Genomic DNA, 56,831 nt, shown 5'->3' on the forward strand with positions numbered 1-56,831 from the left:
ATACGCCAGCAACGCCCGGCCATCCATGTCGCGCGAGCCGGTGAACTTTTCCAGCGTCTCGGGCCAGGGCTTCGAGGCGCCCGCCTGCAGCATCTCGTTCAGCTTCGCGCCGACGGCCTTGTTGCCGTAGAAACTGCAGCGGTGCAGCGGGCCCTTCCAGCCCGCCTGCTTGCACGCCGCCTGGTAGAACTGGAACTGCAGGATTCGCGCGAGAAAGTAGCGGACATAGGGCACGCTGGTCGCAACGTGGTTCTTCGCGCCGGGGTCGAAGGTGTCGCTGCCGCGCTCGGCCGGCGGTACAATACCTTGATATTGCAGGCGAAGGTCGTTCCACGCCCTGGTGTAGTCGGCGGGCTGGATCTTGCCCGAGAACACGCCCCAGCGCCATTTGTCGATCATCAGGCCGAACGGCAGGAACGCCACCTTGTCCATCGCCTGCTTGAGCAGCAGGCCGGTGTCCTTCGAGGCGTCCGGCACCTTCGCCTTGTCGAGCAGGCCGATCTGGACGAGGTAGTCGGGCGTCACCGACAGCGCGATGAAATCGCCGATCGCCTCGTGGAAGCCGTCGTTGGCGCCGTTCAGGTACAGGTACGGCTGCTTGTTGTAGGCGCGCTGGTAGAAATTGTGGCCCATCTCGTGGTGGATGGTGACGAAATCGTCGCCATTGACCTTGGTGCACATCTGGATGCGCAGGTCGTCCTTGTTGTCGTAGTCGCCGGCGTTGGCATGGCAGACCACCTCGCGCCCCTCCGGCCGGGTGATCTGCGAGCGTGTCCAGAAGGTTGCCGGCAGCGGCGCGAAGCCCAGCGAAGTGTAGAAACCCTCGGCCGTCCGCCACATCTTCTCGGGCGTATAGCCCTTGGCCTTGAGCAGGTCGCCAGTGTCATAGCCGATGTCGCCCGAGCCCTTCGGCGCCACCACGTCGTAGATGTTGCCCCACTCCTGCGCCCACATGTTGCCGAGCAGGTCGGCGCGGATCGGGCCGGTCCTGGCCTGGACGCTGTCGCCGTATTTCGCGTTGAGTTTGGTCCGCGTATAGCAGTGGAGATCGTCGTACAGCGGCTTCACCTGGAGCCAGACCTTGTCGACCATCGCCGCGAACGCTTCGGGGGTCATGTCGTAGCCCGACCGCCACAGCGCGCCGGTGTCTGCGTACCCAAGCTCCTTGGCACCCTCGTTGCTCAGGGCGGTGAGCCTGACATAGTCAGCCTTCATCGGCTTGCCGACATTGTCGTGCCAGCTGACCCACATCTCCTTGGTCAGCGCCGGGTCACGCTCGGTCCCCATCAACGCCTCGAGGTCGTTGCCCTTCTTGGCCTCGCCCTTGTAGGTGCCGGTGCCGGTCGCGTAGATCGACTGCAACTTGGTCGCGATGGCGTTCAGTTCCTCGGCCTTGTCGGCGGTCGCGGGCAGCGTCAGCCCGCTGCGCAGGATGCCGAGCTTGCGAGTTGTGTCGTAATCGAGGCCCGGCGTGCCGGTGAAGCTCGCGGCTTTCTTGGCGAGTTCCACACCGAGCTGCGTGACCTCGGTGCCGGCGCGGGCGGCGATGAGCCCGGTGTCGTCGTTGATGTTGGTCGCATAGACCCAGCCCGAAATGGCGGCGAAATCGTAGAGTTTCGCTGACCGGAGCTCGGCATCGGCAACGAAGGCCTTCGCCTCGACGGCAGTCGGAGCCGCACGCGCGGGCGTCGTGGCGAACAGCGCGGCGGCGAGCGCCAACGCCGAAGTAGCGGATTTCATGGAGCACTCCCAAGGACGATGGGAGCGACTATCGGTCGGTGACGGCAGGGGTCAAGCGCTCAGGTACGCCGCGATTGCAGCGCCCATCGCCGGTCCAACCACCGCGCTCATGTGGTTGCCGGGCATTTCGACATAGCGGCCTTTCGGCAGTGCCGACGCGAGGTCGGGAGCCGAACCGTTGTCGTTATCGTCCTTGCCGCACAGAACGAGGACCGGGGTCTGGATCGCGGCGATCTCGGCGATGCTGGTCAGGAGTTGCGAGCGCAGCACATGGGCTACCGCCTCGCCGTCGACGTGGTTGGTGCGCATGAACTGCACCGCCATCCAGCCGTCCGAGCCGCGCTCGAAGCTGTCGGGTTCGGCGATCATGTGGAGGAACCAGTCGGTGCGCTTGCCGAGTTCGATCAGTCCGGTCAGGCCCATGCCGGCGACAACGGCGCGGCGCGGCTTCAGGCCATCGACCAGGCAACGCACCGTGGTGCGGCCGCCGAGCGAGTAGCCGCCGAGATCGTAGTCGGTCAGGCCGAGATAATCGACCAGCGCGGCGACGTCCTTCGACAGCACGTCGTGGGGATAGGCTGCGGCGTCGTGCGGCTTGGCGCTTTCGCCGTGCGCGCGAAGGTCGGGGAGAATGACACAGAACCCGGCAGCGGCGACTTGGGCCGCGGTGCCGTAGCGAATCCAGTTGGTGTGGCTGGTGCTGAACAGACCGTGGAGGAGGATGACCGGGCGGCCTTCGCCAACCTCCTGCCAACTCAGTTCAACACCGTCGAACGAGGCGAAACGAAAACGCTGGCTGATCATGGCTCGCTTTTGGCCGCTGCCCAGCGTGCCATCAAGGCCGCATTCTCGTCGGTTCGGGTCATCGGCAGACTGTCGATGTGAATCCAGTGCGGAACCCAGCTCTCGGTACCGAAATGGCTGGCGAGCCGCAGAATGGACGGATCGTCGAGCGAGCCGACGGTTAGGTCCATGTTCTCGCTGCCCTCATTGAACTCAAAGGTAAGGGGGGTGCCGCAGACGGCGCAGTAACCGCGCTTCGCGATCGGCGACGACGCAAAACGGTCGGGCTCGCGCGCCGTCCAGACGACGGCGTCCCGCCGAACCGAAACGAGCGCGGCGGCGACTCCACCGGTGGCGCGCTGGCACATCCGGCAGTGGCACCAATAAGCCTCGCTGTTCGCAAGGGTGGCCGCGTAGCGGACCGCACCACACTGGCACCCGCCGGTCGCTGCGATTCTCAAGACGTTCTCCCGCGCTTCGTTCGTCGCGGTAACGCGCCACATTGCAAAAGGGCCGCCCTTGCGGGCGGCCCTTCGCGTGTCGTTTTTCGCTCAGGCTTACTGCGGAGTGCAGGGCGCCGAGGCAGGCTGCGGAGCGCCACCGAACGTGATCTCCACGCGCCGGTTCTGCGGCTCGCGGACACCGTCGGCGGTGTCGACCAGCGGACGACTTTCGCCGAAGGCTTCGGTCGTCATCGAACCGTCAGGCACGCCCTTGGTTGCCATGTAGGCCTTCACCGCGTCGGCACGACGCTGCGAGAGACCGACGTTGTAGGCATCCGAACCCGACTTGTCGGCGTGACCGGCAAGCGCAACGCTGGTCTGGCCAGTCGCAGCGTACTGCTCGGCAGCCCGGTCGAGAACCGCAGCAGCTTCCGGCGTGATGATCGACTTATCCCAGTCGAAGAACACGAGGAACGGCCCCGGGGTCACCGCAGCAGGCGGGCACGGCGGCAGCGGCGGCGGGGGAGGCGGCGGGGGCGGGGGAGGCGGCGGGGGCGGCGGTGCAGCCGGCTCGCCGAAGTTGTAGGTCAGGCCGAGCAGCAGGGAGTGGCTGCGGAAGCGCGACTCAGTCGCCTGGTTGTCAACGGTGAACGTCTTGATATTGTTCACGTTGAAGAAGCGATACTTCAACGAGATATCAAGCTTGTCGGTCAGCGGCTTGCGGATGCCGGCGAGGATCTGCCAAGCGAAGCGCGTGTCACTGTCGTCCAGGAACGCCTGGCCGTACTTGCGGGTCTGCAGTTCACTCAGCTTGACGCGGGCCACACCGACACCGCCGCCGAGGAAGGCGCTGATGCCGTTATCCTTGCCGCCGAAATCGACGTAGGCATTGGTCATGAACGACAGGACACGGCTGTTGCCGTCAGCAGCAGAGAAATTCTGCGCAGGGAGGGTTGCCGACGGGCTGTTGTACGGCCGGATCGGCACAGTGCCGTTATAGTCGATCGAGTCGAGGTTGGCATCCTTATAGCCGACCTCGAATTCGGCGCGGATCGGACCGAAGTCGTAACCAATATTGCCCGAAACGTCGTAGCCATATTCGTGGTTGAGCGTGAGCGCGTCCTTCGCGGTGGCCGTACCGGCCGCGTTACGAATATCGAACTTCGAGTCCTCGACGAGCATACCGCCGGCATCGACGCCGATGTACCAGGCGCCGTCTTTGGCCAGCGCTGGGCCGGCCAGTGCAGTGGTGGCAAGTGCCAGCGCCGCAGCGTATTTCCGCATTGTAGTCCCCTTCAAGATAGGTGCTTCGTTCGAAGCGCACCTAACGCTCTAACTCACGCTCTATACCCACGCAAGCCACGAATGACTCTCTGTGTTGCACAGAAACAACATCTGAAAGCCAAGTATACTGCATAGGGATCAAGCATCAGGCGACGATGCCTTGCGCCCTGAGCGCGTCTGTTAAGGCTATGATAACGAAGCGAGCCTGAGCGTCGAGCACCGTTCCGCCGCTCGGCACGGCGATGACCGCGGGCACCTCACCGAGCGCGAGACGCGAACCGATGCGGACGCCTGACGATGGCCAACCATCGTCGCGCCAGCCGGTTCCGGTCCGGACCGCGAAACGCTGCACGTCGCGCAACCATGCGACGCAACCCTCGCGCGGTACGGTATAGCGCCAGCCGCCGCTGCCGAAACTGGCAACCTCGCCGGCGTGCCCGGCCCAGATCCCGGTCGCGGCCGCAGCGACGATCCACGCCTGCCCCGGCGACGGCGCAACCGGCGGCAAGGCCAGCACCGACGTCTCGACGGCGAGATGGAGCAGCGCGTCGATGCCGGCAACAGCTTCGTTGTGGGTCACTTCTTTCTGCGCCTGCGCGACCTGGAGGAGCGGCAGGGCATAACGATCGGTCAGTTCGGACATACAAGTCTCCCGTTGATCAGGGCAGGATGAAGACGACGTGCGCGGGCACGCCCGCGAGGTCGCCGAGCTGGGCGATGGCGAGGGTGACGGTGGCTCCCGCACCGGCGAGATCGGCGGCGCGGTCGGCGGCAAGATAGCGCCAGCCCGCTACCGCCACCGTGACGGCACGGACGAGCGTCGCACCACGACGGACTTCGACCCGGTAGCTCTCGGCACTTTCACCAACCGGCGCATCGACCCCGTCGAGCCAGGCGAAGCCGCTCCGGCTGCGGCGCTTCCAGGCGAACACCGCGTCGCCGCCGTCCGCGACGCAGCGGACGAAGACCGGCGGCAGCGGACGCGCCGCGTTGCCGGCGAAGTCGATCGCGACCGGTTGGGTAGCGCCGTCGCCCGCCCCGGTTGCGCGCACGCGCAAGCTGCGTCCGATGACCTCCGAACCGAGATCGAGCGCCAACAGCCGCTCGGGGTCGAGCATCACGAAGCGCCCGCCCGCCGGATGCGCTGCGACATCGGTCGCCCGGCGGCCACGCAGCAGCATTGACAGAGCGAACCGGCGACCGCCGAGCGCCTCGACGCTGGCGAACTGCACGATCTCATTGTTGATCAGCGCCAGATTTGCACCCGCGAGGACGACCGCCTCGGCGCGACTCTCGAGCCACAGGCTATCAGCGAGCAGCTCGACCTCGACGCGCCCGGTGCGGTCCCAACGGTCGCCGCTGCCCGCGGAAAGAGTGGACACGGTTGTTCCGACAACGCTGGGTGCTCCGACTTCGCCGATCGCAGTGTAGGTTTCGCCGCCGTCGAGGCTGAGTGCGACGCTGCTTCGCCGCCAGCCCGGCGATGCACCCGCGCCCGCAACGTAGAGGCGAGGCCCTGCAGCCTCTCCGAACAGCGGCGGTAGATCGAGCAGGTGGAGGGTCGTTGCGCCCGCGGCGCTGTCGCCGGCGTCGTGGACCCGACCGGGGTCGGCCACCGCCGCCGACGCGAGCCGCACCGGCTTGCGCTCGACTGCCACTTCGGAGACGAAATTGGCGAAGGTCCAGCGCCGGACCGACCACGTCGTCGTATCGCCCTCGCGACGCACGGCGGTCCCGGCGCGAACATCGAGGCTGCGCGGCGGCAGCTGGAAGGTCGCGCCGACCCGGGCGGCGTTGCGCCGCGCCAGCAGCGCGCCCGCCAGCCCCTTGGCGGAGTCGGCGGAAAAGGCTGCGGCGATGTCGACCTGGGCGATGCGGGCAGCATCGGCACGGCGGACAGCGCGCTGCAGGCCCGGCTGATAGTCGCGCGCCGGGTCGAAGAAGCCGAGCGCGACTGCATCGTCGAGCTGGCCGCCGGCGCCGCGCGCCTCGCTCCGCGCCTCGTGCGGCGACGAGCTCGCGTCGTGGCTGCCGAGATCGTCGGCAGCGAGCGTGATCGACGCGACGGCCGGCCCGGCGCAGACCCCGAGCCCCGTCCCGTCGTCGACGAAGCGCAGGTCGTATAGCTCGGTCAGTTGGCCGAGTTGCTCGCGGACGCTGCCGCCCTGCGCTGCCGCAAAACCGCCGAACGATTGGAAAATGCCCACAGGCGCGACACCCTCGATCTTCGCCGCGGCGCAGAGATCGGCGACGACCGCGCCTGCGCCGGTGCCGTCCGCATCGGCGATCAGCTCGAATGTGAGATTCGGGATGCGGTTGCCGTAGTCGGCGAGCGGCAGGTCCTCGAACACCGCATACGCCAGCCCCCGATAGGCGGGCGCACCGCCAGCGGCCTCGGCGGCGGCGATGAGCGGGTCGACCGATTGCCCGTCTCCGCCGAGATGCAGGCGCATCGTCGCCGGGGTGATCCACGTCCCCGCCGCATCGCGCAGCAGCTTGCCGTCCGCCCACACCCGCCCGATGCCGGCGACCGGGCGCGCCGACAGGATCACCGCAAACGACGAAGAATAGGTGTAGCTGGTGGTCTTCGCACCGCCGCGCTTGCCGCCGCCGGAGGTGGAACTGTGCTCGGCGATGCCCGCAGTCCAGACGAGGTTACCGGCGATCCGCATAGTGCCGTACAGGCGCGGGATTGGCTCGCCGTAGGCCGAGCTTTGCACCGCGAGGTTGCTCAGCCGGCCGACCTGACGCGCCTTGCCGCCGCCGAGCAGCGAACGGTCGAGCACCGAGCCGAGGAACGTTCCGACCAGCCCGCCGAGCGGCCCGCCGATCACCCGCCCGACGGTGCCGAGGATCAGTGTCGCCATCGCCTAGGCCTCGCTGTCGGGAAAGCGCCACGCTCCGACGATTTGCCACTCTGGATCGAGCGGCCCCTCGACGACGCGCCCGAGACCGGCGTGAGCGTGAACCACGCCGGCGGAGGTCATGACGCCGAGGTGGCGACGGCCTGGTGCTGGTGCCGCGACGATGAGGTCGCCCGGTCTAGGCGGATCGACACGGACGCATCCCTGCCTCGCCAGCCCCGCATCGAGCTGCGCCTCGCGGTCGCCGCCGAGCGCATACAGCGGTACGTCGAACAGGATGCCCGCTGCGGCAGCCGCGAGCAGTGCCACCCCGATGCAGTCGAGCCCGATGCCGATCGCGCGGCCCTGCGCCCGAAACCGTGTCCCTACGCACGCGCGCGCGTGCGCGGCTATGATGTCGGCGTGTTTGTGCATGTTCAGACCCCCGGAAAACGGGTGAGCAGGTCGCCCCCCGGCACGTGCGGCTCGCCGCGAAAGTTCGGTGCGTTGGCAAAGCGGTCGCGGCACGTCGAGAAGCGACGGTCGCAGCCTTCGCGCAGTTCGACCCGGGTGCCGGCGGCGAGCGCGTGCGGCAGTGGCTCGAATGGCTCGATCCAGTCGCTGCCGGCGTCGGCGATGCGCACGTCGAGCCCGGCGCAAACTCCGTCCAGCACCCGCAGCCGCCCGTTGGCGAACCCCATCGCCTCGCTCGCCGACACCGTCAGCCGCCCGTCCGCCCCCTCGCCCGCCGTGGCCAGCACGGTCAGCGGCGCGAGATCGACCCGGCAGCGCGCGTCACCGAGTTCGGCGCGGCACTCCGGCGAACAAACCTCGATCGCGGTCGCGTCGAACGCCGCAGTCGGCCCGCGCAATTCGGCGGTGAAGCTGCCGCCATCACCGGACACATGCCGCGTGATGTCGCCGAGCGAGCCTCGCGCTAAGGGAAGCGTCGCGCCGCCGGGCCGTGTCCAGTCGACCATGAAGATCGTCACCGTCGCCTCGTCGAAGCGGCCCGCGGCCAGATCGGCTGCCGTGATCGCGGCCGCCGACAGCGCGCCGGTGACCTCCATCGTATCGACCTCGAGCCCGTCGCCGGTCGAGATCGCCGACGGCGCCATGCCGGGCGCGCTGTCGTAGCGGACCCCGCCGACATCGAGCGGCCGGTCGTGGGTGGTGAAGCCGAGCGTCACCCCGTCGGCGCGCGCCACCCGCCAGCAGATCGCCAGCGTCGTCAGCTCGCCGTCGAGGCTGTCCTGGAACCCGCTCATGCCTCGCGCACCTCGACCAGCGGCACCGAGGGCAGGTCGCCCGCCCGCCAGCTCGCGAGGCCGACGTCGATGCGGTCCTCGGCAAAACGGACGGGGACGTCGAAGCCGAAGCTCGCCGTCACCATGACCCCCGCTGCGGGCGCGGCGATGAAGTCGACCTGCCCGAGTTCACCGAGCGACCAGCCGCTGGTCACGATGCCCGCCAGCGCCACCGCGACCGTTCCTGCCACCGGCCGGGTGATCCGCCGTGACTGCGCATCGTCGCCGCTGCCGTAGGTCTTGCGCAGCGCGAACCGCGTCGTCACCCCGTCGCCGACCCCGAGCACCACCGCAGCTGCATCATGGTCGAGCGGATCATTGAAGCGGAAGCCGTGGGCCTGCCCGCGCCGCGCCCGGAAAAACGCGATCAGCGTGGACAGGTCGGCCTCCGACCGCACCCCGACCCCGGCGTCGTAGTGGAGTCGAGCGTCCGACCAGCTCGAATTACGCTGCTCGAAGCCTGAGCCCGTCGTCACGACCTGGGTCGAGAATTGCGGGCCGCCGGTGGCCCCGTAGCCCAGCTCCAATGGAAAGCGCACGTCGTGGAACGCCGGCATGGTCTCGTCTCCTTGGATGTCGAAGGTCACGAAGCCGTCGCGCGCGACCTGTGGCCACGCCCAGACGAAGCTGTTGGCGACACCGCGCGCGCGGGCGGTTTCGGCGGCGTCGATGATCGCCGGCCAGTCGGCGGAACTCGCCGCAAAGCCCGCGTAATAATGCTGGCGCGCCGCCGGATAGCCGAGCTCGTCACCGACCGCGCGCGTCGCCGCCTGCCCGGCAAAGTCGCCACCGGTGACCCACTCGTAGTCCTCAAGTTCGAACAGATCGAACGCCGGCGACGCCCATGCGACGGGAAGGTTGGCGCGCTTCAGGTCGACCGCGTCACGGCCCAACACCGCAGGCGCATAGAACAGCAGCGACACCTCCGCGCCCGGCACCGCCGCCTTGACCGCATCGCGCAGCGCCAGCGTCGCGACCCCGAGCCGAACTCCGAGCCAGTCGAGAAACGCCAGCTTCGGCGCCGTCGTCATCGCCCGCGCGTCACGAATCTCGGGCGGCGCGAGGCCGGTCGCGACCGCGTACATCCCGAGCGTCGAGACGTCGTAGGCGCACAGCCGGTTGTTCGCGCCGACCCACCACCACGGCTCGCCGATCTGGAAGCGTACGCGCTGGCCCGCTGCCTGCGCCAGCCGTGCAAAGTCGCCCGCGACCCCCGTTCACCCACCCCATCCCGGTCGGGCTGGACGGCGACAGCAACGTCGACTGGGGGGTGTAGCCGGTCGCGGCGGGGTAGCCGTCGGCATCGCGCTGCTTCCACCCTTCCGGGCAATATTGGTCGAGCAGCTCGTACGACAGCGACTGGATGACCTCGAACCCGCTGGCCTTGGCGCGCCCGAGGAAGTCCGCGTGCCACGCCGCCGCCGGGGTCGCGATGCCGCCCACCACAGTGAACGCCGCGCCGTCCCAGGCCAGCGCGGGGAAGTGGCTCATCCCGACATAGTGGTCGATGACATCAGCATAGCCGGTCTGGACCATGCCGCGCAGCAACCGCGCCGGCGTCAGATTGTAGCAATCGTCGTAGCCGTTCGCGATCCGCAGGCCGTGCGGCGGCACGAAAGCATCGCCGATCCTGATGGTCGAGCCGGCCCCGTCGCAGGCGATCTCCGACAGCTCGAGCGTCGCCGCGACGGCACCCGGCAGCGGTACGTCGGTCTTGTCGAAGGCAGCCGGGACCAGCGACACGAACATTCGGTCGATGTCGGCGGCCCACACCGGGTCGGCCTCGCCGGGCAGCAGGAAACCGCCGCTCAGCGCATCGAAGTCGAGCACGATCCGGCAATCGGCAGGCGTCCCGACCGCGTAATTCCACAACCGGACGTACCAGCTCTTCGCGACCCCGCCCGCATCCCGCCCCTCGATGGTCAGCACCGGGCCGTTGACGGCATCGAGCGGCTTCAGCGACCCCGACGACTGCCAGCGGAAACTCAGCGTCGAGCCGCGATAATCGCGCGAAGTCGCATAGCCCAGCAGCGGGTGATCATACCGGTCGGCGGACTCCCAGATCAGCCCGGCCAGGTCATTCTTCTTGTGGAAGACGCACTCGACACGGAACCCGCGCGGCCCGCTGGTCACGACGCTTGCCAGCATCGGGCGCGGAAAATCGACGGTCCAGAAGCGCGCATCGAAGCGCTTGATCCAGTCCTTGCGCTGCTGGTCGGCAGCGCTCGCCAGCCAGTGGCCCATCAGCCATTGGCCTTGTCGAGGGCACGACTGACGGCACGCGCGACCTGGCTGCCGGTCCGCATCATCACGTCCGGCGCGGCTCCCGTCGGCGCCGCGACGTTGACAGTGACGCTGACCGGCCCGCGCCCGCCGCTTGCCATGGACTGGATGCGCCCGGCGGCGGTCGGCACGAACAGTTCCGGCCCGCGCTCGCCGACCATGTAGGCGCTGCCGCCGGTGACCGGGCCGCCGGTCGCGCGCCCGGGGCTACCGCCGAACAGCGACGCCAACGACCCGAGCAGGCCGCCGCCGCTGTTCCCGCCGCCGAACAACGCGCCGAGGTCGGTCTTGATCGCGCTAGCTGCGATCTGCGCCAGCGTCGACAGCGCGACCTTGCGGAGGTCGTCGAAGCCGAACTTACCCGTCGTGGTGGCCTTGATCAGCGCGCGCTCGAGCCCGCGCCCCGCCGCATCGAGGCCACTGGCCAGCGGCCCGTCGAGCTGGCCGCGGATATCGGCGACGCCCGCGGAGAAGCCGCTGGTGTCGGCGCGCACCTTCACCCCGATCGGCGCGGTGTTCGATGCGGTGCCGGTCGGTGCGCCCGCGCCCTACCTGACGATCGGGCCGGACACCGTCACCGACTGGTCGACCAAGACCAGCCAGGGCCGCGAGCATCGCGTGCTGATCGGCGTCTGGGACGACGCGCCGGGGCTGACGCGCTGCAAGGCGCTGCTCGGCGTGGCGGAGCAGGCGGTGCTGGAGCTGGCGGGCGAGGCGGACGGCTGGCGGATCGCGTCGGTGCTGTTCGTGCGCAGCTTCGTCCAGCGCGATCCTGAGGGCTGGGGCCACGGGGTGGCCGACTTCCGGGTGCGGACCGAGGCGGTCTGAGTACCCCCAACCACAGATAAGGAGATCCGATCATGGCGTCCGAAAAGGGCAGTGCCTTCCTGTTGAAGGTCGGCGACGGTGCGAACCCTCCGTCCTACACGACCATCGCCGGGCTGCGGACGACGCAGCTGAGCGTCAACGCCGACACCGTGGTGGTGACCAACAAGGGCTCGGGCGGGTGGCGCGAACTGCTGTCCGGGGCGGGCGTGCGCTCGGTCAGCCTGAGCGGCGCGGGGGTGTTTTCCGGCACTGCCGCCGAGGGCCGGGTCAAGGCGTCGGCGCTGGCCGGCATCCTCGACGACTATCAGGTCAGCTTCGAGAGCGGCGAGCGGCTGGCGGGGCGGTTCCTGATTACCCGCCTCGATTACGCCGGCGATTTCAACGGCGAGCGCACCTACACGCTGGCGCTCGAGTCGAGCGGCCCGGTGGCGGTGTCGTGAGCGTGGCCAATGCGGTGCGGGGCGAGGCTTCGGTCCTCGTCGCGGGGCTGGCGCTGGTGCTGCGCCCGACCTTCGCGGCGCTGGTCGCGGCGGAGGCGGAACTCGGGGCGCTGTTCGCGCTGGTCGAGCGGGCGGCCGCCGGTGGGCTGACGCTGAGCGAGTTGGCGGGGCTGTTCTGGCATTGCCTGCACGAGCGGCCGGAGGGGCTGACGCGCGCGGCGTTCAGCGAGGGGCTGGCGGCGGGCGGGCTGGCGGCGGCGACGCCGGCGCTGCGGGTGTTGCTCGGGCAGATATTGAGTGGGCGATAGTCTGCACCCTCCCCCCGCTGGGGGGAGGGACAGGCTGCCCTTGCAGCCAGGGAGAGGGGTTGGGGCGGATCATTCCGAGGGAGCGGCCCCCGCCCCTCTCCCTGGTCGCGAAGATGCGACCGGTCCCTCCCCCCAGCGGGGGGAGGGCAGGTTTGCCCCTGCCGCAATCGCGGCCGCCGCGCTCGCCCAGCGCCTCGGCTGGACCCCCGACACATTTTGGAGCGCGACGCCCGCCGACCTGCGCCACGCGCTCGGCAGCTCGACCATCGACGAGGCGCTCGGCGGCGACACGCTCGCTTGCCTGATGAAGGAATTTCCCGATGGATGATCTCGATACCCTTGTGGTGAGCGCGGTCTGCAGCGCCTGCTGGACGAGGCCCGACGGGGTCACCAGACGCTCCCGTGCCGCACCAGCGACTGCAGCTGCGCATCGGGCAGCGCACGACGCGATCCGAAGGCCCGCGCCCGGATACCCGTCGCCGCCAGCACGACCATTTCCTCATCGGTATAGGCCGTCAGCCCCGGCAGCTCAGCCTCCGCCGCCGCAATCAGCGCGGCCGCCGCGCGGGCCCGCGCTGCCTTCGCGACCGCCTTACCGCGCGCTTCGAGGGCCCGCAGCAGCGCTTGAAACTCGGTCATCCACGGTCCTCCACGATGAAACTCTGGCGGTCGGGCGTGCGGGGGTCGGGCTCGAGCCGCAGCACCGCGAGCACCCGCCCGCGCCAGGAAAAGCGGCTCGCCAGCGTCACCGCGCCTCCGCTCCGCATGGTCAGCCGGTAGCGCGGGCGCGACGCGCGGCCCTCGCCGATCACCGTCGCCCCCGGATCGTGCGGCACCAGGCTCGCCCAGGCGTCGCCACCGCTGAGCCAAGTGCCGCCCTCCGGATCGCCCTGCCAGTTCTCGACGGCAACACGCTCGCTCAGCGCTCCGGCGAACTCGGCGGTCATATCCGTACCATCCGCCACGGCCGCCACAGCGCCCCTACCGCGACCGGCAGCGCCGACGCATCCGGGTCGTCGCGGTGGGTGAACAGATGCGCCGCCAGCCGCACGATGCCGGCGCGGAGCGGTTCGGGAACGCCGTTCCAGCCCTCGCCCAGCCCCGCCCGCCCGCTGACGCTCGCCTTCAGCGTCGCATCGCCGGTCAGCAGCCGGACCCAGCCCGCGCCCGCGCGGTCGATATCGATCTCGTAGGCCGAGGTCGGCAGCGCGAAGCTGCCGATCCCGACCGTGGTTATCGCAGTCACCGGTGCCACCCCGAGCCGCTGCCAGCCGGCGCTCGCCGCGACGCTCTCGGTGAAGTCGCGCGCCACCAGCCACTGACCGGTGAACGCTTCCGCGAGTGCCGTCGCGGCGCGGACGAAGCCGGCAACAACGGCGTCTTCGTCGTGGTGTTCGAGGCGCAGGAACGCCTTCACCTCGTCGACCGACGCGGGCACGACCCCGGCCGGCATGAGCTCGACCAGCATCAGCGCTGCTCGATGCGGAGCACGACCGACCGCTCGTCGGTGCGTCCGTCGCTCAGCGTCACGCGGTTGGCGACCCGGTAGATGTTGCCCGGCACGCCGCCGGCAAAGGTCGCGCCGGTGCGGGTGTCGCCGCTCAATGTCGCGACGACGCGCACGCCGCCGGGCTCGTCGGGCTGCACCGCCCAAGCCGAATTGGCGACGGTCTGGCCCGCCAGATAGCCCGCGCCCCAGTCGACCGCATAGTCGATGCTGGCGGACGGGTCCTTGAGGAAGATGCCCATCGGGGGGTCCTTTCGGGGGGAGGAGAAGAAGGCTCGCGCAGCCGCTCGCACCCACCCCCGGCCCCTCCCTTGAAAGGGAAGGGAGCAGTAGGAACAGGCGGGTCCCCCTCCCCTTCAGGGGAGGGGCTAGGGGTGGGTTCTTGGTCCGCAAAGGCCCTCAAACCGGGCTGGAGATCTCCACCGCCCAGGTGCCGATGCTGAGCGTACCGCCGCTCGGCAGGCCCTGCGTCGGGCAGGTCGTGACGTAGAGCAGGCTCGACCCGTCGAGCAGCGCGATGTGGTCGGCGGTGCCGGCCGTGGTCACGGTCAGGCCCGACTTCGCGGCGACCGTGACCTTGCGCCCCGAGATGTCGCCGGCAGCGATGGTGAAGTCGGCGGTGGTCAGCGCCGATTCCGCCAGTTTGCCGGCGTTGGCAGCGGCGTAATCGGCCGGTTCGCCGCTCAACGCGACCATGCGCGTCGCGGTGGTGACAATGCCGAGTGCGCCGTCGAGGACGACCGGATTGACGTACTTGCCCATGATGTTCTCCTTGCTTGAAAGGGTGTGCGAGGGGCCGTGGGGCCCGCCGGCAAAGCTCAGTCAGCGTTGATCAGCTGGACCCGGACCTCGCCCTCGATCCGCACCAGCCGCGGGACCGCAAACAGCAGGTCGGGCAGCACTGCGACGCCGAAATCACTCAGCGTCGCGACCCCGCCGGCCGGTGCCAGCAGCAGCTCGAAGGCCTCGACCACCGGGGTGCCGGCCGCGCTGGCCAGACTGCCATTGTCGGGAGCAAGCGCCGCGGCGAACTCGACCACCGGGGTTCCGGAGTGCACCGCGATGCCGCCGCCCACGGCAGCCAGCACGCCCGCCCAGCCGATCACGGTCGCCGCTCCGCCCACGGTCAGCAGCGACAAGGCCGGTGACATCGTTGCCGCCGGTGTGCTGGCGGTGTCGATCGCGCCGCTGGCGAAGGGCACCGTGCGGACGGCTCCGAGCCGGTCGCGGTCGGCGCTGCCGCAGAGCGCCCGCCCGACCAGCGGCGAGGTCGCCGGCGGCTTGTAATCGCCGCCACCGCTGGTCGTGCCGCCGCTCAGCCCCGAGCGGTCGAGGGTCCACGCCGGGGTGCCGAACAGCAGTTTGGCGCTGCGCAGCCCGAGGTATTCAAAGTTGAAATTGTTCGCGGAAGGATGCCGCGCGAAGTCGACGTTGCCTTCCCAGCCGACGCCGTAGGTGACGCTCCAGGCCTCGGTCATCTGGGGCCGGTAGCCGTTCGTGCTCCCGCGCGCCGTCATCGTCTGGGCGTCGTTGTAGTCGTCGTGCTTGGTCGGCAACCAGTCGAAGCTGCAGTTCGCGACCCGGTTGCCGTACGCCTGGTTGAGCAAAGTATTGGTATCCGCGGCGGTCACCACCGCCGGGTCCGAATACATGCAGTTGGAGCGCTCGCCGACGAAGGTGCAGCCCTCGATGAGGTTGTAGCTCATCGTCGCGGACGTATCCTCGCCCATCGACCACAGCGGCGCGGTGCCGACGTTGGCCATCTTTTCGCAAACGTTGTTGACGAAGGCGTTGCGGCGGTTGCTCGGGTTGGGCGTGCCGGCGACGGCGGCGGGAACGCTGTTCAGGTTCCACACCCGCCCCTTGATGTAGCGAAGGTCGCAGTCGAAGACGACCAGGTCCTCGCCCGCACCGGCGGTGGTGATGCTCGCCCAGCCGCCGACGCAGCTTTCCTCCGACGTCTGGAAAATGTCCTCGCCACCGACGCCGCCGCCGATGAAGCGGTGCGTGAGCGTGCACAGCGCCTCGACCCGCCGGCTCGCCTCCGACGCCCGGATCAGGCCGAAGCGCTGGAAGTTTCCGTTCATGCGGGAGCCCGACTGCCACCACCGGACCCGCGTCGCCGACATGTTGAAGCTGCCGTTCGGGGGTGCCACCGCGCCGATGGCGGTGCTCGACGCCTCACTGCCCGCCTTGCCGCGCACGGTGATGTTGTCGAGCGTGTAATAGAAGGTCAGCGTGTCGAACAGCGACGCCGCATCGACCTCGACCGACAGGTTCGACAGTGCCACCTTGGTTACCCGGATGCGCTTGTTGGTTGCCGCGACCTGCAGCACGACGTTGTCGCGCGGGTTGGGATCGTCGGGGTCGCCCTCGATGCGCAGCGGCAGCTCGATCGTGGTCGGGGTCGAGGTCACCGTCACGGTACCCGGCACGTGGACACCCGCGGCCAGCACGATGCGCGCGCCGTCAAGCGCCCGCGTGCTCGCCGGCTGGCCATTGCCGGCCGCGAGCGCGCGGTTCGCCAGGTACAGCGCCTGCACCGCGACGCTGAGGTCCTTCGGGCGCGCTGCCGGCGCGATCGCCCTGGCGCCGGCAAGGTCGGTTTTGACCATCGCCGCGAGCGGGGTCGTCGTGCCGTTCACCGGGTCGACGAACAGCACCTGGTCCCCGTAGCGCGTCCCGACCGGGTCGTAGCCGACGATGAACGGCGTCGTTGCAGCATCGCCGTAGCCCGCCAGGCCGAGGCCGACCATGCTCCGCGTCCCCGGCGTATCGGTGGACCGCATCGCCCCGAGCCACGGGTAGATCTCCGCGTCGCAGCGCAGCAGCCCCGCGCTCAGCGCGGTGGCCGTGGCGGGATCGATGGTGGCGCTGTAGACGCGCAGGTTATCGCCGTAACGGTTCGAGGTGCTGGGCGCGGTCGCCCAGGCCGACTTGACGCCGGTGCCGTCGGTGATCGTGAACTTCACCGCCGCGACCGGGTTCAACCCCTGCGGATGATGCGAGAAGGCGACGAGTTCGAGCGTCACCGGCCCCGCAACGCGCTGGTACGGCACGTCCGACCAGCGAAAGATCGGTAGCGCGGCCGCGAAGGTCGAGGCGTTGACGATGGCAATGCCACTTGCCGCAGCCTCGCCGGCCCGCCAGCCCGCAGCGACCGACAGGCTGACCGCGCCCTCGGTCTCGTGGATGTAGTTCGACAGCGCGAGGCGAACCGTAACGGTTCCGTCGCCGTTGTCGGTCTCGTCGACCAGCACGTTGAACGGCGACGCCGGGTTGACTGGCTTCCTCAGGGGCTTGGTCGCGACGATGACGCGCGCCAGCGACGCCGCCACCGCGGTGCCGGCGCTCGGAGCAAATCCCGGATGGGCCGTGGTCAGCGTCACCCCCGGCGAACCGTCGGGGTCGAGCGCATAAGACGCGAAACTGCCCGGGCTGCCGCTGAACACCAGCCGCAGCACCCAGCCGTTCGCCTCGATCGAAGCGGCGGTAATTGCCATGAAATTCCTTTCGGGGGATGGCCGCTGCCCCACCCTCCCCCCTCGCGGGGAGGGACAGGTCGCCTCTTCGGCGACCAGGGAGAGGGCGGGAGGGGACGCGCCGAGTGAGCGTTTTCAGGGCCTTGGCGGGAGCCCTACTAAGCAGGGCGTCGCGGCAAAGCCGCGCCGTCGGACGGCACGCGGCGCGAAAGCCGCCGCGGCCGCCGGCCGGCTTCGCACGAGTTGCGACGCATCGGGACGAACGCGAAGTGCATTCCTCCCGCTGCGCCGCGCCGTGCTTCAGCTCACCCCAAACTTCAGCAGCTTGATCGCCTCGGAGTTGATCACACCAGATAGCCGAGCAACGTTGCCGGCGACCCCGACGACAGGCCGGTCTGGTACAGATACTGCCCGTTGTTGTCCTTCAGCTTGCGGACCCGCGCCAGCGTCGAGGAGTTCATCACGAACACCGCATTCTGGCGGTACGGTGTCCGCAGCGCCTGCACGAGGTCGATCAGCTTGTCGCCCCCTGCCGTCGGGAAGTTGCCCGCGACCGTCGTCGCGAGATACTGGAGCGTTCCGAAAGCACGCGTCGTATCGTCGGTCGTGGCAACCGGGTAGGTGAGGAAGCCCTTCGGCTGGGCGGTCCCGGAACCGGTCACGAAGGCGATGCTTTCGGCCTGTGCGAACTCGCTGGCGATCTCGGTCGACAGCCATTGCTCGACATCGAACAGCGCATCGTCGAGCATCGTTTGCGACGCCGCCGGGTTGGCATAAAGCTCGCCCATCGGCGGTGCGATCTCGACGAAGGTCTCGGTCGCTGTCTCGGCGCGGGCGGCGATTTCGGATACCCAGCCGCTGGCAACGCCGCCGACCGCGACGAGCTTGCGGTAGTTGACGCTGCCAATCTGGACGACCTGCGCGACCCGGCGGATCGGCGAGGTCGCCTTCAGTACCGCGTCGATCGAGGCGTCGATCTCACGCGGCACCGCGACGCCGCCGTCGGTGGCGACGCCCGCCGACAGCGACTTGGTCTCGGCGGGCATCTCGAGGCCCTTCCGCAGATAGCGCTCGACGAAGCCGATACGAACCGGATCGGTGTCGGCCTTGGCACCCGACAGCGCCGGGCGGTGGAGCGGCACGGCATTCAGCCGCGCCACGTCGGCCTGCAGCGCCGCGATGTCGGCACCGTGGTCGGGAACGACCTGCTCGAAGCTCGCCTCGAGCGCGTCGGCCTTGATGTCATACGTCATGGGGTCGTTCTCCTGTGGAAAAGGTGAAACTGAATCAGTTGCTTGCGTCCTCGACGGCGATCACCCGCGCCGCGGGCTGCATCGGGAAGGTCACCAGCGAGACTTCGATGAGGTCGAGGTCGGTCAGCTCACGCACGCCCCGCCCCGGTCGGCTGGCCCGAACGCGGTAACCGAAGCTGAGGCCGTCGAGCGCGCCGGCGCGGAGCAGCGCCGCCGCGTCGCCGCCGCGCGCCGTGTCCGCGGCGATGCGCGCCACGACCCGGAGCCCGCGGCCGTCCTCGGCAATGCGCTCGACGAACCCGATCGGCTCGCCAACGACATGCTGCCACAGCAGAGGCAGCTTCGCCCCCGCGGCGACGGCGCGCGCGAACGCCCCGGCGCGGACGATATCGCCACCGCTGTCGGGCCGGTCGAAGATGCTGGCGTAACCCGCCAATCTGAGGTCGGTCATGCCAGGCCGCCGATGCGGACAAAGCCGAACTTCGCCGCCAGCCCGAGCAGCAGCAGTGCGATCAGCCCGCGCATCGCCCAGGCCGCCGCCGCCTTGAGCGCCGAACTCTTGGCGTCGCGCCAGCCCTGCACGAGCTGGCGAAGGTCGCCGATGTCCTTGCCCGCATCGGCATCGTGCAAGCCGATGCGGTTCAGCGCGCGCGTTGCCCCGGCTTCGCTCGCGGCCTCGATCAGCTCGAGTAACGTGGCCTTCGACACGCCTTCCGCCTCGGCCCGCGCCAGCAAGGCGGCGATCATCGGCCCATCTCCAGGCCGAGCATCGCGCGCTTCTCGGGGTCGCTCAGAAAGCTCGCGCCGCTGACCCGGCTCCACAGCATCTCCCGGTCGGCAGACAGCGCCGGCACCGCGTCGCGGTCGAGATCGAGGTGGAGGTCGGGCCACCAGTCCTGCAGCCGCCGCGACAATCCGCCGAGGATCTTCGCCGCCAGCGGCAGCAACGTCAGCCGCCACAGCGCGACATTGGCCTCGCGGTAATTGGCATAGGTCGCGTCGCCCGACAGCCCGAGCAGCATCGGCGGGACCCCGAACGCCAGCGCGATCTCGCGCGCCGCATTGTCGCGAACCCGGACGAAATCCATCTCGGCGGGCGTCAGCGACAGCGGCTGCCATTTCATGCCGCCGTCGAGCAGCATCGGGCGCCCGGCGTTGGCGGCGCCCATATACTGCTCACCCATCTGGTCCTTGAGCCGCGCGAACTGTGCCGCCGACAGGGTCGAGCCGTCACCGGGATCATAGACCAGGGCCCCCGACGGTCGCGCCGCATTGTCGAGCAACGCCTGGTTCCAGCGCGCCGCGCCGTTGTGGACCTCCACCGCCGCCGCTGCCGCCGCGAGGCAACCAAGCCCGTAGTGGTCGTCGAGGGGATGATAGCCCTTGAGGTGGAGCAGGCCCGATTGCTGGCCGCCTGTCGTTGCCGGATAGCGGGTCAGCGATGAACCGGCGCGGTACAGATAGGCGACCGGCCAGCCCCCGGCATCGGCCTCGACGGTGATCCGCTCGGGGCGCAGCGGATACAGCGCGACGGGCAGCCCCGCCGCCCCGCAAGCGATTTCGACATAGGCGTTGCCGTGCAGGAGCAGGTTCGCGGCGATGATCTAGAGCACTGCGCCGTCGTGGCCGAATAGCGCCAGTGCCGGATGGGCCGCGGGGGTGCTGACGATCGGCGCGCCGGCAATGCCGTCGGCGACGATGCGCACGGCGCGGCTGACCACCGGGTTGGCAACGAAGCCGGCACGGACCTGCGCCTCGTAACTGCGTGGCGGCGTCGTCGCTACCCAGCTGCCGGCCCACGGCGCGGTGCGCGTCTGCACCGGCCGCGCCTTGGTGAGGAACGGGAATTTCATGCATATCTCCCTGGAATGACTAGAGGGCGCGGACCCCGGGTTCGCGGCGAGGGCCACGCAGCAGCAGCTCGGTGAGCGCCCAGACCAGCGCGTAGGCACGGTCGGGCGAGCGGCCCGGGCCGGACCACGCCCCGGCGGCGCCAAGCCCGCACAATTCGTCCTCGAGGGCCGGCAGCGGGCCGACGTGGCGGACCTTGCCGCGGCCGTAGAGGGCGGACACCGGCTCGGCCCGCGCCGTCTTGCCGACCGTGGCGTGCACGAGCCGCACGTTCATCTCGCTGTCGGCGGCGACCAGCATCGAGCGCACCATCGAGCCACCGTTATTGCCCTCAGCGACAACCAGGTCGGCACTAAACTCGTCGGCGGCATGGGCGCCGGCGCGCGACCAGTTCTCGGGGCTGAGGCCCTGCACGGTGCGGTCCGCGACGACATAGGCGATGCCGCCCGCGCCAAGGCCCGCGACGATGATCCCGCAGGCGTCGACCTTGGCGCCCTCCCCGGCCGGCGGGTCGACCGCGACGACGACCCTCAGGAGCGGGGGCGCTGTACCGATGCGGTGAGCCTCGAAACTCGCGCGCTGCCACAGCGCGCCCTCGCGGTCCTCGATGAACTCACCGTCGAGCTCCTGCCGGCCGAGACTGGTGCCGCCATAGGCACGGTTGACGTCGGCGAGGAACGGCAGGGGCAGGTTGACCTGGTTGTCGGCGGTGCGCCCGCGTGTCGTCGCCACCTGCGCGTCGCTGGCGATCGCCTTTAGCCACGCATGGGGCAGCGGAGTCGTCGTCAGCAGCAGCCGCGGATGATCGCCGAGACGCAGCGCCATCCGCAGGTTGCTCAGCACCGCGGGGCCGTCCGACCAGCGTGCCGCCTCGTCCCCCCAGGCGAAATGGAACGACGGGCCGCGCAGTAAACCTGGTTCCTCGGCCGAGTAGAGCGTCGCGCTGGAGCCGTTGTCGGGCCAGTAGACGCGGCGGCGTCCGGGCTGGAAGACGGCACCGTCGCTGACCGCGAGCAGTCCCGCCTCGCCCTCGACCATCACTGCGCGCGCGTCTGCGTGCGTCGCTCCGATCAAGGCAAAGTGTGAACCGGGACGGCTCGTGGCGAGCGTCGCGATCCACGTTGCGCCGGTCCGTGTCTTGCCGTAGCCGCGGCCCGCGAGAAGCAGCCACGTCGTCCAGTCACCCGGTGGCGGCAGTTGGCCGTCGTGGGCGACGTAGAGGCCCGCAGCGATTGCCATCTCGTTCGCGTCATAGGGCAAGGCTTCGCTCGGATGCTTCGTGTCGCCGGCGCTCACCGGGCTGGAACCGTCACCGGCGGGACCAGCGCGAGCGCCGTGCCCGGCGATCCTGCGGGAGCGGGCAGGGCCGCGAGCGGGAGCGCGGCAATCGCCGCATCGGCGTTGCCGCTGGCAGCGGCGAGGCGCAACTGGCGCTCGAGCTTGGCGCGCGCCGAGGCGAGCAATGCCGGCGTCAATTCGAGGGTGCGGACTCCGGGCCGGTCGGCATTGCGGCGCGTTCCGAGCAGGCGGAACATCGCGTCGGGACGCTGCACGATGACGGTCTTGACGACGTCGCCGACCGTCTCGGTTCGCTTGAAGCCATTGAAAATGCCGGTGAACAGCATGTCCTCGACGCGGTCGAGGGCACGGTTGCGGGCCATCGCCCAGTCGGCGGCAAAGTCGGCGTTTTCGACGCGGCGCTTGTAGACGTTGGGGACCGTCAGGCCGGCATGATCGGCGGCGGCCTGGACGCTGCCGTTCGCCGCGAGCGCCGCGAGGAACACTACGCTGCGGGCCGCGGTCCAGCGCCGGAACGGAGCGCGGGGAACGGGTGCGTCGCGGGCTTGATCGATAGCGGCGCAGGCGCTGCGGAGCGCGGGGTCGATCCGGCGGTGGCACGCCGCCGCTGCCGGCGTCACTGCGACTGCGACAGCCGCGAGAGTATGGAAGCCGGTGGCTCGGTAGGCCCGGAGGTAGGCGGCCTGGACCTTGGCGTCGCGGAGCGAGACACGCTGGCGCGTTGCTTTCCGAGGCGCGGAGGTTCGGAGCGAAGCTGTCATGTGCGTCTCCCCATGAGGCAAGCGGCGTCGGCCCCGGATCGAGGTGCGAACATCCGCTGCGGTTGGTTGAAGGCCTGTCGCCGTTTGTTGCGCAATTCGTCAGGCTGGGTTTTGTTTACCCGATAGCGTGACGGTAGTCAAGAGAATTGTGCCGTTTTGGTTTGGAACAACGGAGATTTATATTATTTACGCTGGACCACATGCGGATTTCGGGCGTTAATGCTGCAGCGCACAAAATTGGACGGCGATACATGAGTTTGACGAATACGATGGCGGAAGCGCTGCGGCTGACCCGCAGCGGGGACCTTGTCGGTGCGACTGAGATGCTGTTGTACGGGGGTGTCACGCCACGTGCGCCCGACGTGCACGACCTGACGCCGACGATCGACCTGACCGCGACGAGCACGTCGCACAGCCCTCGGCCGGCCGCCGCGGCGACGGGTACAGTCCCGTCAGCGAAGGTGGGCAAGCCCCGGGCAAACCACACGGCGCGCCCGGCAGCGGCCAAGGCGCGTGCGTCGGCGAGCACCGGTGCTACGGCCACGGCCAACGCCGCCGCCAAGATCGCCGCCGCGTTGAAAAAAGCCGCCGCTGTCGCCGCCCAGGCCGCCGTATCCGGCAAGGCCGCCGCTCCCGCGGCCCGCCGGACCGCCAGGTCGGCCAGCCATGCCAGCGCCAACGATGCCGCCGGCAGTTTCCACGCGCACACTTACAACGGCGACGCCGGTAGCCTCGGCTACAAGCTCTACACGCCGCAAGGCGCCGCGCCGGGCATGCCGCTGGTCGTCATGCTCCACGGTTGCACCCAGTCACCCGACGATTTCGCCGCCGGGACCGCCATGAACGCCCTGGCCGCCGAGCTTGGCTTCTTCGTCGCCTACCCCGGGCAGACCCACTCCCGCCACCCGAACAAATGCTGGAACTGGTACCGCGTTGGTGATCAGCAGCGCGACCGCGGCGAGCCCGCACTGGTCGCTGGCTTGACCCGCGAACTGGTCGCCGACCACGCTGTCGACCCGGGCCGCGTCTACGTTGCCGGGTTGTCGGCGGGCGGTGCCGCGGCGGCGATCCTGGCGAGTATCTATCCCGACCTGTTCGCGGCCGTCGGGATCCACTCGGGGCTGGCCTGCGGCGCGGCACACGATGTGTCGAGCGCGCTCACGGCGATGAAACAGGGCGGGCAATCGAGCGGTGCCACGACCGTCCGAAAGCCGGATCGGTTCGTACCGGTCATCACCTTCCACGGCGACCGCGACACGACCGTCGCCGAGATCAACGCCCGCGAGATCGTCGCGACCGCTGCCCGCGACACCGGTGTCGAACTGGCGACAACGACCGATACCGGTCGCAGCGTCGGCGGTCGCGCCTGGACGCGGAGGCGTAGCCGCGACGCCGCCGGTACGCTGCTGATCGAACAATGGACCGTTACCGACTCCGGTCACGCCTGGTCGGGCGGCAGCGCGGCCGGGACCTACACCGATCCCGCGGGGCCGGATGCGTCGCGCGCGATGCTGCGGTTTTTCCTCGAGCGGTAAGCGCGGATCAGGACCGGACGACCAGACGCGCCTCGGTCAGCTCGATGACCGGAACCTCCCACGGATGCGCCGCGACGATCGCGTCGACCGCGCTGGAGACCGCCGCCTCGGGCGCGTCCGCCGGGATGTAGATTGTCAGGATGGCGGTCGGCGACGCCGAGGCACGTCCGGCCTCGCCCAAGGCCGGCCGGGCATCGGCGCCCGGAGTGAACAGCTCCCAGCCGGGCGCGAGTTCGACGACGGATCGGTAAGGCGCGAAATCGCCGAGCGGGTTATCGCCGCGAACGATCCCCAGGATCGCGGCGAGTGTCGCGTCCCGGTCGATCGCAGCCGCCTGGCCTGTCGCCAGCGCGACGAGCGTCTCCGCCGCGATCGGGCAGTAGACCCGGAGAACCCGGACGGCACGGGTGGAATGCTGGTAGGCCATGCGGACCGTCGCTAGAGCGAAATGCGCCGCCGCGCGAGAGCTGGCTCCGGGATCCTCCGGGTCGAACCGAGGCTGCCCCGCTGCGCGTGCCGTGCTAACCGCTGCCGATGCCCGGTCCCGCGCCCTCAACCCCCTCCCTCGTCGAACGCGCCGTCGCGCTGGCCGTCGCCTTCCCGCGCGCCGTCATCGTTGGCGCGCTGCTCCTGACCCTCGCCGCCGGTGCGTTCGCGGCACGGCATTTCGACATGACCACCGACACCGCCGCGCTGATCGCCCCGACCGTCGAGTGGCGGCGCGACGAGGCCGTGATCGACGCGGCGTTCCCGCAGAACCGCGACCCGACCGCGGTCGTCGTCGACGGCGCGACGCCCGAGGCGGCCGAGCTCGGCGCGCGCGCACTCGCCGCGGCGATGGCCCGCGACACCGCGCACTTCCGCACCGTCCGGCGGCCCGATGCGACCGCGTTTTTCGCGCAGAACGGCCTGTTGTTCGCGACCACCCCCGAAGTGTCGGATGCCACCGCGCGGCTGGTCGCGGCGCAACCCTTCCTCGGGCCGCTCGCCGCCGACCCCAGCCTGCGCGGCGTGATGACGAGCCTGTCGACAGTCCTCACCGGTGTTTCGACCGGCAGCGCGAAGCTCAGCGACATCGCCGATCCGGTTCGCGCTCTTGGCGACGGGCTCGGCGGGATCGTCGCGGGCAAGCAGCCGCAATTCTCGTGGACCGGTCTGTTCGGCGCAACCCGCGGCGCCCTCGCGGCCCCGACCCGCCGCGTTATCGTCGCGCAGGCGGTGCTCGACTACGGGGACCTGACGCCGGGCGCGGCCGCCAGCGACGCGGCTCGCGGGCTCGCGACCTCCCTCAAGCTCGATCCGGCCCACGGCGTCCGGGTCCGCCTCACCGGAGCGGTACCTCTGGCAGACGAGGAGTTCGCCTCGCTCGCCGACGGTGCAGGTATCGTCGGCGCGGTGATGGCGGGGTCGATGCTGCTGCTGCTGTGGGTGGCGACGCGCTCGGCGAAGATCGTTGCGGCGATCGCGGTGACCATCGTCGCCGGGCTGGTCGTGACAGCGGCGCTCGGGCTGGCGCTGGTCGGGCGCTTCAACCTGATCTCGGTGGCGTTCATCCCGCTGTTCGTCGGGCTCGGCATCGACTTCGCGATCCAGCTCAGCGTGCGTTTCCGGGCCGAGACCGACCCCGACACCGCGACCGCGCTGCGCCGTGCCGGCCGGACGCTCGGCCACGCGCTGGTCGTCGCGGCGGCGGCGGTGGCGCTCGGGTTCGCGGCGTTCCTGCCGACCGCCTACATCGGGATTTCGGAGCTCGGCATCATCGCGGCGGTCGGCATGGGCGTCGCGCTGGCGCTGAGCGTTACCCTGCTCCCGGCGCTGCTGGTGCTGTTGAACCCGTCCCGCATCGGCGACCCCGGCCTGACGCGTTTCGCCCCTGCCGAGCACTGGCTCCAGCGGCACCGCAAGGCTGTATTATGGGCCTTCGCGGCGTCGATGCTGGCCAGTATCGCGCTACTGCCGCTGGTTAGCTTCGACTTCGATCCGTACAACCTTCGCAACCCGAACGGCGAGGCAATGGCGACGCTCGCCGACCTGATGCGCGACCCCAACCGGACGCCGAACACCGTCGACGTGCTCGCCCCGGACGATGCCGCCGCAGCCCGGTTGAGCGCCCGGCTCTCGGCGCTCCCCGAGGTGTCGCAGGTCGTCGACATCGCCAGCTTCATCCCCGCCGACCAGCCCGCCAAGCTCGCGCTGATCGCCGACGCGCGCAACCTGCTCGAGTTCACTCTCGACCCGTTCGCCGTCGCCGCACGACCCACCGACGCCGAGACCGTCGTCGCGCTCCGCCGCACCGCGAGCCGGCTCCGCACCGCCGCTAGCACCGACACCAGCCCCGCCGCCGCACCCGCCGTCCGCCTCGCGGGCGTCCTCGAAGCCCTCGCCACCGCCCCGCCCGGGCACCGCGCTGCCGCTACCACGATGCTGGTACCGCCGCTGACGCTCCTGCTCGACCAGCTCCGCGCGCTGCTCCAGGCCGGGCCCGTCACCCGCGCCACCCTGCCCGCCGACCTCGTCCGCGACTGGCAGACACCCGCCGGCCAGTCGCGCCTGCAAGTCTTTCCGCGCGGCAATTCAAATGACAACACGACGCTCGCCGCCTTCACCCGCGCCGTCCAGCGCGTCGCCCCGCACGCGTCGGGACCACCGATCTCGACGCAGGCCGCCGCCGGCACCATCGCCCGCGCCTTCATCGAGGCCGGCGTCTACGCCCTGATCGCGATCTCGCTGCTGCTGCTCTTGGTGCTGCGCTCGGTCCGCGAGGTCGCCTTCACGCTGGCACCGGTCGTGCTGTCGGGATTCCTGACCCTGGCGACCTGCGTACTGATCGGGCAACCCATTAACTTCGCTAACATAATCGCCTTCCCTTTGCTCTTTGGAGTTGGAACCGCGTTCCACGTTTATCTGGTCTTAGCCTGGCGCGACGGCGCGACATCGCTGCTTTCCTCCAGCCTCGCGCGCGCCGTTTTGTTCAGCGCGCTCGCCACCGGCGCGGCTTTCGGCAGCCTGTGGCTGTCGCACCACCCAGGGACAGCCAGCATGGGCAAGATCCTGATGATCGCACTGGCGTGGACCCTGGTGTGCGCGCTGGTGTTCGAGCCGGCGCTTCTCGGGTCGCAGAAGCGGCGCTGAGCCGTCGTTCGGATGTTATCACGCGCCATGCGCCGCCCGGCTCTCGGATCGGAACCGGAACCTAGATCTGCCAGTCGCCCCAGTGCGTCGGCGCGTATTTCAGGAGTGGCATGGTCGCGCTGCTGCAATGCCCGATTACGGGGTTGGCCTTCGTCGACGACGCGACGGGCGGCGGGGGCAACGTCCTGCCCGAGCCGGATACTTCGCTGCTGATGATAGGCGGCTTCGGGCTGACGGGCGCGCCCGCCCGGAAGTCGGGGGGCGTCGCGCCGGCGGCTGGCCAGGCGCGGACCACGCGCTCTACCGCCCCTTCAGCCGCGCCTCGTCCGCCGTGTTGAGCTTCTTCGTCAGCGCCGCGACACCCCCCGCCTTGATCGTGCTCGCGAACTCGGAGCGCTGGACGGCGATCTGGCTGACACCTTCCGCGAAGATATCGACGATTTTCCAGCCGCCCCCAGACTCCCGCAGTCGGTAGGCGAGCGGGGTCGGCGTGCCGTTGCCGGCGATCGTCGTCTTGACCACCCGGTCGGTACCCCGCGTCACCACCGCCGGGTCGACGACGAAACGCTCGCCCGCATAACTGGCGAAGTTGGCCGCGTACTGCACCGCGCTGTGCCGGGCGAAGGCCTCGACCAGCGCCGCGCGGTCGCCCGCTGATGTCGCCGCCCACGCCGGGCCGACGACCAGCGCCGCCATCGCGGGCAGGTCGTGCGTCGCCTTGACCACTGCGAGCAATTTCGCCGTCCGCGCCGGCAGCGGCGTCGCCTTGCCCGCCTTCATTGACGCGAGCAGCGCATCGTCGAACGCCGCGATCGGCGCGACCGGGTCGGACGCAGCCGCGGCGGGCGCCGGCAGAGCGGCGAGCAGGGCGAGAGCGATCAGGGTGTTGCGCATCGCCGCCCCATCGCAAAAAGCCGGGGTCCCGGCCAGCCCATACCGCCGCGCCGCTGCGGAAATGCGACACCTGCGACGTCCACCGACAGGCCCGCGGGAGTTGACCCGAGCGCCCGAAGACCGCAGGGAAGCCGCTTGAGCTTCCGCGACGGCGGTTGGCTGAAGGACCGTGCATGACCCTGCCCCTCGCTCCGCTGCTGCGCATCGGCACCTACACCGTCACCCAGCACATCAAGGGCGGCAAGTATCCGCTCGTGCTGATGCTGGAGCCGCTGCTGCGCTGCAACCTGGCGTGCCCCGGCTGCGGCAAGATCGATTACCCCGACGCGATCCTCAACCAGCGCCTCAGCTTCGATCAGTGCATGGCCGCGATCGACGAGTGCGGCGCGCCGGCGGTCTCCATCGCCGGCGGCGAGCCCCTGCTCCACCGCGACATGCCGCGCATCGTGAAGGGCTATATCGCCAAGAAGAAGTTCGTCATCCTGTGCACCAACGCCCTGATGCTGAAGAAGAAAATGGCCGACTACGCGCCGTCGCCGTACTTCACCTGGTCGATCCACCTCGACGGCGACAAGGGCATGCACGACCACGCCGTCGACCAGGCCGGGACCTACGAGGTCGCCATCGAGGCGATCGAACTCGCCAAGGCCGCGGGCTTCCGGGTCCAGGTCAACTGCACCGTGTTCGACGGTGCCGATTCGGAGCGCCTCGCCGGTTTCTTCGACGAGATGACGCGCCGCGACGTCGAGGTCACGATCTCGCCCGGCTATGCTTACGAGCGCGCCGCCGACCAGACCCATTTCCTCAACCGCGAGCGCACCAAGAATTTCTTCCGCGATGTGTTCCGCCGCGGCGACGGCGGCAAGAAGTGGAAGTTTACCAATTCGCCGTTGTTCCTCGACTTCCTCGCCGGCAACGAGAGCTATGAGTGCACCCCGTGGTCGATGCCGCTGCGCACCGTCTTCGGCTGGCAGAAGCCGTGCTACCTCGTCGGCGAAGGCTATGTGCAAAGCTTCGCCGAGCTGATGGAGGGCACCGACTGGGACCAGTACGGCGTCGGCAAATATGCCAAGTGCTCGAACTGCATGGTCCATTGCGGCTTCGAGGGCACCGCCGCCACCGACGCCATCCGCCACCCGCTCAAGATGTTCAAGGTCGGCCGCAACGGCGTCCGCACCGAGGGCCCGATGGCCGCCGACATCGACCTGTCGAACGCCCGGCCCGCGAAGGACAACTTCTCCGACCACGTCGAGAAGGAGCTGGCGCGGATCAAGCTGGCGGACCCCGAGGGGTACAAAAGGGTCCAGCGCGCGGCTTAGCTGCTCGAGGGCCGACGACGATCCGGTCGTCGGCTCGGGATCGTGTGGCCGAATCTCATACCGAGGTCGCATCCCGGTACTTATGACGGCCCAGAAACGAGCCAGTTGAGTCTTCGGATGAGCGCATCGTTTACTCGCGTAAACGCCTTAAGGCACTGATATACGGTGCACCTTGATTTGATATTGCCTGATAAGTGCCATATCGCACCAAGAACTTGTGTTTATAATCGTTGTCAAAGCTACAATTTCCCTCGATAGCTTTGCGAAAGCGGCTTCGTTTAGGTTTTGGGGGACTCTATGATCCGGAAATTGTTGATCTCGAGCGCGATCGCCGGAGCTGCGATCGCGTCTCCCGCCTCGGCTGCCAAGTTCATGTTCACGTCGACTGCCTTCGATTTGACTTTCGAGCTTCCCGACTCAAACCCGGATAATGGCTTTCCTGGCCAGTTCTTCTATTCTCCGGGCACCACCGGAACTCTCAACGGGAGCGCGTTCGAGTTTCAGTCTCTCACCTTTTTCAGCGCCGACTATGATCTAACTCCCGGTTTTTCCGGCGGGTTTTCCTACGATAATACGTACGCGGCCATATTCTCGGGCCTCCAGCTTTACTCGGGGACGGAGGCAGCCCCGAGGTTCGTCGCCGGCACCTACGCCCTGACGCAGTTTGGGTCGGGTACCGCCGGAACGCTGACGATATCCGATGTCGCCGATGTCTCAGCCGTTCCCGAGCCGATGACCTGGGCGCTCATGGTCGGCGGCTTCGGCATGGTCGGCGGGGCCATGCGCCGCAACGGCAAGGTCGCCGTCGCCCGCACCTGAGTTTCGGCGTACTGCGATCTTTCGCCGGCCTGCGCGGGGTCCGCGTCGACGACCCGCTCCGCGGGGCCCGCGCGCTCGACTGGGCACAAGCGGGCCTCGACTTCGCCGATGCACTGCATCTGGCTGGAGCGAATGGGTGCGAGGCGTTCGTCACCCTCGACCGGCGGCTGACGAAAGCGGCGGCCGGGTTGTCGGACGTGAAGGTGGGTGCGGCGTCGGGGGTTCAGCTTGTTCAAGCCGCGGATGGTGGCGTTCGAAACAGCGGCTGACGCCCGAGTTGCGGACATTGGATCTGCGACGCACAAGAGCTTGGTCATAGGCGTGAGCACCATGATCACGCGAACAGCAGCAGTCAGTCAGCTATTGGAGCAAGCGGCTGCACGGATTGGCGGCGCGGATTGGGCCGTCGTAGGCGGCAATCGCCTCCGAGCTAGGCTCGACGGCGATACGGAGGCGATCATCCTCCCACTCGCCGCCGGACACGCAACCTATACCGTGTCCGTCAGTATCGGACCGCGCTTCTCAGGTGTCGAGCGTATCGTCGCGAAGGCGAGCCGAGCAGCGGGCTAAGCGGATGCTGGGATCAGGACGGCGACCATTTTCCCAACTGTATTCGAACGGCTGGCGAGCATCTCCTCGGTTCCAGACCAGGCGCCGCTCTCAGGAATGGAGCTAATCATCGAGGAGCTACGTGCTCACGCCGTTCCGTTCATCCGAAGGCTCAGCACCGCCGGAGCAGCCGCTGATTATGCGCTGGCCAACCCGGTAGCCTACGGAGCCCATGCTCTAAGAATTCCCGTTCTTCTCGCCAAGGCGGGGCGGCGGAGAGAAGCTCAGGACTATCTCGACGGGCAGATCAGCGGCGGGGCTTTGTATTCCGATTTCCTGACGCGCTACCGTGCGGCAGTTATGCCGCTTATCTGACTAACGCTCTACGTCTGCCTTCCACCACCAGCCCTACCCCACAAACCCCATCCGCGGCCCGACCATCTCGGCCCCGCGCTTCAGCTCCCGCATCGCCCGCATGAAACCCGCGCTGGTTCGCGCCACGTCGGCCGCCTGGCCCGGCCGCGACGCCAGGGAGCGCAGCATCGCCCTCGCGTCGACCCCGCCGTCCGCGCGCATCGAGACGGTGATCGCATGCGGCAGCAGGTGGCGGGCGCCGTCGGAGACGCAGCGCAGGATTGCGAAGGGCAGCCCGCGCTCGGCGGCGACGGCGGCGGCGACGTGGCTCTCCATGTCGACCGCGAGGGCATGGTGGCGCTCGCCGAGCGCGAGCTTCTCGGCGACGGTGTCGATCATGCGGCCATCGGCGAAGCAGCCGCCGAGCCGCGCGCCGGGCAGTTTCGCCGCCAGTGCCGCCGCCCAGCCGGGGTCGCAGGTCACGTCGACCGCTCCCGACAGCCGGTCGCCGATCACCCAGTCGCCGATGGCCAGCCCGTCCGCGAGCGCGCCGCACATGCCGTAGCTCATGATCCCGCTCGCGCCCGCTGCGGCGCGCTCGATGCGGGCGCGCAGGCCGACCGGGTCACCGCCGCCCGCGACGACGACGACACCGCCCTGGCGGATGGTCGCGACCTCGCGGTTGAAGCCGGTGGCGACGACGACGTGCCCGCTCGCCAAGCTCACATTCCCCAGCGCGTCGAGGTCTCGTTGCCGAGGCTGAGGTTGCGGTAGCGGGCCAGCGCCCACAGCGGGAAGATTTTCGCGTAGCCGTGGTAGCGCAGGTAGAACACCCGCGGGAAACCGCCGCCGGTATGGTGCTCCTCGGGCCACAGGCCGCCGGGTTCCTGGTGCGCCTGCAGCCACGCGATGCCGCGCCGGACGGCCACGCTGTCCGTGGCGCCCGCCGCCATCAGCCCGAGCAGCGCCCAGCCGGTCTGCGAGGCGCGGCTCTCGGCGGGCGTGTAGCCAGCGTAGTCGAGCGCGTAGCTGTCGCAATCCTCGCCCCAGCCGCCGTCGGGGTTTTGGACCTGGGCCAGCCACGCCGCGCCGCGCGCTATCGCCGGGTCGTCCGCGCCGAGGCCGGCGGCGTTGAGCGCGCACAGCGCCGACCACGTCCCGTAGATGTAGTTGACCCCCCAGCGCCCGAACCAGCTGCCGTCGGCCTCCTGTTCCTTGCAGAGGTAGCCGAGCGCGGCGGCCATGCGCGGGGTGTCGGTCTCGCCGATCTGCGCCAGCATCGAGACGCAGCGGGCGGACACGTCGGCGGTCGGCGGATCGAGCAAGGCGCCGTGGTCGGCGAACGGTATGTTGTTGAGGTAGTGGTAGCTGTTGTCGGCGTCGAACGCGCCCCAGCCGCCGTCGCGGCTCTGCAGGCCGACGGTCCATTCGACGCCGCGTGCGACGGGCTGGTCATAGCGCTCGCCCGCCAGCCCGCGCGCCCGGTCCATGCCCATCACCACGACCGCGGTGTCGTCGAGGTCCGGGTAGTGCGCGTTGGCGTACTGGAAGGCCCAGCCGCCGGGGCGCAGGTTGGGCGCGTTCTCGGCCCAGTCGCCCTTCACCTCGAGCACCTGCCGCGGCACCAGCCAGTCGAGTGCCGCCAGCGCCTGGGTCTCGGCCTCAGGGGCACGCGTCTCGAGCAGCGCATGCGCCGCCAGCGCGGTATCCCACACCGGCGAGAAGCACGGCTGGCAGTAGATCTCGCCGTCATCCCGGCGGACGACGAGCTTCTCCACCGCCGAACGCGCGATGTCGCGCCGCGCCGTGTCGCCGAGCGCCTCGAACATCATCGCGGAGTTGGCGATTGCCGGGTAGATCGCGCCGAGCCCGTCGTCGCCGTTCAGCCGGTCGGCTACGAAGTCCCGGCACGCCTGCAGCGCCCGCGCCCGTAGCGCCTTCGGCCACAGGCCATTGCCACGCTTGAGCAGCCAGTCGAGCGCTCCGAACCCAAGCTTCCACACGAGCTTGCCGCCCGCGACGTTCGACTTCGGCTTGACCGTGGCGCGCGGCAGGAACAGCTCGTCGACCCGGATGCCGCGCGGATTCTTCGCCACCGGCTGCAGCGTCTGCAGCACCAGCAACGGCACGATCACTGTCCGCGCCCAATACGCCATCTTCGACAGGTGGACCGGAAACCAGCGCGGCAGCAGGATGATCTCGGGCGGCATCGTCGGGATCGTCGACCACGGCCCCGCCCCGAACAGCGCCAGCTGGATGCGCGTGAACACGTTGACCGCCGCCGCGCCCCCTGCGGCCAGCGCCGCCTGCCGCGCCCGGACCATGTGCGGCGCATCGACCGGGTCGCCGATCATCTTGAGCGCGTAATACGCCTTGACCGTCGCGCTGATGTCGAAGGGCGCGCCATAGTGCAGCCCCCAGCCGCCATGGTCGCCCTGGATGCGGCGCAGGTAGCGCGCAACGCCGGCCTCGAGCTCAGGATCGTCGGGCTCAGCGAAATACTGGCGGAGCAGGATGTATTCGGCGGGAATCGTCGCGTCCGCCTCAAGCTCGAAGACGAAATGCCCGTCGGACTTCTGCAGCGCGGCGAGCGCCGACGCGGCGCGCTCGACCGCGACGTCGAGTTCGCCTGCACGACTTGCCAAGGAACCAGCAACTGTCATGAACCCGCCATAGCCGAAACGGCGCTCACCGCGCCAGCGCCGCCGCGGTGACGCCCGACCGCAGCGCGCCCTCGATCGTCGCGGGCAGCCCGGTCTGGACCCAGTCGCCCGCCAGCACGAGGTTTGCCCACCACGTCCGCTGCGGCGGCCGCAGCGCGTCCTGCGCGGGGGTCGCGGCAAAGGTCGCGCGGCGCTCCTTGACGACCTGCCAGCGCGGCAGCTCGGGGCGCAAGGTCAGCACCTTGGCAACGTCGGCCCACAATATCTCCGCCAGTTCGCCGCGCGGCGTGTCGAGCAGCCGGTCGGCGGCGCTGATCGTCACGGAGATGCGGTCCTCGAAGGCGAAGATCCATTCGACCGTCGCATTGGTCAGCCCGAGGATCGGCGGCATCATCGACGGTGGGCGATGCGCGAAGTGCGCGCTGATGATGGCGCGGAACTCGGTCGGCACGATCAGGTTCGGCACGAGGTCGGCGGCGACCGGCGCCGGCACCGCGAGGATCACCGCATCGCCCTCGGCAACCACCACGGTCCGGTCGCCGAAGTCGAGGCCGGTGACGCGCTCGCCGTCAAACACCAGAGCGCGCAGCCGCTCGCTGTTGACCACCGGAACACCGCGCGCCGCCAGCCACGCCACCGCCGGATCAACGAACGCTGCCGCGAGGTTGGGCTTGGCGATCAGCGGCCGCGACGCCCGGCCACCCCGGGCCATCGTCTCGCGCAGAACTCGCCCCGCAAGCTTCGCCGACCCGTCCGCCGCCGCGGTGTTGAGTGCCGCCAGCAGCACCGGCTCGAACAGCCGCTCCCACAGCGGGCCCGACGTCGGGACATAGTCGCCGACCGTCGCGTTCCTTGCGGCCAGCAGCGGCGCGAGCTTGAGATAATCGCCGACTCTCGTCCCCGGTACCCGCCGCGCCTTGTCGAGCAGCCACCACGGCATCCGCCCCATCGACGGCCGCACCGTCCAGCGCTCGCCGCTCGCCGCATCGAGGAAGGGGAATGCGGCTTCGACGGGACCGCTGACCCGGTCGCTCGCGCCGATCCGGTCAAGATACGTCGCGACCGCGCCATTGCCCGACAGCACGAGGTGGTTGCCGTTGTCGATGACCGCGCCGATCTGCGCGTCGTGATAGGAGCGGCAGCGACCGCCGGCGCGCGGCGCAGCCTCGTAGACCGCGACAGGACGCCCGAGCGCGGCCAGCTCGACCGCCGCCGACAGCCCCGCCAGCCCCGCTCCGACGACATGGACCGTCAACGCGTGAGCCAGACCCGCATCACCGTCCACAGCAGCGCACGCTTGCCCAGCTTGGTCCGCGTCCGCGGCGCGTGCCAGCCGGTGCGCTCCATGCGCTTCAGGGTCGTCGCATAGACCGCCGACATCAGCCGGGGCGCGAACAGATGGCCCTGAGGGCGGTGGACCAGCACTTCGTCGGCGGCGGCATAGTGCTGGTGCGCCAGCGCCGCGACCTCGCGGCAGACCGCGTCGAGGCGCGCGTCCGCCGCCACCGCGAGCGGGTCGTTGCTGATGATCCCGTGCGCGACCAGATGCTCGCGGGGCAGGTACAGCCGCCCGATCTCGGCATCCTCGTCGACGTCGCGGAGGATGTTGGTCAGCTGCAGCGCCCGCCCAAGGTGGTGCGCAAGGTCGGTCGCGGCGCTGCCGGTCATGCCGAAGATGCGCACCGACAGCCGCCCGACCGCGGACGCCACGCGGTCACAATACAGGTCGAGCGTCGCTGCGTCCGGAGCGCGGATGGTGTCGTCGATGTCCATCGCCATGCCGTCGATGACCGCGTGGAAGTCCTCGCGCGCCAGCCCGAACTGCGCGACCGCGGTCTTGACCAGCGCCGCCTTGCCGGGCGGTCCACCGACGTAAAGAGAATCGATATCCGCGCGCCACGACGACAGCCCGGCGCGGCGTTCGGCGGTGGTGCCCTCGATGTCGTCGGCGATGTCGTCGACGGCGCGGCAGAAGGCATAGACTGCGAACATCGCGTCGCGCTCGGCCTTCGGCAGCACGCGCATGCCGGCGTAGAACGAGCTGCGGCTGACCTGGCCGTGCAGCGCCAGCGCGCGCTCCTCGTCGGTCATCGTGGCGGCGGCGTGGGTCATCGGAGCACCCTTAGCCGACCGGGCCGTAGCAGTTGCGCCGCGACCGCGCCCAGCGCCAGCCCGGCCGCCTCCAGCTTGCCGTGGTGGACGCCCCCGACAAGCGGGTCGCGGGTGCGCAGGCGATCGTTGAGGCTGACCGCGAGCCGGTGGATGACCGCGACCTCCAGTGCCAGCCGCCGGTCGCGGATCATGCGCGCGAACCCAGCGGCCTCCGCGAGCAGCCCGTCGGTCGCGGCGACCATGCGCGCGATCACCCGCGCCAGCCCCGGCGACGAGCGCGGTTCGGCGAGCGCGGCGAGCGTCTCGCCCTCGGCCGCCAGCCAGTCGGCGGGAACATAGGCCCGGTCGAGATCGCGCCAGTCCTCGCCGCAGTCCTGCAGGTGGTTGATGACCTGGAGCGCGGCGCACAGCGCATCGGACGCGGCCCAGGTCGCGCGGTCCTCGCCGTGGACGTCGAGCACGAAGCGCCCGACCGGCATCGCGGACAGCCGGCAATAGCCGATCAGGTCGGCCCAGTCGGTGACGCGCGGGTTCGACACGTCGCGGCGGAAAGCGGCGAGCAGGTCGAGGGGATGCTCGGGGGTCAGGCCGCGCTCGGCGAGCACGAGGCGGAGTTCGGCGGCCGGGATGCAATCCCCATCCCCGACCAGCGTCGCGCGCATCGCCTCGAGTCCCGCGAGCCGCTGCTCGACGCTGGCGCCGGCGTCATCGGCGATGTCGTCGGCGGTGCGTGCGAAGCGGTAGAACGCCAGGATCGGGCCACGGAACTGCGGAGCGATCAGGCGCGACGCGACCGGAAAATTCTCGGACTTCTCGGTCCGGTGGGGCAGGTTGGCCGGCGCGTTCACGTTGCTGTCCCAATCGACGACGAGGCTTGCGCGCGCCCCTTCCACAGACCGCCGCGACCGGCCCAGACCTGAACTGCCGACATCAACGTGTACCAGCCATAAACCAGCGCAATGACCGGCAGCGCCAGCCCCCACAACGGCGACCGCCCGTAGAAACGCAGCATCGGCCAGAACGACACCGCCATCAGCGCCCACGCGGCCAGCGCGGCGAGATCACCATCGAGCGCCAGCACCGGCGGCAGCACGAACACGAACATGAGGCCCGCGAGCGCCCCGGCCAGCAGCCGTGGCGAATAGCCGAGCTGCGCGTACGCCGAGCGCGCGATCATCGCACCGATGGCTGGGATCCCGCCATAGCCACGCAGCGACACCGAGCGCTCGGTCAGCGCCAGCCGCACCGGCCCCTGCCGCTTCAGCACCACGCCCAGCGCGCAGTCGTCGATGATGGCGCCGCGCACCGCCATGATCCCGCCCGCCGCCGCCAGCGCGTCGCCCCGTACGAACATGCAGCCACCGGCCGCCGCGGCGGTCGGCCCGGCGCGGTTCACGGCAGCGAACGGGAACAGCATCTGGAAGAAATACACGAACGCCGGCACCAGCAGCCGCTCGGCGAAACTGTCGCAGCGCAGCCGGGCCATCAGCGACACCAGCGCGAGCTGGCGCGGCGCTGCGGCCCCGGCAAGCATCCGGAGCGTGTCGGGGGAGTGGGCGATATCGGCATCGGTGAGCCACAGATAGTCCGGCGCGCCCGCCGCGGCGATGCCCTGCTGCACGGCCCAAAGCTTCCCGGTCCAGCCGCGCGGCAACGGCGCGCCGTCCAGCACGGTCAGGCGCTCGCTCGCACCTGCCGAAGCCCGTGCGATCGCCGCCGTTCCGTCGCTGCTACCGTCGTCGACCAGCACGATGCGAAACGCGCCCGGATAGTCCTGCGCGACCAGCGATGCGATTGCCTGGCCGACGACCTCGGCCTCGTCGCGCGCCGGCACCACGGCAACGACCGACGGCCATTCGACGAGCGGGAGCGGCACCGCGTCGTCGCGCTCGTTCGCCCGCCAGAAGCCGTCGCGGAACACCAGCATCCCGGCCCAGATCGCCAGCAACAGCACGCCGAGCCAGCTCAAGCGACCATCCCCGCCGCCCGGAACCAGTCGAGCGCATCGATCACGGCCTCTGGGTACGGTCGCGCCGCATAACCAAGTTCCGCCTCCGCCTTCGCCGACGAGAAGAACATCCGGTGCCCCGCCATCCTGAGCGCATCGGCGGTGAGGAACGGCTCGCGCCCGCTCACCCGCGCCACCGCCTCCGCCGCCCACGCCAGCGGGAACAGCGGCCCGCGTGGAAGGCTGACCGTCGGCGGCTTGCGCCCAACCTGGCGCGCGATCTCGGCAAGGAAATCGCGCAGCACGACGTCCTGCCCGCCCAGCACATAACGCTCGCCGACCCGGCCCTTCTGCAGTGCCAGCACGTGGCCCCGCGCGACATCGTCGACGTGAACGAGGTTCAGCCCGGTATCGACGAACGCCGGAATCTTGCCGTTCGCCGCCTCGACGATGATCCGCCCGGTCGGCGTCGGGCGCACGTCGCCGGGGCCGATCGGGGTCGACGGATTGACGATCACGGCAGGCAGTTGGCCTGTCGCGGCCATGTTCTCGACCAGCCGCTCGGCGAGCACCTTGCTGCGCTTGTAGGCCCCGATCGCATGCTCCGGGCTCAGCGGCGCGGTCTCGTCGGCGGGCAGCCGGTCCAGCCCCAGCGTCGCCACCGAGCTGGTATAGACGATCCGCTCGACCCCGGCATTCTGCGCCGCGACCATCACCGCGCGCGTGCCCTCGACGTTGTTGCGGACGATCTGCTCGGGGTCCCGCGCCCATAGCCGATAGTCGGCGGCAACGTGGCAGACACCCCAAACCCCGGTCATCGCCACCGCCAGCGCCGCCTCGTCCATCAGGTCACCGGCGACGATGTCGCCCTCGAAGCCGGCGAGGTTGGCGCGCGGGCTGCTTGCACGGACCAGCGCCCGGACCCGGTAGCCCGCGCCGGTCAGGGCGCGCGCCACGGCCGCCCCGACGAAGCCGGCCGCGCCTGTCACCATGACGATTCCGGCAGGCGCGCTCACAAATTCCCCAAAGGTCGAAGTGCGGCGGACCCTAGCCGCAAGCCGCGCGCCGTGGGAAGGGACCTGCGTCATGCACGCCAGCGATCCCGACAGCTACAGCGCCCGCACCGTCCTGCTCGGCGACCGGCTCGACCTCGCGGGCTTTGCCCCGGCCGACCTGCTGTCCGCCTCGCCGCTCGCCTACCGCGCCGGCGTCGAGGGCTATGCGGTGCTGTTCCGCTACGGCGTCGTCGTGCTGTGCGGCATGACGCCGTCCGAGGAAACCGCGGCGCTGGCCGGCATCCTGCCGCGCATCGTCCGCCCGGTGACGATCCGCGACGAGGACCGCGAGGCGATCAGTATCTGGCCCGACGGCACCGACCAGATCCCGCCGGGGGGCCCGATCCAGATCCGCGAACTGTCGCTGGAGCGCGTGCTGGTCATCGCCGATGCGCTGGCGAAAAGCGCTGCACTCCACCGCGACGAGCGCGAGGTCGAGGCCGTCCTCGACGTCATGGAGCCGCTCACCCGCCAGCTCGCGGAGCACGGCCGCACCCGCGCCGGCCGGCGTACGGTCGTCCGCCACATCGGCCAGGCGCTGCTGGTCCGCCACCGCGTCACCGGCCTGGCCGCGATCGACGACAAGCCCGACGTGCTGTGGGACCGCCCAGATTTGGAGCGGCTGTATGCGAGGCTCGAGGACGAATACGAGCTCGACGCCCGCGCCGACGCGCTGCGCCGCAAGCTCGCGGTCGTCGGCGAGACCGCGACCGCGCTGGCGGACCTGATCGACACCGAACGCTCGTTCCGGCTGGAGATCGCGGTCGTCGTGCTGATCGCGGTCGAGATCGCGATCGCGGTGTTCGAGATTTTCCGGGGTCTGCATTGAACTGGCTCGGCTGGGCGCTGGTCGCAGTTGCCGGAGCCGGTACGGCGTACCAGTTGCTGAGCGCGGTGCTGACCGGGCGAAGCGCGAGCGCCGACGCGGCTCTGGGCGACACCCCCGCAGTCACGATCCTCAAGCCCCTCCACGGGGCCGAACCGCGGCTGGTCGAGAACCTCGCGAGCTTCGTCACGCAGAATTACCGGGGTGCGGTGCAGATTGTCTGCGGGGTTGCGGATGCCGGGGATCCGGCGGTCGCAGCAGTCGCGGCTCTGCGCGAGCTGTACCCGAAGGCCGACATCGCGCTGGTCGTCGACCCGGCGCGGCATGGCGGGAATGCCAAGGTCTCGAACCTCGTCAACATGATGGGCGCGGCGAAGCACGATGTGCTGGTGCTGAGCGACTCGGATATGGCGGTCGAGGCGGACTATCTGGCGCGGATCGTCGGAGCGCTGGGCGAACCCGCCCCCGCCCCGCCCGCCACCGCTACGTGTCATCCCGGCGAACGCCGGGACCCAGCTTCGCCAAGCGCGGTGAACGACCGAGAGCTGGGTCCCGGCGTGCGCGGGGATGACAAGCCTGAAAATTCGTTCCCTGAACCAACCCCCGGCGCCGTCACCGTCCTCTACCACGGCCGCGGCGACGCCGGCCCGTGGTCGACCCTCGCGGCGATGGCGATCAGCCACGGCTTTCTCCCCTCGGTGCTCGTCGGCATGCGCCTCGGCCTCGCCACCCCGTGCATGGGGTCGACCATCGCATTGAGCCGCGCCACCCTCGACCGCATCGGCGGCTTCGCGGCGTTCGCCGACGACCTCGCCGACGATTATGCGATCGGCGCGGCGGTCCGCAGCCTCGGGTCGTCGGTCGCGGTGCCGGCCTTCACCATCGGCCACGCCTGCGCCGACTCCAGTTTCACCGCGCTCGCCCGCCACGAGCTGCGCTGGAATGCGACCATCCGCCGCCTGTCGCCCGCCGGCTTCGCGGTCGGCGGCTGGCTCAACCCGGTGCCGGTGGCGCTGCTGGCCTGCCTTGTAGGGGGATTCGCGCCGCCTACCTTGGCCGTGATGGCTGCAGCTTTGCTCTCGCGCGTCGCCGTTGCGGTGCGGGTCGACCGCTTCACCGGCGTCCCTCCCGGACCACTCTGGATGATGCCGGCGCGCGATATCCTGTCGTTCGGGCTTTTTCTGGCGAGCTTTCTGGTGCAATCGGTCGATTGGCGCGGCGCGACGCTGAATGTTGCCCGCAACGGCCGGATAATAGGTGAGTGATGCGCAGTCTTTTCCTTCAGGCCCCGAGCTTCGACGGGTACGACGGTGGTGCCGGTGCGCGCTACCAGATGAAGCGCGAGGTGAAGTCGTTCTGGTACCCGACGTGGCTGGCCCAGCCCGCCGCGCTGGTCGAGGGTTCCAAGCTCATCGACGCCCCCGCCCACGACCTCAGCTTCGACGACATCAAGCACGAGGCGACCCAGCGCGACCTGCTCGTGCTCCACACCTCGACGCCGTCGTTCGCGCAGGACGTCAAGACCGCCGAGCTGTTCAAGGCGCTCAACCCGAGCCTGAAGATCGGCATGATCGGCGCCAAGGTCGCGGTCGACGCACAGGGTAGTCTCGAGGCCTCGCACGCGATCGACTTCGTCGCGCGCAACGAGTTCGACTTCACCATCAAGGACGTCGCCGACGGGATCGACCTGAACGCCATCCAGGGCATCAGCTACCGCAACAAGCTCGGCGAGATCGTCCACAACCTCGACCGCCCGGTGATCGAGAACATGGATTCGCTGCCGTGGGTCACCCCGATCTACAAGCGCGACCTGACCATCGAAAAGTATTTCGGTGGCTACCTGCTCCATCCGTACATCAGCTTCTACACCGGGCGCGGCTGCAAGAGCCGCTGCACCTTCTGCTTGTGGCCGCAGACCGTCGGCGGGCACAATTACCGGACCCGCTCGATCTCCCACGTCATCGAGGAGATCAAGTATGCGGTGAAGGCCTTCCCGCAGGTGAAGGAGTATTTCTTCGACGACGACACGCTGACCGACAACGCGCCGCGGGTCGAGGCGCTGGCGATCGAGCTCGGCAAGCTGGGCGTCACCTGGTCGTGCAACGCCAAGGCCAACGTGCCGCGCCGGACGCTGGAGATCATGAAGGCCAACGGGTTGCGCCTACTGCTGGTGGGCTATGAAAGCGGCAACCAGCAGATCCTGATCAACATCAAGAAGGGCCTCCGCACCGAGGTCGCGCGGCAGTTCACCAAGGATTGCCACGAGCTCGGCATCGTCATCCACGGCACCTTCATCCTCGGCCTGCCGGGCGAGACCCGCGAGACCATGGAGGAGACCATGGCGTACGCGATGGAGCTCAACCCGCACACCATCCAGGTGTCGCTCGCGGCGCCCTACCCCGGCACCTTCCTGTACAAGCAGGCGACCGAGAACGGCTGGTTCGACAACCAGGCCGACCTGCTCAACACCGACGGCGAGCAGATCGCGCAACTCAGCTACCCGCATCTCGACAGCAAGGAGATCTTCGACACCGTCGAGGTCTTCTATCGCCGCTATTATTTCCGCTTCTCCAAGATCAAGGACATCGTCTGGGAGATGCTCCGCGACCGCGACATGATGAAGCGCCGCCTGCGCGAGGGCGTCGAGTTCTTCCACTTCCTGCGACACCGGAAGGCGCCGGCTTGATGACACCCTCCCCTTCAGGGGAGGGTCGGAGAGACGGCGCAGCCGGCCCCGGGGTGGGTGCTTCACCCGCGACGAAGGGCCCACCCCCGGGGCCGGCGCGAAGGTGCGCCGTCTCTCCGCGTCCCTCCCCTGAAGGGGAGGGGGAGTGAAGCATCTCATCGTCACCGCCGACGACTTCGGCGCCGACGACAGCGTCAACGAGGCCGTCGAGCGCGGCCACCGCGACGGCATCCTGACCGCGGCTAGCCTGATGGTCGCCGCCCCGGCTGCTGCGGACGCGCTGAGCCGCGCCAAGGCCATCCCCAACCTCGGCGTCGGCCTGCACCTCGTGCTCGTCGAGGGCCGCCCGATGCTGCCGCCGGAGCGCATACCCGGCCTCGTCGACGCGAGCGGCAACTTCCGCACCGACATGGCGCGGACCGCACTCGGTATCTTCCTGCGCCCCGCCGTCCGCCGCCAGCTCGAGGCCGAAATCGAGGCGCAGTTCGCTGCCTTCGCTGCGACCGGCCTCAAGCTCGACCACGTCAACGCGCACAAGCACTTCCACCTCCACCCGACCATCGCCAGCACGATCCTGCGGGTCGGCAAGCGCCATGGCATGACCGCGGTCCGTGCCCCCGTCGAGCCCGGCAGCGGCGGCATCGCGACACCGTTCGCGCGCCTGCTCCAGCGCCGCCTGCGCCGTGCCGGGATGACGGTCCCCGACCAGGTCTACGGCCTCGCGGACTCAGGCGCGGTGACCCCGGAGCGCCTCCGCGCCCTCGTCGCCGCACTCCCCGAGGGCCTGACCGAAATCTACCTCCACCCCGCCACCCGCGACGACTGGAGCGGCCACGCCCCCGGCTACCGCTACCGGGACGAGCTCGCCGCGCTGACCGACCCCGGCGTCCGCGCTGCACTGGGGACCGCCCATCTCGGCAGCTTCGCGAGCTTCGCGTGAAGGCGGGCACGATCGTCCTGCTGCTCACGGTTGCCGGGCTCGCGGTTGCGGCATGGGTGATCGGTGAGGTCGGGGTCGCTCCAGTGCTCGCGGCGATGCGAACCATCGGCGGCGGCGGCTTCGCGGTGTTCTGCCTGTGGTCGCTGCTGGTGCTGACCGTGCTCGGCGGGGCGTGGGCCGCGGTCGCTCCCGGCAGCGGCGTCGGGTTCGGCGAGTTCGTCTGGGCGCGGACGGTGCGCGAGGGCGCGACGGACGTTCTGCCGTTCTCGCAGATCGGCGGGCTCGTCGTCGGTGGGCGGGCACTCAGCGCGAGGGGCGTCGCCGAACCGCTGGTCTACGCCTCGATGATCGCCGACCTGACCACCGAAATGGCGTCGCAGCTGGTGTTCACGCTCGCCGGCGTCGGGCTTCTGGTGCTGGCCCTAGACGGCAGGACCGACCCGGCCGGCTTGCGCGCGCTGGCGTGCGGCGGGCTCGGCGTCACGGCGGCGGTGATGGCCGCCTTCGCCTTCGGGCAGCGCCGCGTGCTCGGGCTGGCCGGCAGCCTCGGTGCGCGCTTGCTACCCTCAATCGCGGGCTCCCTGGCAGCGGTGCAGGCGGCGCTCGACACCTGCTACCGCGACCGGGGCCGCGTGCTCCTGTCGTTCGCACTTAACCTAGCCGCCTGGGTGCTGAGCGGCGCCGGCGCGTGGATCGCGCTGCGCTTCATGGGGGTCGAGATCACCCTGCTGTCGGTGCTGGCGATCGAGAGCCTGATCTTCGCGGTCCGCAGCATCGCCTTCGTCGTGCCCGGCGCGGTCGGGATCCAGGAGGGGGCGTATGCGCTGGTCGGCCCATTGTTCGGCCTCGACCCGCAGACCGCCGTCGCGCTGTCGCTGCTGAAGCGCGCGCGCGACCTGGCGATCGGCATCCCGGCGATGTTGGCGTGGCAGCTGCTCGAGAGCCGGCGGCTGATCGGGCGGTCGCGGTAGCACTCACGATGACTTGTCATCCCGGGCTTGCCCCGGGACCTAGCTGACCGCGGGGTGTGAGCGCCGGGTGAGCTGGGTCCCGGGTCAAGCCCGGGACGACAATGGGGCCCGGGATGAGACTAATCGTTTCGGACTTGAGGAAATCTCATCTAGGGCCCGGCTAACCCTCAAGAGGAACCGTCAATGACCATCTCGATGCACCAGGTTCTGCTGCCCGTCCTGCTTCGCCAGTTCGGCACTCTGTCCGCAGTCCTGACCAAGGCCGAAGCGCACGCCAAGGCGAGCGGGATCGACCCGGCGACGCTGATCGAGGCGAAGCTCGCGCCCGACATGCTGCCGCTGGTCGCTCAGATCCGCATCGCGTCCGACAGCGCCAAGGGCGGCGTCGCGCGCCTCGCCGGCATCGTACCGCCGAGCTATGCCGACGACGAGGTCACCTTCGCCGACCTCCACGCCCGCATCGACAAGACCGTAGCCTTCATCAAAAGCGTCCCCGCCGACCAGATCGACGGCACCGAGGAGCGCCACATCGAGCTCAAGGCCGGCCCGCGCACCTTCGAATTCAGCGGCCAGGACTTCCTGTTGCATTTCGTGCTGCCGAACTTCCTGTTCCACTGCACCGTCGCCTACGCGATCCTGCGCCACAGCGGCGTCGAGATCGGCAAGATGGACTATCTCGGCGCGAGCTAGGGCCGGGGGCGGCGTCGTTGCCAGCGATTGCGGGGTCGGTTAATCCCGGCGCCATGCCCGTTCCCAAGTGCCGCAGCAGTTCCCTTTCGTGAAAATCGCCTTCGATCACCAGACCTTCGCCTCGCAGGTGCATGGCGGCGTCTCGCGCGATGCCGCGGCCTTCATCTACCCGTCGCTGTACGAGGGCTTTGGCATCCCGCCACTCGAGGCGATGGCCGCCGGTACGCCGGTCGTCGCGGTCGATGCCGGTTCGGTGCCAGAGGTCTGCGGCGATGCCGTCGCCTACGCGCCGCCCGGCGACGTCGAAGCGCTCCGCATCGCGATCGAGTGCGTTGTCGGCTCCCCCACGTTGACCGCCAGCCTCGTCGCCGCCGGCCACGCCCGCCTCGGGCTTTTCTCGTGGGCGCGCTGCGCCGCCGAGACTGCGACCATCTATCGGAACTTGCTGTGAAGACTGCGCTCGTCTGCGGCATCGGCGGGCAGGACGGCGGCTATCTGGCGGCGCTGCTGCTGGAGCGCGGCTACCGCGTCGTCGGCACCTCGCGCGATGCCCATATGAATCCGTTCCGCCAGCTCGAGGCGCTCGGCATCCGCGACCGCGTCACCCTGATGTCGATGGCCCCCGACGACTACCGCAGCGTCATCACCGCGGTCACCCGTGCCGAGCCCGACGAGATCTACGCGCTGGCGGGCCAGTCCTCGGTCGGCCTGTCGTTCGAGTTGCCCGCTGAGACCCTGACCAGCGCAGTCTTCGGGGTCCTCAACATGCTGGAAGCGATCCGCCACACCGGCCGCCCGATCCGCCTGTATCATGCCAGCTCCAGCGAGGCCTTCGGCGACCTCGCCGGCATTCCGGCTACCGAGACCACCCCGTTCCGCCCGCGCAGCCCCTACGGCGTCGCCAAGGCCTCCGCGCACATGCTCGTCGCCAACTACCGCGAGGCCTATGGGTTGTTCGCCTGCAACGGCATCCTGTTCAACCACGAGTCGCCCGCCCGGCCGCAGCGCTTCGTCACCGCCAAGATCGCCGCTGCCGCCCGGCGGATCGCGACCGGTAGCACCGCACCGCTCAACCTCGGAAGGCTGGACATCGTGCGCGACTGGGGCTGGGCACCGGAGTTCGTCGAGGCGATGTGGCTGATGCTCCAGCAGGATGTTGCGGACGATTACATCGTCGCCACCGGCCAGTCGCATTCGCTGGAAGAGTTCGTCGCCGCGGCGTTCGCGGCGGTCGGGCTCGACTGGCGGGCGCACGTCGTCATCGACGCCGGCCTCGGCCGCCCGACGGATCTCGGCTGGAGCGGTGCCGACCCCGGCCACGCGCTTGCCCGCCTCGGCTGGCAAGCGCGCACGACGATGCCCGAGGTGGCACGCCGAATGGTCCTCGACACGCTCGTCTAGGCGGGAACGCGCGCCCCCGAGCGGATCGCTGTGCACAGGTCGGCGAGCGAGGCGATCGGGGTAAACTCGCCCTCGGTCGCCGGGCCGCCGGTCTCGCCGCCGCGCTGGACGCCGAGCAGCACCGCGACGCCGGGGAACTGCTCCTGCATCCGCATCACCAGCGGCTGGATGCGCGCCGCACCGCGCCGGTCGAACAGCCCGAGGATGCAGACGGTCTCGGCACTGCCCGGATCGAGCGCCGACGCGTCACCGTCCGGCAGGCGTTCGCGCGATTGCTCGTGGACCGTGCATCCGGCCCGGCGCAGCAGTTGCGCGACCATGACGTTGACGGCGGTGTCGAGCGGCCCGCGTCCCGGAACGCAGACGACGTTGTTGCCGCCAAGATCGGCGCAGGTGTCGAGGCCACCGCTGCTTCGCGCCGACGGTGCCAGCGCCTTGCCCTCGTTAGTGCCGTCGTCGTGATCGGCAAGTGCGGCCAGCACCTCCAGCGTCGATTCGCAGACGGCGTGCATCGCGGAGCGCTGGACCGCGCCCCGGTCGACGTCGGCGGCAGCCAGCCGGAGAGCGCCGAGTACGACCTCGTCGTAATAAGCCGCCAGTGTCGTCGTCTCGAGCAGCACCTCCGCCAGGTCGACAGCCTCGTCGGGGTGGCCCGCGAGGATGCGTTGGTAGAACGTCTCCGCCGGCGACAGCGCCGGGCGGTCACCGAGCAAGATGTCGAACACCGCGAATGCCGGGATGTGGCGGCCAAGGACCACGAGCGTCAGCGTCAGCGGCATCGAGAGCACAAGCCCGACAGGCCCCCAGATCCAGGTCCAGAACAGCGCCGCGACGACCACCGACACCGGCGACAGCCCGGTCGAGTGGCCGTACAGCAATGGCTCCACGACATAGCCGGTCAGCGGCTCCAGCACGACGAACAGCAGCGCGACGTAGATCATCAGGTCCCAGCCGGGATCGACCGCGGCGGCCAGCGCCAGCGGTCCGACCGCGGCGATGACGCTGCCGACATACGGCACGAAGCGCAGCAGCCCGGCAAGAATGCCCCACAGGCCGGGCGCGGGTACGTCGAGCATGAATAGCCCGCCCCAGACGACTGCGCCGAAGCCGCAGTTGACCGCGAACTGTGACAGGAAATAGCGGCTCAGGCGCTTCGCCCCATCGTCGAGTGCGACCGTCGTGCGGTGCAGGTCGGCGGCCCCCATCAGGCGGATCATGCGGTCGCGCAAATCCTCTTTCTGGAACAAGATGAAGATCGTCACGATCAGCACGATCAGCGTGGTTTCGAGCGGCGCGAGCACCGGCAGGACGAAGGTCTTCAACTCCTGGACGGCGCTCGGCGCGGCCGGCTGGATCTCGACCGGCAGCGCGCCACTCGCGGTCGGGCGTGGCAGCGCGGTGCGGCGGCGGGTCGTGGTGGTCGTGACGGTACGGGTCCGCGTGCCGTCACGGGTCAGGAACTCGAAGCGCTCGGTCAGGCCGGAACGGACGTCATGCACCTTCTCGGTGATCCGCTGGGCATATGCCGGTGCGTCCTTGCTCAGCGTCGCGGCCTGGCTGACGATAACCGCGCTGACGACGCCAAAGCCACCGAGCGCGAGCAGTACGGCGAACAACACGGCGGGCGCTCGCGGCAGCCCGATGCGGCGGAACAGCCCGGCGATCGGCGCGAGCAGGAAGGACACCAGCCCCGCCAAGATGATCGGAATCAGGACCGACTTGCCAAAATACAGGGCTGCGGTGGCGAGTGCCGCGATCAGCCACGGCACCAACGGCTCGAGACCGGTCGCAGGCCGCACCCGCAACGCGGTTGCGGGCTTCAGGGTCTCCAAGGGAATGCCGTCATCGTCATGGCCAGTTCCCTCAGGCATTCAAACTGTTGTCGGAGCGTAACGCACGGGCGGTCGGGAAGACCCGGCCGCCCGCGCATCACCGCCTTAGTAGCCGGTACCGGTGCGACGGGTGTCGACGTCGGTGCTGCTGTAGGCAGGCGCGTTCTCGTCGAAGCGCGACCAGCCGCCGGCGCGGTAGTCGGCACCGCGCGCTGTCGCGTCGGTGGCGTTGTAACGCTGGAACACCGCCTCGACCTGCGGGACGAGATTGTCGGCGACGCGGGCGCTGACCAAGGTGCCGCCACGGCGGACGCCCTCCGAGTAAACGTTCGCGTCTTCGTCGCTGTGGCCGGCGTTCTTGAGCGCGCCGACGATACCGCCGGTGGCCGCACCGCCCGCTGCGCCGATGCCGGCACCGGTCACGGTCGCGGCAAGCCAGCCCGCAGCGACGATCGGCCCGAGGCCGGGAATCGCGAGTAGGCCGAGGCCGGCGAGCAGTCCGCCGACGCCGCCGAGGACGGCACCCGTCGAGACACCACGATTGACATCGCCGTGGTCGTTGACGTCGTCGATACCGTGGTCGTGGCCGGTGTGATCGTGGCCGGCGTGAGCATCGGGGACGGTGCCCGTGGTGGCATCGTCGCCACGGTTGCCGAGGATGCTGAGGTCGTCGCGGGCGATACCGAGGGTGCCGAGTTCGTCGATCGCGCGGGTGGCGTCGCTATAGCTGTCGAACAGGCGCGTGATGGTCTGGGTCATGATATCTCTCCTGAAATCAATAATTTGAGTAAAGCGAGATCAGTTGGTGACGACGTTGCCCTTGTAGTCGAGCCCAACCTGGACCGACGCGCCGCCCTTGGTCGCGCTGCCGCGCCAGACACCGTTCGCATCCTTCGTCAGGGGACCGACGCCGGTGTAGCCGGCCTTGGTCAGGCGGCTGCGCGCCTGGCTCTCGGTAAAGGAGTTGCGGCCCTCGGCGGCCATGCTGGCCTGCGCCGGGCTGCTGTCCTTGATCGCCGGATTGTGGTCGGTGGTGGTGCTGGTCTTGGCTGCCGCGCCGCTCGCGACGAGGACGGCCGCGGTCGCGGCTATGATGATGTGCTTCATGGGATTTACCTCCAAGGCTTGAGTATTTGCGCCGTTGCGGGTCTCGTCGCCCGCTGCGGCGCGCGGGTAACGGGCGGCACCCGATGTGGTGCCGCCCGAAAGCTTCAGCGCGCGGTGCCGCGGCGAAACAGGTTGACGATCGCCAGCAGGATGATCGCACCGACCAGCGACACCAGGATCGACTGCAGGTTGAAGCCGCCGTCCGTGATCGGTAGGCCGCCGACCAATGGGGTCACCAGGAAGCCCGCAAGCATGGCACCGACGATGCCGACGACGACGTTCAGGAAGATGCCCTGCTGCGCGTCGGTGCGCATGATCAGGCTGGCGATCCAGCCGAGAATGCCGCCGACGATCAGAAGAATGATGATGTTCAATGAAGTGCCTTCCTGTTGGACCCGCCGTGACGGGCGAGCCAGCAGAACCAGCGCGACTATCATTGGTTCATCCGTCACGTTTCCGAGGGCCGATAGGGTTGGTGCGCGGCTACCGCGCGAACTGGTAGTTCCGCATCACCGGCTTTTGGAACCGCGAGGGTGCGCCGGGCGCTGATACCGTCATGAACGCCTCACCCCATCGCCGGGCGACCGGCCCGTCCAGACGCCGGATTCCCGGCCCGACACTCAGCCACCTCGAGCAGTTGATCGACGCGTTGATCGCCGGGGTCATCCTGATCGACCCGACCGGGGTCATCCTCAGCGCCAACCCTGCCGCGCTCAAGATGCACGGCGTCGCTAAGGTCGAGGACCTCGGCGTGACCGCCGACGACTACGTCCAGCGCTTCGTCCTGCGCTACCGCAACAACCATCGGCTGGCGCGGCGCGAATACCCGCTGATGCGCCTGCTTGCCGGCGAGAGCTTCCCGGACCTGGTGGTCGAGGTTGCGCCGCTTGGGCAGAATGAGCCGCGCTGGGTCCACCAGGTCCGGGACGTGGCCATGGACGACGACGGCGGCGACCCCGACTGCCTCGCGCTGGTGATCCACGATGTCTCCGCGCGCTATGACGCAGAGGCACGCTTCGAGGCGATGTTCCAGGCCAACCCGGCCCCGGCTGTGATCATCCGCGTCGCCGACCAGCGCTTCCTGCGCATAAACCAGGGTTTTATCGACTTGAGCGGTTTCGCCCGCGACGACCTGGTCGGCAAAAGCCTGTTCGAGCTCGACATCTTCGCGGGCGTCGAGCGTCGCGACTTCGTCCGCGGGCGCGTCGCGGCGGGCGAGACCGTGCCCCAGCTGGAGGCCGAGCTGCCGGTCGCGGGCGGCGGTACTCGGCTCGTGCTGCTCGCGGGCCAGCCGATCGAGGTCGCCGACGAGCCCTGCCTTTTATTCACCTTCGCCGACCTCGAGCCGCGCCGCCGCGCCGAACGCGACCGCGACGACAACGAGGCGCACTTCGCGAGCGTCTTCCAGATCGCCCCGATCGGCATGGTCGTCACGCAAGGCACCGACTACCGCATCATCGAGGTCAACGACGCCTTCCGCCGCCTCACGGGCTACACCGATGCGCAGGCCGTCGGGCGGGTCGCCGACGACTTGCAGCTGTGGGGCGACGCCGCCCAGCGCCGCGGCGTCGAGGCCGAGATCGAGGCCGGTGGCGGGGTCCGGAACCACGACGTCCGCGTCCTCCACAAGGACGGCGAGCCGGTCGACTGCCTGCTCTCGGCGGAGCGCATCAGCCGCCGCGGCGAGCCCTGCGTGCTGTGGCTGTACCAGGACATCACCGCGCGCCGCCACAACGAGCTCGAACTGGTCGAGGCGATCGAGGCGGTGATGAAGGACGCCAACTGGTTCGGCCGCTCGATCATGGACAAGCTCGCGACGCTGCGCCGCCCGCCCACAAGCGGCGCCGCTGCCCCACCCCCGACTGACCTCAGCCGCCGCGAGCGCGAGGTCCTCGACCTCATCTGCCAGGGCCTCGACGACGCCGCGATCAGCGCGCGCCTGTCGCTGTCGCCGAACACCGTCCGCAACCATGTCGCGCGCCTGTACGCCAAGATCGGGGTCAACCGCCGGGGCGCCGCGATTCTGTGGGCGCGGCAGCGTGGACTGCACTGACAGGGGCACCTGAGACCACGACCGCCGATTGCCATGCTGGCGAAGGTGCCGCGCCCTACCCCCGCGGCACCGCCTCGATCTGCTCGGCCTGCTGGAGCTTCAGCGCCGCCGTCCAGCACAATGTCGCCCACGCCGCCCCGACCAGCCAGCCCGCCAGCACGTCCGAAGGGTAATGCACCCCCAGGAACACCCGCGACACGCCGATCATCGCGGTCAGCGCGATCGCCAGCCCGCGCAGATACAGCCGCACCCGCCGCTCAGACACGGTCCGCGTCAGGATCAGCGCGATGGTCAGGTAGATGATCGCCGAGTTCATCGCGTGACCGCTCGGGAAGCTCAGGCTCGACACTTCGACGAGATGCGGCACGATCTCCGGTCGCGGCCGCCCAAGCCACTGCTTGAGCCAGGTGCCGAGCATTGCTCCCGAGACCGACGCCGCGAACAGGAACAGCGCGGTCCGGTATTTCCTCGCCGCGATCAAATAGCCGGTGGCTATTACGGTCACCAGCGTCAGCACCGTCTGGCCACCGAGCGCGGTGATGTCGACGACGACCGCCTTGAACCACCGCGGTCCGATCAGCACGCTCAGGTCCTCAGGGGTCCGTAACGCCAGCAGCAGCCAGCGGTCGAAGCCGAAGCTCTCGCCTTCGCGGACCTCCGACGCCAGCCGCGCGAACACGAACAACGCCAGCGCGACCAGGGCAAAGACGACGATCGAGCCGACCTCGCGGCGCGCCACGGTTGCGGTGATCGGCGTCGGTTCAGGGGTTAGCGGCATCGAAGTCCTGTTTCAGGTCAGGCGCGTCTTGTCACGGCCGACGTGTCACTGCTGCTGGCCCGGCATATTGTCCTTGTGCTTGCGGTCGCCGTGATTGCCCCGGTCCCCAGTCGGCTGGTCCTTTGCTGCCTGCTGCGCCTTGGCACGCTGAGCCTCCTGCTGGTGCTGGGCTTGCTGACGCTGGGCTTCCTGCTGCTGTTGCTGGCGCTGCGCTTCCTGCGCATGCTGGGTCTGCTGGCGTTGCGCCTCGCCCGCTGCTTTGGCCTGCTCGCGCTGTTGCGCCGCCGCGGCTTGCGCCTGCTGTTTTGCGGCATCTGCGCGCTGCCGGTCCACCTCCTGAGCCTGCTGATGCTGGGCGGCTTGCTGCTGGCGCTGGGTATCCTGCAGCTGACGTTGCGCGTCCCGCTGCTGCTGGGCGGCCGCTGCCGATTTGGCCTGCGCCTCGGCACGCTGCTTGCTCGCGTCTTGAGCCTGCTGCTGACGCTGGGTGTCCTGCTGCTGGCGCTGGGCGAGCGCGGCACTGCGCTGCTGCGCTGCCGCGGCCCGCTCCTGATCCTGCACGGCGCGGCTGGCAGCCAACCGCTGGGCGCTCGCGGCATCGGCGGCCGCATAGCGCGCCTTGGCATCGGCCTCGTGCTGCGCGACGTTAGCGGCGTGCGCCGCCTGCGCCTGCTGTTGGCGCGCCGCTGCGGCCTGGTCACGGGCCGCGACCGCTTGCTGGCGCTGTGCGGTTTCAGCCTGCTGGCGCTGGGCTAGCCCCTGCTGGCGTCGCGTTTCGGCCTGTTGGCGCTGGGCCGCTGCAGCCTGCGGGCGCTGCGCGTCGGTCGCCGCAAGGCGCGCGCGCTCGGCGTCGGCACCCCGGCGCTGAGCGTCGGCTGCGGCTTGCTGACGCTGCGCCTCGGCTGCAGCCTGCTGGCGCTGAACATCCGCGGCGGCTTGGCGACGTTGGGCATCGCTAGCCCCCTGCGCCTGTGCGATCTGCGCCGAGCGGGCGGCTGCCTGCCGTGCCTCCTGCGCTTGCCGGTCGGCCGTTATCTGCTGGTCACGGAAACGCTGGTCATCGACCGGACGCGGGCGGTTCTGCCCGTTGTACCCGCTCTGGCCGTTGTATCCGTTCTGTCCGTTATACCCGTTCTGGCCACTGTAGCCGTTCTGCCCATTTTGGCCGTTGTAGTCGTTCTGGCCGTTGCTTCCGTCCCGCCCATCGCGACCACGATCACCGCCGCCATGATTCCGGCTCAGTACGACCGCCGCAAGCCCGGCAGCGGCGACCGCAGCATAAGCCGTGCGTCGGTCGCGTTCGGGCTGCCACTCACGGCCGCCCTCGTTCTGGTAACTGTCGTACGACGACTGCCACTCGGCATCCCGGGCGCGCGCCGCGTCCCAGGCCTGCTGGCGCTCGATCTCGGCACCGCGGCGCGCCTGCCAGTCGGCGGCATAGGCGGCCTGGCGGCGCTCGTATTGCGCGGCGCGGTACAAGGCGCGGGCGCGGTCGAGGTAGCGCGCCGCAGCATCGGCCCGCTGACGGGCGTAAGCATCGTCGAGCAGCGCGCCATCGGGACCATAGACCCCGACCAGCTCGCCGCCGTCATAGGCATAGCCGCCGTCCGGATCGCTGACGTAGAACGGCTGGTCCGCACCGGGCTGGTAATAATAGTCGCGCTGGCCCCGTGGCAGCCGCTCAACTACGCGGTAGGCGCCGTTGTCGGCGCGCCACACCCACGGCCGCGTGCCCTGATAGTCGACGGTATAGTCCGGCGGCGAGTTTCCGAACGCAGCGCCCAGCGCGTAGGCGCGGTCGGCGTAGCGGTAGCGCTCCTTGCGCGGCTTGGCGGCAACGCGGATGGCCTGTGTCGGCGGCGGCAGGGCGGCCGCCAGCGGCGCTGCCGCAGCAGGCGCGGGCGGCGTCGCGGTGGCGAGCGGCAGGGCGGCGATCGGCGCGGCGCTGACCGGCTCGCCGGTGGTCGCGGCCGGCTGCGTCGTCGGCACCGCCTTGTCGCAGGCACTCAAAGCCAGCGCACCGAGCGCGGCACCGAATGCAAAACGGGAAGCGGTCGATCGGGTCTTGGTCATCATGGCCATCCAAACGGTGCTGTGGTCGTAATCCCGCAATTGCGCCGGCACTGGTGAACCCGCCACGAACCGCAGGTTGGCTGGCGTTCAGGCGATTATCGTCGCAGGGCCCGGTTCCGCGCTTACGGATTTGCCCTCCCCCCGGCGCTCCAATAGAAGCTCCGCGATGACCGGTGGAAACCTGTAAGACCATGAGTGCGAGCGGCCACGGCAGCGCGGGCGATCAGGACAGCGGCCTCGGGGCGGTGTTCATGGCCAACCGCGCCGGTCTCGGCCGCTTCCTGCGCGCCCGCGGCGGTGGCGAGGACACCGACGACCTGCTCCAGGAATTGTGGCTGAAGGCGTCGCGCGGGACGACCGGACCGATCGCGTCGCCGCTGTCGTATCTGTATCGCATGGCCAATAACCTGATGCTCGACCGGCGCCGGACCACGGTTCGCGACATGCGCCGCGACCTGCAATGGGGCGATGCGGTCGACCTCGGCGAGGTCTCGGCGGCACCGTCCGCGGACCGCGTCCTCGGCGCGCGCCAGCGGCTCGAGATCGCCGACCGCGCCCTCGATGCGCTGGGCGAGCGCACCGCGACGATCTTTCGCCGCTTCCGCATCGACGAGGTCGGGCAGCGCGAAATCGCCGCCGAGCAGGGCATCAGCCTGAGCGCCGTCGAGAAGCACCTGCAGCGCGCCTACCGCGCCATGGCCGAGGCGCAGCGCGCGCTCGATGCGGAACCGCCCATACCGCACCGTCCTGATCAGCATGGGGTGCGTAGTGGAACGGCTTGAGGACATGGAGGAGGCGGCTACTCGCTGGGTGATCGCGCTGCGTGACCCCGGGTTCACGGACTGGGAGGCCTTCACCGGCTGGCTCGAGGCCGACCCGCGCCACAACGCCGCCTACGAGATCCTCGCTGCCGCGGATGCCGATGCGGCCGCCACGCTGACGGCAGCTCCTGCGGTGGTAGCTCCCGTGGTCGTGCCAATCGGGCGCCCCGTTCTCCGTAGACCTCCGCTCAGCGCGCGCCGGACGTGGCTCGGCTGGTCGATCGCCGCGTCGCTTGCGGTCGTTGCCGGTGTCCTGGGCGTCCAGCGCTTCACTCCCGCGACCCCGCTGACGGTGATCGCCACCGCGGCGGGCGAGCACCGCAGCCTGTTCCTGCCGGACGGCACCCGGGTCGACTTGAACGGCGGCACCAGGCTTGCCTTCGACACCGCGACGCCGCGCGAAATCCGCTTCGATGCCGGAGAGGCGTTGTTCAGCGTCCGCCACGACGCGGCGAAACCGTTCACCGTGACCACCGCCAACGGCGTCGTCCAGGACGTCGGCACGGTGTTCAACCTGGCGCGCACTGGCGACCGCACCGAGATCGCGGTCGCGGAAGGCAGCGTGATGTACAACCCGGCTGCCGAGAAATTGCTCGTTGCCGCCGGCAGTACGCTCGCGGTCGGCAGCCGCGCCGAATACGGCCACGTCGACGCCAAGAGCGTCGGTAGCTGGCGGCGCGGGCGTCTGGTCTATCACGGCGCGACCGTCGCCAGGATCGCGGCTGACCTGTCGCGCAACATCGGGGAGCCGGTGACGCCGTCGCCCGAGGTCGCCCGCCAGTCGTTCAGCGGGGTTATCCTGCTCGACCGCGACCGCGCGCAGATGTTCGCCCGGCTCGGCGGCCTGCTCGACGTCGACGCGACCCACGGGGCGGCGGGCTGGTCCCTGACCGCACGCCGTGTTTCCAACTAGAGCGGCGATCGTCGCACTGGTGTCGTGCGGGCTGGCCGGTCAGGCGGCGGCCGCGACGATGCGCTTCGAACTCCCGGCCGGCAGCCTTGGCGCGGCACTCGTCGCGCTCGGCACCCAGGCCGGTATCGGCATCGGCGTTTCCGATCCGGCGCTGGCGGCGCTGCCGGTGCGGGGTTGGAGCGGGAGCGCTACCGCTGCGGGTGCTCTCGGACACCTGCTGCAGGGCCTGCCCGCCCGCGCCATCGCGATCGACGGGCAGACCTGGCGGATCGTGCCGCGCGCCCCGCCTCGCCCGGCGCTGCGCCGCGCCGCGCCGACCCTCACCGACACCGGCCCGGCACCGGACCTCGGCGAGATCATCATCACTGCCAGCAAGCGCGAAACGCCGCTCGACACTTACCCCGGCACAGCCTTCGTCATCGGCGGCGCGGCCCTCGACGCCAACCCCCACGGCGGCAGCGACCGAGTGGTCGCCGCGCTCCCGGCGCTCAGCTCGACCCACCTCGGCCCCGGACGCAACAAATTGTTCATCCGCGGCGTCGCCGACTCGAGCTTCAACGGCCCGACGCAGGCCACCGTCGGGCAATATCTCGGCGACGTCCGCCTGACCTACTCGGCCCCCGACCCCAACCTCGAGTTGGTCGACGTGTCGGCGGTGGAGGTTCTCGAAGGGCCGCAGGGCACACTCTACGGCGCCGGCTCGATCGGTGGCATCCTGCGCATCGTGCCCGAGCCGGTGCAGCTCGACACCATCGCGGGCAGCCTCGCGGTCGGGGCAGCGACGACCGCCCACGGCGACCCCAGCGGCGATGGCTCGGCGGTGCTCAACCTGCCGCTGGTTAACGGCGTCCTCGGCATCCGCGCGGTCGCCTACGGCGCTATCGACGGCGGCTATATCGACGACCTTGAGCGTGGCCGCCGCAACGTCAACCGCAACACTACTCGCGG

General features: G+C 69.7%; 57 protein-coding genes and 2 pseudogenes (2 of these 59 cut by a window edge). 21 read left to right on the forward strand and 38 right to left on the reverse strand.

Features of this window, described 5'->3' with window-relative positions; all coding sequences use genetic code 11:
• The 10 genes and pseudogenes from KX816_14795 to KX816_14840 all read right to left on the reverse strand — a co-directional run.
• Positions 1-1,740, reverse strand: the 5' portion of a protein-coding gene (locus KX816_14795; GenBank protein QXQ05493.1) for a M2 family metallopeptidase. The gene continues 75 nt to the left of window position 1, outside the view; only the first 1,740 of its 1,815 coding nucleotides appear in the window; it begins with the start codon at positions 1,738-1,740; its stop codon lies beyond the left edge, outside the window.
• A gap of 51 nt (positions 1,741-1,791) precedes the next feature.
• Positions 1,792-2,544: an alpha/beta hydrolase gene (locus tag KX816_14800; GenBank protein QXQ05494.1), complete on the reverse strand. Its 753-nt coding sequence runs from the start codon at positions 2,542-2,544 to the stop codon at positions 1,792-1,794.
• Positions 2,541-3,026 (reverse strand): GFA family protein, encoded by a 486-nt coding sequence (locus tag KX816_14805; GenBank protein QXQ05495.1) that lies wholly within the window; start codon positions 3,024-3,026, stop codon positions 2,541-2,543. Before KX816_14805 ends, KX816_14800 begins: the two co-directional genes overlap by 4 nt.
• A gap of 54 nt (positions 3,027-3,080) precedes the next feature.
• Positions 3,081-4,250, reverse strand: a complete 1,170-nt coding sequence (locus KX816_14810) for an OmpA family protein (protein QXQ05496.1) — start codon at positions 4,248-4,250, stop codon at positions 3,081-3,083.
• Positions 4,251-4,395: 145 nt separating this feature from the next.
• Positions 4,396-4,893 carry a DUF2793 domain-containing protein gene (locus tag KX816_14815; GenBank protein QXQ05497.1) on the reverse strand — a complete coding sequence of 166 codons (498 nt, stop codon included), beginning with the start codon at positions 4,891-4,893 and terminating at the stop codon, positions 4,396-4,398.
• Positions 4,894-4,909: 16 nt separating this feature from the next.
• Positions 4,910-7,117, reverse strand: a complete 2,208-nt coding sequence (locus tag KX816_14820) for a phage tail protein (protein QXQ05498.1) — start codon at positions 7,115-7,117, stop codon at positions 4,910-4,912.
• Positions 7,118-7,120: 3 nt separating this feature from the next.
• Positions 7,121-7,528: a peptidoglycan endopeptidase gene (locus KX816_14825; GenBank protein QXQ05499.1), complete on the reverse strand. Its 408-nt coding sequence runs from the start codon at positions 7,526-7,528 to the stop codon at positions 7,121-7,123.
• Between the two features lie 2 nt (positions 7,529-7,530).
• Entirely contained in the window at positions 7,531-8,361 is an 831-nt protein-coding gene (locus KX816_14830) for a DUF2163 domain-containing protein (protein ID QXQ05500.1), read from the reverse strand.
• Positions 8,358-10,644 (reverse strand): annotated as a pseudogene (locus tag KX816_14835) (DUF2460 domain-containing protein). Before KX816_14835 ends, KX816_14830 begins: the two are co-directional and overlap by 4 nt.
• A complete protein-coding gene (locus KX816_14840) occupies positions 10,644-11,177 on the reverse strand; it encodes a tail tape measure protein (protein ID QXQ05501.1) in 534 nt (177 codons plus the stop codon). The pseudogene KX816_14835 and the gene KX816_14840 overlap by 1 nt, the downstream one beginning before the upstream one ends.
• Between KX816_14840 and KX816_14845 the strand changes: the two genes are divergently transcribed.
• From KX816_14845 to KX816_14860, 4 genes are all read left to right on the forward strand, one after another.
• A complete protein-coding gene (locus KX816_14845) occupies positions 11,164-11,511 on the forward strand; it encodes a DUF3168 domain-containing protein (protein ID QXQ05502.1) in 348 nt (115 codons plus the stop codon). The genes KX816_14840 and KX816_14845 overlap by 14 nt on opposite strands.
• Before the next feature lie 32 nt (positions 11,512-11,543).
• Positions 11,544-11,951 carry a phage tail protein gene (locus tag KX816_14850; protein ID QXQ05503.1) on the forward strand — a complete coding sequence of 136 codons (408 nt, stop codon included), beginning with the start codon at positions 11,544-11,546 and terminating at the stop codon, positions 11,949-11,951.
• A complete protein-coding gene (locus tag KX816_14855) occupies positions 11,948-12,259 on the forward strand; it encodes a gene transfer agent family protein (protein ID QXQ05504.1) in 312 nt (103 codons plus the stop codon). Before KX816_14850 ends, KX816_14855 begins: the two co-directional genes overlap by 4 nt.
• A 166-nt stretch (positions 12,260-12,425) precedes the next feature.
• Positions 12,426-12,587 (forward strand): phage tail assembly chaperone, encoded by a 162-nt coding sequence (locus tag KX816_14860; protein QXQ08602.1) that lies wholly within the window; start codon positions 12,426-12,428, stop codon positions 12,585-12,587.
• A gap of 59 nt (positions 12,588-12,646) precedes the next feature.
• Here the strand turns inward: KX816_14860 and KX816_14865 are convergent, their stop codons facing one another.
• The 12 genes and pseudogenes from KX816_14865 to KX816_14920 all read right to left on the reverse strand — a co-directional run bounded on the left by KX816_14865 (position 12,647) and on the right by KX816_14920 (position 22,412).
• Positions 12,647-12,898 (reverse strand): hypothetical protein, encoded by a 252-nt coding sequence (locus KX816_14865; GenBank protein ID QXQ05505.1) that lies wholly within the window; start codon positions 12,896-12,898, stop codon positions 12,647-12,649.
• Positions 12,895-13,206 carry a head-tail adaptor protein gene (locus KX816_14870; protein ID QXQ05506.1) on the reverse strand — a complete coding sequence of 104 codons (312 nt, stop codon included), beginning with the start codon at positions 13,204-13,206 and terminating at the stop codon, positions 12,895-12,897. The genes KX816_14865 and KX816_14870 overlap by 4 nt, the downstream gene beginning before the upstream one ends.
• Positions 13,203-13,727 (reverse strand): phage head-tail connector protein, encoded by a 525-nt coding sequence (locus KX816_14875; GenBank protein ID QXQ05507.1) that lies wholly within the window; start codon positions 13,725-13,727, stop codon positions 13,203-13,205. Before KX816_14875 ends, KX816_14870 begins: the two co-directional genes overlap by 4 nt.
• Positions 13,727-14,008: a hypothetical protein gene (locus KX816_14880; GenBank protein ID QXQ05508.1), complete on the reverse strand. Its 282-nt coding sequence runs from the start codon at positions 14,006-14,008 to the stop codon at positions 13,727-13,729. Before KX816_14880 ends, KX816_14875 begins: the two co-directional genes overlap by 1 nt.
• A 157-nt stretch (positions 14,009-14,165) precedes the next feature.
• On the reverse strand, positions 14,166-14,528 hold the full coding sequence (locus KX816_14885) for a hypothetical protein (GenBank protein QXQ05509.1): 363 nt from the start codon (positions 14,526-14,528) through the stop codon (positions 14,166-14,168).
• A 56-nt stretch (positions 14,529-14,584) separates the two neighbouring features.
• Positions 14,585-17,269 (reverse strand): hypothetical protein, encoded by a 2,685-nt coding sequence (locus KX816_14890; protein QXQ05510.1) that lies wholly within the window; start codon positions 17,267-17,269, stop codon positions 14,585-14,587.
• Positions 17,270-17,592: 323 nt separating this feature from the next.
• Entirely contained in the window at positions 17,593-18,501 is a 909-nt protein-coding gene (locus KX816_14895; GenBank protein QXQ05511.1) for a phage major capsid protein, read from the reverse strand.
• Between the two features lie 34 nt (positions 18,502-18,535).
• Positions 18,536-18,952: an HK97 family phage prohead protease gene (locus tag KX816_14900; GenBank protein QXQ05512.1), complete on the reverse strand. Its 417-nt coding sequence runs from the start codon at positions 18,950-18,952 to the stop codon at positions 18,536-18,538.
• Positions 18,949-19,248 carry a hypothetical protein gene (locus tag KX816_14905; protein QXQ05513.1) on the reverse strand — a complete coding sequence of 100 codons (300 nt, stop codon included), beginning with the start codon at positions 19,246-19,248 and terminating at the stop codon, positions 18,949-18,951. The genes KX816_14900 and KX816_14905 overlap by 4 nt, the downstream gene beginning before the upstream one ends.
• A pseudogene (locus tag KX816_14910) lies at positions 19,245-20,354 on the reverse strand (phage portal protein). Before KX816_14910 ends, KX816_14905 begins: the two are co-directional and overlap by 4 nt.
• 19 nt (positions 20,355-20,373) lie before the next feature.
• Positions 20,374-21,648 carry a terminase family protein gene (locus tag KX816_14915; protein ID QXQ05514.1) on the reverse strand — a complete coding sequence of 425 codons (1,275 nt, stop codon included), beginning with the start codon at positions 21,646-21,648 and terminating at the stop codon, positions 20,374-20,376.
• Positions 21,645-22,412, reverse strand: coding sequence for a hypothetical protein (locus KX816_14920; protein QXQ05515.1), 768 nt, complete (start codon positions 22,410-22,412; stop codon positions 21,645-21,647). Before KX816_14920 ends, KX816_14915 begins: the two co-directional genes overlap by 4 nt.
• Positions 22,413-22,663: 251 nt before the next feature.
• On the opposite strand from KX816_14920, the gene KX816_14925 reads away from it, so the two are divergent.
• The gene (locus KX816_14925) at positions 22,664-23,947 is read left to right on the forward strand and encodes a PHB depolymerase family esterase (GenBank protein ID QXQ05516.1); all 1,284 of its coding nucleotides are present in this window, start codon (positions 22,664-22,666) and stop codon (positions 23,945-23,947) included.
• Between the two features lie 7 nt (positions 23,948-23,954).
• Here KX816_14925 and KX816_14930 read toward each other — a convergent pair whose 3' ends face one another.
• Entirely contained in the window at positions 23,955-24,374 is a 420-nt protein-coding gene (locus KX816_14930; GenBank protein ID QXQ05517.1) for a hypothetical protein, read from the reverse strand.
• 107 nt (positions 24,375-24,481) lie between these two features.
• Between KX816_14930 and KX816_14935 the strand changes: the two genes are divergently transcribed.
• Positions 24,482-27,079 (forward strand): MMPL family transporter, encoded by a 2,598-nt coding sequence (locus KX816_14935; protein QXQ05518.1) that lies wholly within the window; start codon positions 24,482-24,484, stop codon positions 27,077-27,079.
• Positions 27,080-27,140: 61 nt separating this feature from the next.
• Here KX816_14935 and KX816_14940 read toward each other — a convergent pair whose 3' ends face one another.
• On the reverse strand, positions 27,141-27,374 hold the full coding sequence (locus KX816_14940) for a hypothetical protein (protein ID QXQ05519.1): 234 nt from the start codon (positions 27,372-27,374) through the stop codon (positions 27,141-27,143).
• 5 nt (positions 27,375-27,379) lie between these two features.
• Positions 27,380-27,973: an ABC transporter substrate-binding protein gene (locus KX816_14945; GenBank protein QXQ05520.1), complete on the reverse strand. Its 594-nt coding sequence runs from the start codon at positions 27,971-27,973 to the stop codon at positions 27,380-27,382.
• Positions 27,974-28,146: 173 nt separating this feature from the next.
• Between KX816_14945 and hpnH the strand changes: the two genes are divergently transcribed.
• The 3 genes from hpnH to KX816_14960 all read left to right on the forward strand — a co-directional run bounded on the left by hpnH (position 28,147) and on the right by KX816_14960 (position 31,035).
• Positions 28,147-29,292: an adenosyl-hopene transferase HpnH gene (gene hpnH / locus KX816_14950; GenBank protein ID QXQ05521.1), complete on the forward strand. Its 1,146-nt coding sequence runs from the start codon at positions 28,147-28,149 to the stop codon at positions 29,290-29,292.
• Positions 29,293-29,589: 297 nt separating this feature from the next.
• Positions 29,590-30,111: a PEPxxWA-CTERM sorting domain-containing protein gene (locus KX816_14955; GenBank protein QXQ05522.1), complete on the forward strand. Its 522-nt coding sequence runs from the start codon at positions 29,590-29,592 to the stop codon at positions 30,109-30,111.
• Positions 30,112-30,777: 666 nt separating this feature from the next.
• Positions 30,778-31,035, forward strand: coding sequence for a hypothetical protein (locus KX816_14960; protein ID QXQ05523.1), 258 nt, complete (start codon positions 30,778-30,780; stop codon positions 31,033-31,035).
• 33 nt (positions 31,036-31,068) lie between these two features.
• Here the strand turns inward: KX816_14960 and KX816_14965 are convergent, their stop codons facing one another.
• From KX816_14965 to KX816_14995, 7 genes are read right to left on the reverse strand one after another with little or no spacing between them, the layout of a single operon-like run.
• A complete protein-coding gene (locus KX816_14965; protein ID QXQ05524.1) occupies positions 31,069-31,734 on the reverse strand; it encodes a phosphorylase in 666 nt (221 codons plus the stop codon).
• 2 nt (positions 31,735-31,736) lie between these two features.
• The gene (gene shc / locus KX816_14970) at positions 31,737-33,677 is read right to left on the reverse strand and encodes a squalene--hopene cyclase (protein QXQ05525.1); all 1,941 of its coding nucleotides are present in this window, start codon (positions 33,675-33,677) and stop codon (positions 31,737-31,739) included.
• 25 nt (positions 33,678-33,702) lie between these two features.
• Complete coding sequence (gene hpnE / locus KX816_14975) at positions 33,703-35,010, reverse strand: hydroxysqualene dehydroxylase HpnE (protein QXQ08603.1); 1,308 nt, start codon at positions 35,008-35,010, stop codon at positions 33,703-33,705.
• Positions 34,929-35,768, reverse strand: a complete 840-nt coding sequence (gene hpnD / locus KX816_14980) for a presqualene diphosphate synthase HpnD (protein ID QXQ08604.1) — start codon at positions 35,766-35,768, stop codon at positions 34,929-34,931. The genes hpnE and hpnD overlap by 82 nt, the downstream gene beginning before the upstream one ends.
• A gap of 17 nt (positions 35,769-35,785) precedes the next feature.
• Positions 35,786-36,637, reverse strand: coding sequence for a squalene synthase HpnC (gene hpnC, locus KX816_14985; GenBank protein ID QXQ05526.1), 852 nt, complete (start codon positions 36,635-36,637; stop codon positions 35,786-35,788).
• Positions 36,634-37,758: a glycosyltransferase gene (locus KX816_14990; GenBank protein ID QXQ05527.1), complete on the reverse strand. Its 1,125-nt coding sequence runs from the start codon at positions 37,756-37,758 to the stop codon at positions 36,634-36,636. The genes hpnC and KX816_14990 overlap by 4 nt, the downstream gene beginning before the upstream one ends.
• A complete protein-coding gene (locus KX816_14995) occupies positions 37,755-38,825 on the reverse strand; it encodes an NAD-dependent epimerase/dehydratase family protein (protein QXQ05528.1) in 1,071 nt (356 codons plus the stop codon). The genes KX816_14990 and KX816_14995 overlap by 4 nt, the downstream gene beginning before the upstream one ends.
• Between KX816_14995 and KX816_15000 the strand changes: the two genes are divergently transcribed.
• The 8 genes from KX816_15000 to KX816_15035 all read left to right on the forward strand — a co-directional run bounded on the left by KX816_15000 (position 38,824) and on the right by KX816_15035 (position 46,306).
• Entirely contained in the window at positions 38,824-39,621 is a 798-nt protein-coding gene (locus KX816_15000) for an RMD1 family protein (GenBank protein ID QXQ05529.1), read from the forward strand. The genes KX816_14995 and KX816_15000 overlap by 2 nt on opposite strands.
• Positions 39,618-40,883, forward strand: a complete 1,266-nt coding sequence (locus KX816_15005; GenBank protein QXQ05530.1) for a glycosyltransferase — start codon at positions 39,618-39,620, stop codon at positions 40,881-40,883. Before KX816_15000 ends, KX816_15005 begins: the two co-directional genes overlap by 4 nt.
• Entirely contained in the window at positions 40,880-42,304 is a 1,425-nt protein-coding gene (hpnJ, locus tag KX816_15010; GenBank protein ID QXQ05531.1) for a hopanoid biosynthesis associated radical SAM protein HpnJ, read from the forward strand. Before KX816_15005 ends, hpnJ begins: the two co-directional genes overlap by 4 nt.
• Positions 42,305-42,449: 145 nt before the next feature.
• Positions 42,450-43,244 carry a hopanoid biosynthesis-associated protein HpnK gene (gene hpnK / locus KX816_15015; protein QXQ05532.1) on the forward strand — a complete coding sequence of 265 codons (795 nt, stop codon included), beginning with the start codon at positions 42,450-42,452 and terminating at the stop codon, positions 43,242-43,244.
• Positions 43,241-44,215: a flippase-like domain-containing protein gene (locus KX816_15020; GenBank protein QXQ05533.1), complete on the forward strand. Its 975-nt coding sequence runs from the start codon at positions 43,241-43,243 to the stop codon at positions 44,213-44,215. Before hpnK ends, KX816_15020 begins: the two co-directional genes overlap by 4 nt.
• A gap of 183 nt (positions 44,216-44,398) precedes the next feature.
• Positions 44,399-44,905, forward strand: coding sequence for a DUF1993 domain-containing protein (locus KX816_15025; protein ID QXQ05534.1), 507 nt, complete (start codon positions 44,399-44,401; stop codon positions 44,903-44,905).
• Positions 44,906-44,972: 67 nt separating this feature from the next.
• Positions 44,973-45,356, forward strand: a complete 384-nt coding sequence (locus KX816_15030) for a glycosyltransferase (protein ID QXQ05535.1) — start codon at positions 44,973-44,975, stop codon at positions 45,354-45,356.
• Positions 45,353-46,306, forward strand: a complete 954-nt coding sequence (locus tag KX816_15035) for a GDP-mannose 4,6-dehydratase (protein QXQ05536.1) — start codon at positions 45,353-45,355, stop codon at positions 46,304-46,306. Before KX816_15030 ends, KX816_15035 begins: the two co-directional genes overlap by 4 nt.
• Here KX816_15035 and KX816_15040 read toward each other — a convergent pair.
• The 4 genes from KX816_15040 to KX816_15055 form a co-directional block, all read right to left on the reverse strand.
• Positions 46,303-48,177, reverse strand: coding sequence for an AI-2E family transporter (locus KX816_15040; GenBank protein ID QXQ05537.1), 1,875 nt, complete (start codon positions 48,175-48,177; stop codon positions 46,303-46,305). The two genes, KX816_15035 and KX816_15040, sit on opposite strands and share 4 nt — an antisense overlap.
• A gap of 66 nt (positions 48,178-48,243) precedes the next feature.
• Complete coding sequence (locus tag KX816_15045; GenBank protein ID QXQ05538.1) at positions 48,244-48,897, reverse strand: hypothetical protein; 654 nt, start codon at positions 48,895-48,897, stop codon at positions 48,244-48,246.
• 39 nt (positions 48,898-48,936) lie between these two features.
• Complete coding sequence (locus KX816_15050; GenBank protein ID QXQ05539.1) at positions 48,937-49,245, reverse strand: hypothetical protein; 309 nt, start codon at positions 49,243-49,245, stop codon at positions 48,937-48,939.
• A gap of 104 nt (positions 49,246-49,349) precedes the next feature.
• Positions 49,350-49,619, reverse strand: a complete 270-nt coding sequence (locus KX816_15055) for a GlsB/YeaQ/YmgE family stress response membrane protein (protein ID QXQ05540.1) — start codon at positions 49,617-49,619, stop codon at positions 49,350-49,352.
• 182 nt (positions 49,620-49,801) lie between these two features.
• On the opposite strand from KX816_15055, the gene KX816_15060 reads away from it, so the two are divergent.
• Positions 49,802-51,298 (forward strand): PAS domain S-box protein, encoded by a 1,497-nt coding sequence (locus KX816_15060; protein QXQ05541.1) that lies wholly within the window; start codon positions 49,802-49,804, stop codon positions 51,296-51,298.
• A 55-nt stretch (positions 51,299-51,353) separates the two neighbouring features.
• On the opposite strand, the gene KX816_15065 is transcribed toward KX816_15060, so the two are convergent.
• Both KX816_15065 and KX816_15070 read right to left on the reverse strand, forming a co-directional pair.
• Positions 51,354-52,076, reverse strand: a complete 723-nt coding sequence (locus KX816_15065; GenBank protein ID QXQ05542.1) for a phosphatase PAP2 family protein — start codon at positions 52,074-52,076, stop codon at positions 51,354-51,356.
• A 45-nt stretch (positions 52,077-52,121) separates the two neighbouring features.
• The gene (locus KX816_15070) at positions 52,122-54,152 is read right to left on the reverse strand and encodes a hypothetical protein (GenBank protein ID QXQ05543.1); all 2,031 of its coding nucleotides are present in this window, start codon (positions 54,150-54,152) and stop codon (positions 52,122-52,124) included.
• 188 nt (positions 54,153-54,340) lie between these two features.
• Between KX816_15070 and KX816_15075 the strand changes: the two genes are divergently transcribed.
• The 3 genes in view from KX816_15075 to KX816_15085 are tightly spaced (at most 58 nt apart) and all read left to right on the forward strand, a layout consistent with a single transcriptional unit that may run on beyond the window.
• On the forward strand, positions 54,341-54,931 hold the full coding sequence (locus KX816_15075) for a sigma-70 family RNA polymerase sigma factor (protein QXQ05544.1): 591 nt from the start codon (positions 54,341-54,343) through the stop codon (positions 54,929-54,931).
• Positions 54,918-55,883: a FecR domain-containing protein gene (locus KX816_15080; protein ID QXQ05545.1), complete on the forward strand. Its 966-nt coding sequence runs from the start codon at positions 54,918-54,920 to the stop codon at positions 55,881-55,883. The genes KX816_15075 and KX816_15080 overlap by 14 nt, the downstream gene beginning before the upstream one ends.
• A 58-nt stretch (positions 55,884-55,941) precedes the next feature.
• Positions 55,942-56,831, forward strand: the beginning of a protein-coding gene (locus KX816_15085; protein QXQ08605.1) for a TonB-dependent receptor. It continues 1,387 nt past the right edge of the window; 890 of the gene's 2,277 nt are visible here — the first part of the coding sequence; the start codon lies at positions 55,942-55,944; the stop codon falls past the right edge of the window.

This window comes from Sphingosinicellaceae bacterium, assembly GCA_019285715.1.
In the GTDB taxonomy this organism is placed as follows: domain Bacteria; phylum Pseudomonadota; class Alphaproteobacteria; order Sphingomonadales; family Sphingomonadaceae; genus Glacieibacterium.

Coding starts and splice junctions, on each gene's coding strand:
- KX816_14895 (QXQ05511.1), bottom strand. CDS start 18,501: ATGACGTATGACATCAAGGCCGACGCGCTCGAGGCGAGCTTCGAGCAG.
- hpnD (QXQ08604.1), bottom strand. CDS start 35,768: ATGACCGACGAGGAGCGCGCGCTGGCGCTGCACGGCCAGGTCAGCCGC.
- KX816_14850 (QXQ05503.1), top strand. CDS start 11,544: ATGGCGTCCGAAAAGGGCAGTGCCTTCCTGTTGAAGGTCGGCGACGGT.
- KX816_15025 (QXQ05534.1), top strand. CDS start 44,399: ATGACCATCTCGATGCACCAGGTTCTGCTGCCCGTCCTGCTTCGCCAG.
- KX816_14800 (QXQ05494.1), bottom strand. CDS start 2,544: ATGATCAGCCAGCGTTTTCGTTTCGCCTCGTTCGACGGTGTTGAACTG.
- KX816_15045 (QXQ05538.1), bottom strand. CDS start 48,897: ATGACCCAGACCATCACGCGCCTGTTCGACAGCTATAGCGACGCCACC.
- KX816_14925 (QXQ05516.1), top strand. CDS start 22,664: ATGAGTTTGACGAATACGATGGCGGAAGCGCTGCGGCTGACCCGCAGC.
- KX816_14905 (QXQ05513.1), bottom strand. CDS start 19,248: ATGATCGCCGCCTTGCTGGCGCGGGCCGAGGCGGAAGGCGTGTCGAAG.
- KX816_14930 (QXQ05517.1), bottom strand. CDS start 24,374: ATGGCCTACCAGCATTCCACCCGTGCCGTCCGGGTTCTCCGGGTCTAC.
- KX816_14865 (QXQ05505.1), bottom strand. CDS start 12,898: ATGACCGAGTTTCAAGCGCTGCTGCGGGCCCTCGAAGCGCGCGGTAAG.
- KX816_14900 (QXQ05512.1), bottom strand. CDS start 18,952: ATGACCGACCTCAGATTGGCGGGTTACGCCAGCATCTTCGACCGGCCC.
- KX816_15000 (QXQ05529.1), top strand. CDS start 38,824: ATGCACGCCAGCGATCCCGACAGCTACAGCGCCCGCACCGTCCTGCTC.
- KX816_14960 (QXQ05523.1), top strand. CDS start 30,778: ATGGAGCTAATCATCGAGGAGCTACGTGCTCACGCCGTTCCGTTCATC.
- KX816_14830 (QXQ05500.1), bottom strand. CDS start 8,361: ATGAGCGGGTTCCAGGACAGCCTCGACGGCGAGCTGACGACGCTGGCG.
- KX816_14935 (QXQ05518.1), top strand. CDS start 24,482: ATGCCCGGTCCCGCGCCCTCAACCCCCTCCCTCGTCGAACGCGCCGTC.
- KX816_15070 (QXQ05543.1), bottom strand. CDS start 54,152: ATGATGACCAAGACCCGATCGACCGCTTCCCGTTTTGCATTCGGTGCC.
- KX816_15065 (QXQ05542.1), bottom strand. CDS start 52,076: ATGCCGCTAACCCCTGAACCGACGCCGATCACCGCAACCGTGGCGCGC.
- hpnH (QXQ05521.1), top strand. CDS start 28,147: ATGACCCTGCCCCTCGCTCCGCTGCTGCGCATCGGCACCTACACCGTC.
- KX816_14870 (QXQ05506.1), bottom strand. CDS start 13,206: ATGACCGCCGAGTTCGCCGGAGCGCTGAGCGAGCGTGTTGCCGTCGAG.
- shc (QXQ05525.1), bottom strand. CDS start 33,677: ATGACAGTTGCTGGTTCCTTGGCAAGTCGTGCAGGCGAACTCGACGTC.
- KX816_14815 (QXQ05497.1), bottom strand. CDS start 4,893: ATGTCCGAACTGACCGATCGTTATGCCCTGCCGCTCCTCCAGGTCGCG.
- KX816_14955 (QXQ05522.1), top strand. CDS start 29,590: ATGATCCGGAAATTGTTGATCTCGAGCGCGATCGCCGGAGCTGCGATC.
- KX816_14945 (QXQ05520.1), bottom strand. CDS start 27,973: ATGCGCAACACCCTGATCGCTCTCGCCCTGCTCGCCGCTCTGCCGGCG.
- KX816_14880 (QXQ05508.1), bottom strand. CDS start 14,008: ATGGGCATCTTCCTCAAGGACCCGTCCGCCAGCATCGACTATGCGGTC.
- KX816_14810 (QXQ05496.1), bottom strand. CDS start 4,250: ATGCGGAAATACGCTGCGGCGCTGGCACTTGCCACCACTGCACTGGCC.
- KX816_14920 (QXQ05515.1), bottom strand. CDS start 22,412: ATGACAGCTTCGCTCCGAACCTCCGCGCCTCGGAAAGCAACGCGCCAG.
- KX816_14820 (QXQ05498.1), bottom strand. CDS start 7,117: ATGGCGACACTGATCCTCGGCACCGTCGGGCGGGTGATCGGCGGGCCG.
- KX816_15040 (QXQ05537.1), bottom strand. CDS start 48,177: ATGCCTGAGGGAACTGGCCATGACGATGACGGCATTCCCTTGGAGACC.
- KX816_14825 (QXQ05499.1), bottom strand. CDS start 7,528: ATGCACAAACACGCCGACATCATAGCCGCGCACGCGCGCGCGTGCGTA.
- KX816_15075 (QXQ05544.1), top strand. CDS start 54,341: ATGAGTGCGAGCGGCCACGGCAGCGCGGGCGATCAGGACAGCGGCCTC.
- KX816_14885 (QXQ05509.1), bottom strand. CDS start 14,528: ATGGGCAAGTACGTCAATCCGGTCGTCCTCGACGGCGCACTCGGCATT.
- KX816_14890 (QXQ05510.1), bottom strand. CDS start 17,269: ATGGCAATTACCGCCGCTTCGATCGAGGCGAACGGCTGGGTGCTGCGG.
- KX816_15060 (QXQ05541.1), top strand. CDS start 49,802: ATGAACGCCTCACCCCATCGCCGGGCGACCGGCCCGTCCAGACGCCGG.
- KX816_14805 (QXQ05495.1), bottom strand. CDS start 3,026: ATGTGGCGCGTTACCGCGACGAACGAAGCGCGGGAGAACGTCTTGAGA.
- KX816_14995 (QXQ05528.1), bottom strand. CDS start 38,825: ATGACGCAGGTCCCTTCCCACGGCGCGCGGCTTGCGGCTAGGGTCCGC.
- KX816_15050 (QXQ05539.1), bottom strand. CDS start 49,245: ATGAAGCACATCATCATAGCCGCGACCGCGGCCGTCCTCGTCGCGAGC.
- KX816_14875 (QXQ05507.1), bottom strand. CDS start 13,727: ATGCTGGTCGAGCTCATGCCGGCCGGGGTCGTGCCCGCGTCGGTCGAC.